Below are 57671 nucleotides of genomic sequence, written 5' to 3' on the forward strand. Positions count from 1 at the left end.
AGCACTTGATTCCCAAAGGCTTGATGGTAGTTTATGATCTTCTCAATCACTTGCTGTGGGCTGCCGACAAGTGCAGGGCCGTTCTTAATCGTATCCTCAAGATCTGTGAACGGTGATTTATTATGCTGTGCAGCGCTCGTCGCCTGAAAGGCTTCGTAATAAGGACGATACCGTTTAATCGCTTCTTCGCCCGTATTCGCGAGATATAGACTTCCCGCTCCCGAACCTACAACTGCCTGACTCGGATCATACCCATAATAAGCGAGGCGCTCACGATAATGCTCAATTAATTCCTTATACTTGATCTGTGGATGAAAGCTGTTGGATGAGAATATCGGCTCGCCGTGCTTGGCCGCCAGCTCAGTCGAGAGCGTACTCGATGCGCTTCCATGCCATACTGGAATAGAAGCTTGCAACGGCCTCGGCTGTGAGGTTACATGATTCAGCGCAGGACGATAGCGGCCCTCCCACGTCACATCCTCCTCATGCCATAAGCGCCTCAGCAGCTCATAGCGCTCTGCCAGTGAATCCCACTGCTCTTCTTCCGTTATACCGAACAGCGGATAATGCCGCGGATCATTTCCTTTCCCGATAATAAGTTCAAGCCTTCCTTCTGACAAATGATCGAGCGTTGCATAATCCTCTGCTACCCGAAGTGGATCCAGTACGCTGAGCACGGTTACTGTCGTCAACAAACGGATTCGTGATGTTCTAGCAGCTATTGCAGTCAGTAGCACAGGCGGTGACGATGACAGAAAAGGCGCTCCGTGACGTTCGCCGATTCCGTAAGCTTCGAAGCCAAGTTTTTCTGCAAGTATCGCCTGTTTCAATATATTTTGAAATTTCTGCTGCGTCGTCAAAGTCTCGCCTGTCAATGCATTAGGAATATTCATAACTAGACTGAACAAAGCAAATTTCATGGCGCAACGTCCTCTTTTCTTCGCTCCTCTTTGTATGTACAAATCGGAATCGATTACGATTATTCAATATTGAAACTATCGTAGCATAACGTATTTCTAAGCAACAAGCTTTTTCTGACTAATCCGATTATAATACTATTCTATATGCAAATTAATATTTTCAATGTGTGATCATCCTTATTAAAAACGGCAAAAGGCTAGGTATGCTAATCTTCATTAGCACTCCTAGCCTTTTGCCCTTTCATAGTTGGTTTGCTTAATTGATTCATACTCAATAAGCGTGAACCTGATTGCTCATTATTTTACATACGATGTCTTGATGACGCTCCGCGCGAACGATCATGGCTTTCAACGCAACCAAGGTCTCCCGCGCATGCTCTAGGTAGCACTCATCGCCAAAAAACATGTACAGTCTCATATAATCATTATATTCATCGAGCCATTCATTGAAGTAAGAAGAGGTCATTCCCATCACTCCCTTAATTCGATTATAGACCACGAACCTTAATCTTTCATGAGTTAATGATGAACAAATGTTAAGCTAATCTAGCAAATCGTATGCTTCTATTCTATTATAGAAATTTGTTAATATTCCGTTTCCTCTACTTCTATTAAATAGGAAATAACAACAAATATAAATAGAAACTTCCGTAGTAATTGTTTCCTATTTTAGATCATATAAACCTATTCTTCGGTATTGACCTATCCTATTGACCCTATGTATGATGATACAGCATACACAATGATGGCGCTTGCAGAAATCATACTCCTCGGATAAGTAAGACACCCTAACATGACCATCATTAGTAACTATTGGAGGGTTAAGAATGACAGTTATTGAGCAGAATGCCGTTGTATTATTTCAAGGGGACAGCATCACCGATGCCGGCCGAAACCGCAGCGATAGTGCTAACCTTGGTGCTGGCTATGCCAATTTAGTAGCGGCATTATTCCAAAGCAAATATCCCGAGAAGCAAGCTGCATTTCTAAACAGAGGCGTGTCTGGAGATCGAGTCGTTGATTTGGAACGCAGATGGGAAGAAGACTGCCTTTCCTTGAAGCCAACATGGTTATCCGTGTACGTGGGTATTAATGATACTTGGCGCCGCTATGACAGCAATAATCCGCTTAGCACCGAACAATATTATGTGACTTACCGCCGCTTGCTTCAAACCGCCAAGGAGCAGCTAAACGCTAAGCTCATTCTGGTTGAGCCTTTCGTGCTGCCTGTCAATGACAGTCAGAAGCAATGGCGCGAGGATTTGGATCCCAAGATCCAAGCGGTGCGCGAGCTTGCAGGCGAATTCAAAACGCTGTACGTTCCGCTCGACGGATTGTTCGCTCAAGCTGCTACTCAAACTGGACCAGCATATTGGGCGCCGGACGGTGTTCACCCGTCACCTGCAGGCGCCGCGCTTATTGCACATGCTTGGCTGCAAGCTGTCAAAGCATAATATAACGAAAGGAGCACTCCCCAGACATTCTCTGGAGAGTGCTCCTTTCCTATTAACGATCGTGCTTTTTCCTGCAATGGCGGATGGCTATTTTTACTCGTCAGCAGGGTAACGAAGTCCCCATTGTTTCCGAATTGCATCCAATGTGGTCATGATGGACAGCGTCTCATCCAGTGGAATAATTGAGCTCTCCAGCCTGCCCTCGCGCAGCGCATTCATCGCTTCTTCTGCCTCGAATGCATAGCCCTCTGCTTCACGGTTGTCAACGAAGGATTCAGCATCCGTATTCTTCACATGAAGGCTTGCCGACTTGCTGAATAGGAAATTGGGAACGTGAATATGTCCATTTGTTCCGTAAATATACGCGTCACTGACCATACCCAATTGTACAGCGCCATTAAGCGCAGCCGTACGCCCGCCCTCATACTCGAACAACAGCGAGAATTGCTCGTCTACACCAGTGGCGCCGATGCGGGCGCTGCTCGAAATTTTGGCAGGTGCTTCACCGTAGATTAACGACGCGAAGGATACCGGGTAAATACCCGCATCAAGCAGTGCGCCTCCGCCAAGCGCAGGATCTAGCAAACGGCTCTCCGGCGCCCAGCCAATATCAAAGCCGAAGTCTGCTTTCACTAAGCGAACCTCGCCGATTTTGCCTTCAGCGATCCATTCCATCACTTTACGAATCGGCGGAAGAAAGCGCGTCCACATTGCTTCCATCAGAAATACTTTGTTCTCTCTTGCTACTTCAATAATCTCCTTCGCTTCAGCCGCATTCATCGTAAACGGCTTCTCGCAAAGAACGGCTTTACCTGCACGCAGCAATTCTAGCACGTTTTCCTTATGTATCGGATGCAGTGTTCCTACATAGACAATATCTACATCCGCGTCTTGAGCAAGCTCCTCCACACTGCCGTAAGCGCGTGGAATATTGAATTGCTCGGCGAACCTCTCGGATTTCTCCAAGTTTCTCCCGCCAACCGCAACCAGCTCAGCACCGGCAGCATAAGCCAAATCACGGGCAAATTTAGATGAAATCCAGCCTGGGCCGAGAATTCCCCATTTAATCGTTTGTAGAGACATTAATCCATTCACTCCTCTGAATAAAATAATGAATTCTTTTCTACTATAGATTAAACGTGCTGGTAGAGCAAGAAAGCGAATACATATTTTACTGAGACTATCTTATCTACTTTGTGGTTTCGCGTATTAATGCTGCCCAGCCCCAACCCAATTAATCGCTCGTTTCAAGGCATTCTGATATTCCGGCAGCTGGAGAACATGCAAGAAATGCCCCGGCGTCAGAACGCATACGCGGCCATTTCCCTGCTCCCTTATCCATCCTGCTGGCTGCGTGCCATGCTCCGATTCTGATTGCAGAAACACCTTAATCCGCTCATCCAGCGTTTCCATGAAATAATGCTCATCATGCACCGTAAAGCTTGCTACCCCCGCAGTGACATCTAATTGCTCATCCGTACTCGTAATCGTCACGGGACACGCTTCGGGGTGATGCGTGAACACACCGCCAATCAGCTCATAGAATATAGGCTCATTTCGGTAACCGACTGTTCCAGCATGAAGCACAAGCAAACCTTTGCCACCCTCAACGTAGCTTCGGAATCCCTCCTGAATCTCTTGCGTCAGCCATGGCGATCTATCCTCAGCAGACAGCTCATTCGACTTAGCAAGCACAATTGCATCATACTGAGCCATCCACTCCTGCGACCACTCCGATGCTAGCTGAAGATAGTCCAACTGGTAACCATGCTCGCGCAGCAGCTCCAGTCCATCCATAATGAGCTTTCTAGGGTGCCAATAATCACCGCATATTACACCAATTTTCATTCCATACTCCCTCGCTTCCTAATTATAGTAAGCAGTAAATCTATCTAAAGTATAAACGCTTTCAGCGCATCATGCTCCCCTTATCATGAAATTGCTGAACCTATTACCGATGAGTCACTTTGGCAAAGACGAGAAAGAATAGCATTAATTCTGCCAAAATAATAGGAGGAGCAACGGTTAAGCCAATATTTACAGCATACAAGACGCCTAACAGTATTGTCAGTCCAATAATAATACTTAGCTTTGGTTTAAGATGCTTATAGCGATAGGCATAAAGGACAAACATAACGGACCACAAATACAGCAACACGGATGCGAATATAAATCCGACCATAAATCGGTAGTCAAGCTGGTTAAGGTACAACAGTTGAATGGAAGCAGCGATCATGCTCAATGACAAATAGATAAACAAATGTCCATACATAATCGTCTGACCAGCCGTCCGCTTCGCTTTATCCACGTTTTTCTCCACGTTCTCGAAATACTGCCACCAAATGCCGATGACCAGCACGAATGCCATTGCAGCAAACAATAGAGAAGAACTCGTCAGCTTATCAGACTGAAGCACGGCGAGCATGCTGATAACCGATTCACCTAACAGAATTAAAGTAAAGAGAGCGAATCGCTCTAATAAATGTGCAGTGTGCACTGGCGTTTTCACCAAATGCTTGCGGCCAATTAGCGGTACGAGAATATCAACAGCAATGCCGGCATACAGAATCGCGTAGCGAATCCACGAATCGAAGAAAAGAGAACATACAGATATGGCAATGCCCAGCCAAAAATACTTCCCGAAAAACTTTGCTGTTTCCTGTCTGTTCGAAACCTCAACTCTTTGCGTAATGACATATTGCAAGGCAGTCAGCGCCCTTGAGCCAATATAGCCGATAAAGAAAGGAATATAATACGAATCAAAATCTACATTCAAGCTGGCCGTCATAATCAATACAAAAAACAACTGAAGGATCATAAATATGCGATGAGAGGCAAGATCGCGTCCGAAGCGGTTGTTATAGACCGTTTGTCCAACCCACGCCCACCAGATTGGGATAAATATGAGTATAAATTTGAAGAGATGCTCTAGAGAAATCATGCCATGCTCAACATGCAGCAGCACATGAGTAGCTTTCGAAATCGCAGCCACAAACAACAAATCATAAAACAGCTCCAGCCAAGTAACCTTTTTCTCTTCCATGCCTCATGGGCCTCCCTCAGAGATTGCTTAGCTTACGGAAACCTGCTGAAAGCCGTTTCCACCGCAAACCAATATCTTTAATTGAAATATCTTAAATTAAAGATATATGATTTTTACTCCATTGTCAATGCGTAAAAAAACCAGATGCAAAAGCTCCATCTGATTCGGTACGGGCACTTGCGGCCCAAATCACGTCACCCTATCGTTTACAAAAACTGCTGCAGGTTGCGGAAGCTGATCGACAAGCTTTCGAACGGATCACGTCTGCATTCATCCTGCTCCACGACGTACCATTCTACTCCGATTTCTCTACACGCCTCAATAATGGCTTTGAAGTTCAAGTTGCCTTCGCCAATCTCCGCGAATACTTGCTCATAATTCACGATTTCCAAATCCTTGAGGTGTACGACGCCCATACGGCCTTTAACCTGATGAATGGCATCGACTGGATTAACCCCGCCAACATGAACCCAATACGTATCAAGCTCGAAGCCAACGACAGCTGGATCGGTTTCCTGCTGCAAAATATCCATGCCTGTTCGACCCTCGAACTTCTGATACTCGAACTGATGGTTATGATAAATAAACTGCAAATCATGCTCCTTCAGCCGTTGCCCGATCTCTCCTGCAATCCTAGCGAAGCTCGTATAACCCTCCGCGCTCGTTCGGTTCTCATCTGGCAAGCTGCCGAGACCTACGTATCTGCAATTCCAAAGCTTATGCTTTTGAACAGTCTGGTCGAAATCCTGAAGCAATGCATCCAAGCTCACATGCGTGGCGCAAATGCGTAGTCCCGCGGCATCCGCCAGTTCCTTAACTTTCTCAGGAGCGATTGGGCCTATTCCCGATACTTGGATCGCTTGATAGCCGATATTCGCCACTTTCTTCAACGTCTGCTCCAAGTCCGCTTCCGTCTTGCAGTATTCACGCAAGGTATAAAGCTGTACTGCGATATTCGAAATATTCATGACTTCACCGCCTACTTATTTTTGGATAAAACTTCATTCTTTATTCATAAGCTTATTGTAGCATTAGAGATGAAAGCGCTACTTTACTGAGATTAACCAACCTATGGCTGCCAATTGATTATGGTTGACCAATATCAACAAGCAACAAAATGAAACGGCTGTCGCCGTCCTGTGGCGACGCAGCGCGTTTCACTTCGAGAAATATAGAGAAAGGATGGCGAAATCATATCCTTTCCTATATTCCAAAAAAAGCGCAAGAGGTTTCATGCACAGTTGTGCATGATACATCCTCTTGCGCTTCTTGCCCTAGGCTGACTTAACCTTCAATCAGCTTCTTATAAGCATCTAATTGGCGCTGCAGTTCTGCAAGCACTTTGTCATAACCGGCCGTTTTCAGCTTACTGCGGAATTTCTCAACAGCTTGCGCTGGATCGCCTGCTTTTCCGTACGTGATCGCCGGGCCCATCTCGCCCGATACCTGCGTAATCGCCGTCAGTTCAGCCTCAACCGGCGTTTTGTCGAATACGAATTGGCCATATGGGTAAGGTTTTTTGATTTTATCGTATTCAGCGTACATTGTTTCTTCAAGCTGATCCCATGTCGTTACGCTAGGAATCTCAAACTTATCCATACGACCACCCCAGAAGTCCGCATAGAACGCATCCTTTGCCTCATCATAGCCTTCAGGCAGAACGCGCTTGCCATCCTTCACTTCGTACTGAACGCCTTCCATGCCGTAGTTAATTAGGTGGTAAATTTCCTCATCATTGCGGATCAAGTCATAGGCCATTAGTGCACGCTCAGGATTTTTGCTATGCGCACCGACCGAAGTTCCGCCATGCGTAATCGACAGCTCAGTAAGATTGTTGCCTCCTGTGCGGGCAAACGGGAACATTTGCAGCTCAGAGCCCGGTTGATCCTTATCCATCGTTACGCGCAAGCCGCCGAACGTTTGGGTATGATGCTGGTCCAGACCCGACAAACCGGCACGCAGTGCGGAGCGATTATCGTTTTTATTGTTCAGTACATCCTCCCGCCAGTAGCCCTTATCCGCCCAATCTTTCATTAATGATGCAAAATTTAGGAAAGTATCCTCGAATACAGGACTTACGATTGTGAACTTCTCGTCGTACGACTTAGTCGTGAACACCGGCAAGTATCCGGTAGAGATTGGAAGCTCCAGTTGATCCGTATACGATGAAGCATAGCCACCCCAAGTTGAAGTGGACGCAACAGCATCCCAAGGCACTACTCCTTCTTTGTTATCCTTTATGAATTGAAGATATTGGCCGATGCCCTCCCAATCCTTGATCGGCTCCGTAATGCCCGCTTCCTTCGCCCAATCGCCGCGGTAGAAGAAGCCATGGTTAACCCACTGTGTATAATCATTCTCTGGAATCAACACGATATTGCCATTGTACTTGCTCTCCGCCCAATCCTCCTCAGGAACAGAGTTCCATGTCTGAGGTGCATATTCCGGCAGCAAATCATCCAAGTTCATGAATGCGCCGCGCTGTGCGTTGCCCCATGTATCGAGCCAGTCCGTACCAATCGTGATCAGATCAATCGCTTCGCCGGATGCGAGCAGCAAATTGTACTTTGTCTGCCAATCCGCCCACTCTACCCATTTCCATTCGAGCTCCGCGTTGATTTTTTCTTTCATTTTTTTGTTTACTTCGGCCAGCACCTTCTCGAACTGCCCGTTCTTGGGCTTATCACCAAGTACGACGTAGCTGATTTTAACAAACTTCGAGGTATCCGCACCCTTGGTGCCATCCGTTGTAGTCGTGCTGCCCGTTCCCTCGTTTTTGCCGCCTTCTTTGTTCTCGCCATTACTTCCTGAGCATGCTGCAAGAGTGAAGATCATCATCATTGCAATCAACAGAGCGGAAACCTTCTTTACGCTGGACATTGCACTTCTCCCCTTTATGTTCATAAGTCGGGCATCGCCCGTTATGTGAAGTGGCCGAATTGCGGCCCGCGGCACATCAGCCTTTTACAGCACCAACCGTAATTCCTTTGATGAAATAGCGTTGTACGAATGGATAGAACAAAATAACAGGTCCTGTTGCCACAACCGCAGTCGCCATCTTCATGGATTCAAGCGGCATATCGCGAAGCTGCACGTTAGACGCTGCAGACGAATTGCGAATGAAATCAGCGCTCGTCACAACGTTGTACAAAAATAGCTGAAGTGGGCGGTACTTCATATCCGGAGAGAGGAACAGCATGGAATTGTACCACTCGTTCCAGTATCCAAGCGCAATGAACAAGCCGATGGTAGCAAGCGCTGGTGTCGTCATGGGCAGAATCAGTTTCAGAAAAATCGTAAAGTCGCCTGCTCCATCGATTTTGGCAGACTCCGTTATCGCATGCGGGATCGAGCGGACGAAGCTTTTCATCATGATAATCAGAAACGGACTAAGCAGTCCTGGCAGCAGCACTGCCAAATAATTATCCTTGAGTGACAAATATTGCGTCATAAGCAGGTAGAACGGAACGAGGCCGCCTGAGAACAGCGTCGTGAAATAAATGAAAAACGAGATGCCATTCCGGTAACCAAAATCCGGGCGCTGCAGCGCGTAACCCGTCATCGCGACGAGGAAGAGACCAAGCGCTGTTCCCGCGAGCGTAATGCCCATCGTAACGAAGTAGGAGCCGATAATGAGATCGGGATTCTCGAATACGATTTTGTAAGCAAAGGTGCTAAATTCACGCGGCCAGAAGTTAAAGCCATATTTCTTGATCGCCCCCTCCGCCGTCAGCGAAGTGCCGAGAACGAGCAAGAATGGGAGCAGGCAGCATAGTGCAAAAAACGAGATAAACAGATAGCCGAATAGCTTGACGATCGTTCCGCTCACATCCGTACGGATGCTCCGTGAATCTTCCCTATTTTCCATCGCTGGCACCTCCTAGAATAAAGAGTTTTCGGGTGAAGCCTTGCGGACGAGCCAATTGGCTGTCAACACGACAACAAAGCCGAATACGGATTGGTAAAGGCTGACGGCGCTGCCAATTGAGAAGTTAAAGTTGGTCATTAGTGAGCGGAATACGTACGTTTCGATAATGTCGGTCGTTGGATACAAGGCCGTGTTATTCGCTCCGACAAGGTTGAAGAACAGTCCGAAATTCCCTTTCAGAATGCCACCGAGCGAGAACAGCATCAGGATGATGAAGGTTGGCTTGAGCCATGGGAGTACGATATAAATGATACGCTGGAACGCATTGGCGCCATCAATTTCTGATGCCTCAATAATTTCATTGTCTAGTCCCATAATCGCCGCGAAATAAATGATAGACCCGTATCCAGTGGATTGCCACAGAAAGGTCAGTACGATGATGAACGGCCATATTTTCGGATCAGAATAGGTTTTGACCGGCTCCATTCCGAACGATTCCAGCATCGTATTCAAAATTCCGTAATCGTAGCTAAGGATGTTGTAGGCAATGAGGCCAATCAGTACAGCCGATATGAAATGCGGGAGAAACATGAGCGTTTGCGTCACTTTTTTGAACCATTTGCGTCGAATCTCATTCAAAAGAATAGCGACGAAAATTTGCAGCACATTACCTAGCACTATGAATACTAAATTATAGGCGACCGTATTGAACGACAATCGCCACAGGTCGCCGTTAATGACTAGGAAACGGAAATTGTCGAACGCGACGAACGGACTTTTGAATATGCCATCGGAGTAGTTGTAGTTAATAAACGCCAAATACAAGCCGGGCATCGGCAGATAGGCGAAAATAACGAAAAAAGCAATGGCCGGCAAGCACATAAGAAGCAGCGTTCTGTTGTTCAAAAAACGCTTCAGCTTGCCGCCACTCATTCGCTGCAGCTTTCTCTCCGGCTCACTTTGAGCTATACTCGTTTGCATCCTGTTTCCCCCTCGCAGTCATGGACTAGACGGATATGAACGAAATGGATTCCAGTTTTCCTTGTTGTTCACGATCAACCGCCTCTAACAGAATTGCCAGTTCTCCCTTGCCCCCTTCATACCAAACGCCAGGCAAATAGAAGGAGTCTGGACTGCCGCCCGTCAGCACTGGCCTGCTCTCACCACCTGGCAGCCATAGGCGGCCTACTATCTGTCCTGCTAGGAATAGGGTTAACTTCAGTCCAGTACCCGCCACCTTCGCCCGCCATCCTGATCCCGCTTCCGAATTGGCCGTTGAAGCATACAGCCATGCGGTCTCTCCTGGCTCCAGCATCACCGGCAATTGCACGGTATCCCCGCCTGATCGCTTGCTGTCTGCATGTGCCAGAAGCTCCGCTTCCTCTGCTCCCTGCACCGTCCAGTCCGCAGCCTTCAATCCTTCATAGACGTGTACCTGCCCTGATGGCAAGCCTAGCACTCGCTCAACAAATACAGTAAGAACAACAGCTTCGCCTGCCTTCACATGCTCAGATATGTCCACATAGGGATCGAATGGATGAATCGCGCCTACATCCTTGCCATCCACAAACAGCCGAGCTAATGATTGCAAGCCTTTAAAATGCAGCGTCCACGAGTTTGCTCCCTCAGCAGCACGAAATGTTCTCCGGTAATATTCAAATGCCGGATGATCGGGCGACATCCAGCCCCCAAAGCTGATAATCGGCCACATGCTGTCATCCAGAGGCTCAATGAGCTCCTTGCGTAAGCTTCGCTCCGATGCCCGGTATACACGCCAGTTCCCGCTAAGATTACGTACCTCTGTAATGGCTGATATCCCTCTCAAGCCTTTCATCGCATGAAGTCTGAGCCCTGGAAGCCGGGCGTCATCGAAATTGGAGTGTCCCCAAATTTCCACCCTTGCGTGCAGCTTGCCCTCTTGCAACGTGTGGACCAATGGCATGAAGACACTGCCTCCGCCAGAAGCTGCCGTTCCAACGTATTGCCCATCCGTATATAACGATATAACATCACTGCCCTGCCGGATGAGGTACCCTTGTACGATCTGTCCTCTCGTCCATGCGACAGAAGCTTCATAGCTGGAAAAACCGCGATATATGCCTGTCTCCTCTAAATAGTCGGCTTCACTCGAATCTGCACGACTAGCCGCTCTTGCCTCTGCCTCAAATGCAATCCATGACGAAGCTTGAAACCTGCTTAACGTCCATTCGCTTACTAACGGCTCAATTCGATTACCATAAACAAGTGGTTGTCCCTCTATGAAGTCGCCTTCCCCCGTTAATCCCTCCATATAAAGCGCTTTCACTCTATCGGTAATCAACAGCTTTATCCACGTTCCGTCCGCTGCGACGATTGTACAGCTGCTATCCTCCTGCCCATCAAAGCGAATGTTAAGATGTCCCTCAGACCTCTCTGCTGCTGCATGGATCGCATCTACACCTTTTGGTGTATTCATCCGAATCACGATCTCTCCGCTGCCATCCGAATGGAACGCGAGACTTGCTCCTTTTGCATCCGATTGTTCAGCGTGATACAGCTCAGCCGTCGAGCTTTGCAGCACACCCTCCAAGCCCCATAGGCTGAGTGGAACTTCGTAAGGAAGCGCTAGCGACCTGCCTGATCGAAGCGTAAAGCCGCCTTGCAGAGAATCGTTCGCATCGTTCACTTCGCCTGCAGCCTTAATGCTAATGTCTTTGTCCCGCTCATCCAAGTTGGTGACGAATAAGAGGCTTCCCCCGCCGCTAAGCTGAAGGGAGTAAGGTCCCGCGATTCCCTCACGATCTCCGGTTATTGTCCACGCGGATGATACCCCGCCTTCTGGCAATGCCTGTGCCAGCGGTGCGCCATACGCTGCAATCAATCGTCCCAGCAATCGCCCTTCATAGGCTTCCTCGCGAATATGTCCCTCCGGTGAGATCATCCCGCCAAAATCATAATCCGATGTCATGAATGCTAGTGGTTTGCCCCAGTTGTTCGTTGCGTTCGTAAAACCGAAGTCCGTACCTGATACCTGCAAATAGGGACCAAGCAGCTTCGCCCCGCAGGACAGTAGTCTTCTTAGCAAATAATGCGCTCTATTCGTTTCCGTTACAAGGAGCGGATATCCGAGACTCGTCAACAGCTGACCGTAATGCAGCACCTTCTCCTCAAACTCCGCATCCCGGTTATCCGGGTAAAAGTTGCAGCTTGGCACGATGTTGTCAGCAAGCCCCGACGCCTGCAGCACGCCGCCTTGTCCCGCACAAGCGAATAGCGGAACCGTAATGCCATGGCTGAGCGCCATATCCCGTAATGCACCAATGTACCCTTTGGGATCATGGCAGTCATAGAAATCAAGTTCGTTGTCGAGCTGAACGCCGATTACTGTACCGCCTTCACCTGTCTGCTGCTGTTTCAGCAGCGGCAAGACTTGATCGAACCACTTGGACACATAGCCGAGGAAGCCTGCGTCATTATCACGAAGCCTTACTCCCTTGGTCAGCAGGTAAGCCGGCAATGCACCGCCATCCCACTCGGAGCAAATGTACGGCCCAGGTCTAGCTACGACATACAAGCCAGCTTCCGCAGCCTGTGTGAGAAACGCGGTTATATCACGCTGACCGCTGAAATCCCATTGTCCTTCTGCCGTTTCGTGGAAGTTCCACGGGAAATATACGTCAATGCTGTTATAGCCGAACGCTTTGAGCTGCTCCATCCGCTCCCGCCACAGCGCCCTTGGAATTCGGAAATAAAACAATGAAGCGCAGAGCAATACTTGCGGTGTTCCCCCAATTCGTACGGCATCCGCATCGAAGCGTACGGCTGCTTTCGATTCCGTATTCAAAATCATATCGCACCCCCAAAAAAATCAACTTAATATACAAAATGAAACCCGTTTCATGAAACCCGTTACATTTTTAGGGAAAATAAATACACGCCATGACCGGTATAAACAGAACTCAATTCTGTACGGTACTCTGATGTGTATCGGGTGTGTTACGACTCTGTAGGAAGAAGCCATTCTAATCATGTAACGGGTTACATTCATTTCGGCGACACCATATGATTTGTTGACAACTTGATTTTATTCAGAAATGAAAGCGTTGTCAATATTTATTTTAGAGAGATAGATTAAGCGTTACATCCTTGATGGTGGGCGGGCTGTTGACTCCCTGACAATAAGCTCCGGCCTTACCTTTATACTCCTGCTGAATTTGTTTTTTGTAATCATATGGTGGAGCTGCTCAGCCGCATATCGGCCAACGTCATAGCATTTCAATGAAACGGTCGTTAGCTCTGGGATGCTGTTTGAGGCATACGGAATATCATCAAAGCCCACAAGAGACAGCTCCTCTGGGACACGAATACCCGCTTTATGAGCAGCCTTCATGACACCGATTGCTACAAGGTCATTCGCGCAAAAAATAGCCGTCGGACGCTCCGAATGCTCGAGCAGTCGATTCATGAATGCTGTTCCGCTCGCAACAGAAAAACCTCCATCCATTATCCATTCCTTACGTGTCTGCAAGCCGCTTCGCTCCATCGCTTTGAGATACCCTTTAATCCGCTGAATCGTGTTAGACATATGCTTGTACCCGCCAACGAATGCAATATGCTCATGACCAAGCTCGATGAGATGCTGCGTCGCAAGCTCTGCTCCCTCAAGCTCATCCGCATATACCCGAGTGATACCTCCGCCAGTTAGATTGCCGTTAATAAGCAGCAGCGGTACCCGTTTACTCGCTTCCACAACCTCGCAGATCGATTCCTTGCTTGGCTTCGCGAGATTGATTCTGCCTCCGATCATAACAATGCCGTCAACCTGCTTCTCCATGAGAATGCTCAAATATTGTGATTCGCGTACATACTGCTCTGCTGAATCGCCATTTGTCGACACCGTATCGCACAAAAAAAACGTATAGCCTTTGCTGCGCGCCTCTTGGTCTAGTCCAGCTAATAACGCTGGGAAAAATGGGTTTGTAATGTCTGGAAGAATAACGCCTATCATGCCCGTTTCCTTCTTATACAAGCTTCTCGCGAGCGCATTCGGCTGAAATTGATGTTTCACAATCAGCTCCATCACTCGCTCTCTCGTTGACTGTTTGACTGGTGCTGTGTTGTTGATAACGCGTGATACTGTGGCTACTGAAACGTTAGCTTCCCTAGCAATATCATAGACAGTAACCGGCTTGATAGCAGTCCCTCCTTTGTCCAAGGTTCATTCATCAGTAGAATAACAGACTTTCGGTCAAATAGGAACGAGCAGCTTTCCATTTCTGCAGCAAAAGCTGTGCAAACTTAGGCAGATTTGCCTATAGCCAGCACAGCTTCTCCAGATCATTCATTCACATCAACATAAGGCTTGCCGTCCTTGAACCGAACTAAGCCGATACAGGTTTCACGCAGCACACTTTTCTCCGGCTCCGCAAGCCGATGATACACCAAATACCATTCATTCCCGAATTCAGTAAGCGAGGCATGACCCGTTCCAACAGAGCTGACTGATTCCAAAGTCATACGGTTATCCTGCGGCACCTCGTAAGGACCGAGAATATGCTCGCTGAATGCGTACGCAATCTGATACCTTGGATCACGCGTATCGTAATTGCTCCAAGTCAGCCAGTATTTGCCTTCACGCTTCTGCATATGTGGCCCTTCATTGTAAACCGATATTTCTCCTTCGGTTCCGTCACTGCCTTTAGCTGCGTGAATCTGCAAGGAAAGCTCGACAGGAGCTGTCTTGAAGGTTACCATGTCGTCTTCAAGCGGCACGATCCAGCATTTCCCTTGACCCCAGAGCAAGTAAGGCTGACCATCTTCATCCACGAATAAGTCCGCATCAATCGACTGGCAAGCATACTCATTGCGAGTAATAAGCGGCCGATCCAGCATGTCCTTGAAGGGACCTAGCGGAGAATCAGATACAGCTACTCCAATCTGTGTTTCGGCAGAGAAATACATATAGTATTTGTCTTTGTATTTGGCGATACCTGGTGCCCATGCCTGCTTGTCTGCCCAACTGACATCATTCAGATCGAGCGCTAGATAAGGGCCGTCCCAGTTCACCAAATCCTTGCTGTGAAACACGTGGAATTTCTCGTACATCCAGCCCGCGCTATCCTTAGTTGGATATAAATAATAATCGTCTCCGTCTCTTAAGATGAACGGATCTGCCCAGAAACCGGGTAGAATCGGGTTAGTAAATGTCATACTCATACTCCTTCTAATAGCATATTACGCCGCTTGTTATTCTTTCACTGAGCCTAATGTAATACCGTGTACGAAGTAGCGCTGTAGAAACGGATAGATGATTAAAATCGGCAGCATCGTCACTACGATCTTCGCAGCATTAAACGTCCGTTGAGAAAAGTTGATCAGATCCTCTGGTCTTGTTGAAGAGGAAATAGACGGAGCGACAACAAGCTGCTGGATATACGTTTGCAGCGGGATATTATGCTGTTTGTTCATCAGAATCAAGCCATCAAAGAAAGCGTTCCAGTGGCCGACAATGCTGAATAGCGTTACCGTTGCAATCGCTGGCATAGCCAGCGGTACCGCAATGGTGACCAGCGTTCGCCATGGCCCTGCCCCGTCCATTTTCGCCGATTCATTAATTTCCTTGGGCATGCCCCGGAAGAAGTTCATTAATAGAATAACGTTGAAGATAGGGACAGCCGTTGGCAGCACGAGCGCCCATATCGTATCGGTCAGATGAAGACTTTTCACGACCATGTACCAGGGAATTAAGCCGCCGGTGAACATCATTGTGAATACAATGACCCACATATAAATATCTCTGCTTCGGAATTCAAGCCGTTCTTTGGCAAGTGGATAGGCCATTAGAATCGTCAGCACGAAGTTAATGGCTCCGCCCAGTAGCACCCGCTTAACCGATACGCCGAAAGCGTCAAAAAAGCGACTGTCCTTAAACATATATTCATAGGAATATAAGGTGAAATCGACTGGAAATAAGGTGACTGCACCGGATGCCGCTGCCGACTTGCCACTGAACGAAAGTGAAATAACGTATACGAGCGGCAGCAAGCATAGCAGTGTAATGAGCAGCATGACGAGCGTCAATATGATATCAGTAGTCCGGATTCCGCGGCGACCTGTTAGCGGCATGGGACACTTCCCTTCTGAATGCAATCATGCAAATTCTTGTTGCTGTTGTTTAAAATATCCGATAGCCCGCATACTTAGAAGCCAATCGATAAGATACGAAAATAAGTATAAATCCGACAACCGATTTCAATGCGCCCACGGCTGTAGCAAGCCCATATTGATATTGTACGAGTCCAATTCGATATACATAGGTATCAATAATGTCTCCAGATTCATAAACAAGTGGATTGTACAAATTGTAGATCTGGTCGAAGCCCGCATTCAGGATGTTGCCGATATTCAGCGTGGAAACCAGAATAATCGTCGGCAGTATGCCGGGAAGCGTAACGCTCCATATTTTGCGAATACGTCCTGCTCCGTCAATGGATGCTGCTTCATAGAGCGACGGATTAATGGCAGTCAGTGCTGCCAGAAAGATAATCGTATTGAATCCAAACTCTTTCCATACATCGCTTAGAACGATAATGACCGGAAACCAATCATTGCTTCCAAGAAAAAATATCGGCTCTCCCGCAATAGCCGTCACTGCTTGGTTGATAATGCCGTTCTGTGACAGCATATCGCTCAGAATGCCGGCTAGAATGACCCAAGATAGGAAGTGGGGCAAATAGATAATCGTCTGCATCCACTTTTTTATCCGACTGAACACGATCTCATGCAGAAGCAATGCCGTGCTTACCGGAACAATGATATTCATAACCATTTTCATTAGAGAAATAAATATCGTATTGAAAAAGATAATCTTGCTGTCGTCCAATTGGAACATGTACTTGAAGTTTTCAAAGCCTACCCATTTGGAGCCCCAAATCCCTTTAACCGGAATAAAATCCTGGAATGCAATCGCTATTCCGAATAGCGGGACTATTCCGAAAATAATAAGGAGGATCATGCCCGGCGCCAGCATTAGATGATAATGAATCGTATTTTTGGAATCTCGCAAAGCTCCCACTCCATCCTTAAACAAACTTTCAAGCTGAGGGACTGGATCACCGGTGGAAACCGGAATCCTGTCCCTTATGCTAGATATTTACTGCTTATTTGGCTGCTGCAGCGATTTCTTCCGTAATTTGGTCGCCGCCTTGCGATTTCCATTTTTCCACGAAGCCGTCAAAGGAATCAATCGGCTCGTTACCCATAATGATTTTTAAGAACGTCTCATCCTCCAGCTTGCGCAGGTTAGCCCATTTCGTACGCATCGTATCGGTTTGATCGTAATATACGCCAACTACGCGGTTGATTTGGTCATCCTTTCCAAGCGGCAGCGCACCGGTTAAGAAGGCATGCCTTTGCGACCATGCTGCCAAATCTTTTTTCGGATTTTCTTTGTCTTTCAGGTAGGAGTTGTAGATTTGCTTCGTTTCACCTTGCAATGTATCAGCAGATGCATTGCCGTCAATAACGTCTTGAACAAGCTTTGCTTTCTTCTCTTTGTCATCATAGTTGCTCACTAGGAGCGAGAACGGCATATTCATCCAACTGAATTCATCTTTCTCCACGATGCCTTCGCCTTGCAGTTGGTCAGCATCAAATTGCATATTCAACGTTTTCAATACTGCCTCAGGATGCTTGAAGCCTTTCTTCACAACGAGGTAGCGTGTTGTCGGTGAGCCCATATGTGTATTCATCTTGCCTTCTGAGCTAAGTGGAGACAGATAGGATACCCACTCTGCTTTCGAGTCCTGTGCTACGGAATCAGCCAGCATACCAAACGGCAGCCACCAAGGTCCGAAAAAAATACCTGCTTTTCCGCTGACAACCAGCTCATTCACCTGCTCACCTTTTTTCACGGCAAACTCTTTGTCAATAACCCCTTCTTCTACCCAGCCTCTTAGCTTGGCAAGCGCATCCTTCACTTCCGGTTGAATCGAGCCGTATGCTGCATTGCCGCTGGCATCCTTAACCCATAGCTGCGGATATGCATTGTAAGCGCCGAAGACCGAATCGAAGCCGAATACGCTTGTTCCAATATTGACAATTACTTGATTGCCGAGCAGACCTGAGGAACCTTTTTTGTCCATGAACGCTTTCGTCACGTTAATGATGTCATCCATCGTTTTCGGAGCTTCAAGTCCGAGCTCGTCCAACCAATCTTGGCGAACCCAAAGCAAGTTCTGCGCATCTGCCCCTGGGCTAACGTTAGGAAAAGCCATCAGCTTGCCGTCGAAAGTTGCCGAAGCAAGGCTGTAGCCGTCCGTCGAATCATAAGCAGCTTTGAGTGACGGCGATACGAAGTTCTCATACGTTGACGATAGATCTTCGATAAGGTCCGCATTCACAAGCTGTACAAGCTGCTGCTTGTCTACAGTCATCACGTCTGGGATATCACCAGTAGAAAGCGTAAGTCCGACCTTCTGCATATATGCGTCGCCTGATGTTGTAGCCTGCCATGCGTTCGTATACTTAATGTTCAGCTTCTCGCCGAAATAGCGGGTCAGCTCATTATCTTCAATGGTGGAGCCATCTGGAAGCTTAGGATCAACCGCGGCCTCTTTGCCAATATTAATCGTCACGGTCTCCGACATTGGCGCATACGGATCAGCTGGCTCAGACACGCTGCCCGAGCTGCTCGAATTCCCGCCATCGCTGCCTCCGTTATTCGTTTTTTCGTTATTTCCCGAACAAGCAGTAAGTACCATCAGTGCGCAAACGATGAGTATGCCTAACGTTTTTTTCATTTCTGCTTTTCCCCCTGCATATCGTTTATGGTCTACTGCCCCAGTATACGCCCGTTCTGCGAGAATGAGGGTCAGAACGATGTAGGCAGATAGGCGTGTTTTCGTAAACGTTTTCTTCATGCCATTAATTAGCCTGTGACAATAACCTACGTACCATCCGACAAACTTCACACCTTGCGCGCTACACGCCTATATGGCATTCCGATTGCGGAAATCAGAAGGAAGTATACCAATCTCCTGAAGAAACAGCTTGCTGAAATATTTCTCATCCTTGAAGCCAACAAGCTGCGCGATCTGATAGATCGGCGTATTCGTATGCACCAGCAGTTGCTGCGCCTTCGACATTCGAATTTCAGTCGCGTAATCATTAAAGGATTTGCCTGTCACATTCTTAAAGCATTGGCTGAAATACGTTCGACTCATATTCGCGATGCCCGCCAAATCATGCTGGCTGAAATTCATTTCCTCCTGCTCGTGCATGAATCGAATAGCTTTGTAGATAACACGAACGATATCATCGCCGTATTTGGATTTGCAGACAATGCTGCGCAGCTTCTTGCGCTCTTCTTCAAGAACTTCTTTCCATTCTTCCCACATTCGAAGCGGCTCCAACTTGAATATGAGCTGCATCGACCACTCCAACATGAGCAGCAATCGGCCATTCTCTAAAAATGCAGGGAATAGCAGCTTTTTGAGTTCTCCCATTGGCAGCCGCATCGCTACCGTTTCCTGGAGGAGAAGCTCGTATTCTTCATCACTGTATATCCATTCTGGTGAATTCCAGCGCAGACCAAGCCGTTCTTTCTCCGGCTCCATCCACTCATGTTCTTTGTCCGCTGCCCACTCCCAGAAGGTAACCCAATGTTTGTAGTCGTATAATAAGCCCGAAGACAAATAAGCATGCAGCCGGTCTACCGTTTCACCAAGTGTGATACCGCCTAAGCCATGCACAAGCACCGGCAGGCAGTTAGCCTGCTTAATATCTGTAATCAGCGTTTTCTCCTGCTCGGTGCCAAAGTTGTCCAAAGCGAAAAACCAGCAGTGACGTTCCAAGTAATGAATAACGTTGCTGGCCGAAAGCTTCTCTACAAGCTTGCGTGCCTGCTCGTCATCTCCGAGCTTCAGGACAACCATCGCACGGTCAAACAGCTTCTTATCTGGTAATTGCTTTTTGGCGTGTCTTTCCTCATAGGTACGTGAAATCCGACATAGCACCTCATCCATCGTATCCGTTTCCAAATCATTTTTGACTATATAATCAAGCGCGCCCATACGAATTGCTTTCTGAGCATACGCAAATTCCTCATGGCATGACAAGACAACGACCGATTTATCCGGGTACTTCTCGCTCATCGCCTCCATCAGCTCGAAGCCAGACATCTCAGGCATCATTAGATCCGTGAACACCATATCTACATCCTGCTGCTCCATCAGCTCTAGTGCCTTTCTGCCATTTCCCGCTTCTCCGACTACCTCCATTTTATATTTGGACCATGGCATGATTGAAATTAATCCACGCCTAACGAGCTTTTCATCGTCTACGATAATGACCTTCATAGTAGGTTGCCCCCCTTATCAATCGGCAAATGAATAGAAACGACCGTCCCTTTTCCAATTTCACTATCAATCGCGAGCTCGCTGCTGCCTCCCGTAAAGCTGCTGAGCGTCCTCTTCACATAATTCAGTCCAATGCCAAGACCCGACAAATTATTTTTCCGTGTATCCGATTCCAGCAGTTCCTTAATTTTCTCCGGGCTGATCCCATTTCCATTGTCAGTCACCTTTAACAGCAGTGTGTGATTCAACTCCTGTACGCTTACCTCAATGATACCCTTCTCATCCATCATTCCGTGATAAAGGGCATTCTCGACAATCGGCTGCAAAATAAATCGTGGCAGCGGAGTTGCAAGGAACGGCTCCGGAATGTCATACCGCACATCAAACTCGAAATCATACCTAATTCTCTGCAGCTCCACGTAATCGTTCAACGAATCAATTTCATCCTTCAATGTCACTATGGTGCCATCCTTCGCCAAGTTATACTTGAGCACCTTCGTGAACAAAGATAGAAAACGATCAATTTCGTGCTGTCCCTTCAAACGGGCAAGCCACTGCGCAGTGTTCAGCGTATTATACAAAAAATGGGGATTGATTTGCGCCATTAACTTTTCCATCTCAATATCCTGCTTCTCGCTTGCTTCCTTTGCGACCTCTTCAATTAAATCCTGGATTTTGTATTGCATATCCTTGAAATTATCAATTAAGAAATCAAATTCGCGCAACCCTGTCTTTTGAAAAAAGTCATTCGGCTCCTGGCTGATAAAGGAGGATATGCCCTTGCGTATGCGGTGCAGCGGAGCAATCACAACCTTCCAGGTTCGGAATGCGGACCAGATGCTAATCAACAGACCCAGTACGACGATAAAGGAATAACGCACGAACCAATCGCGGATTTCCTTCTGGTACTCACCCTTTTCGATAAATACGCCTAGTCGCCAGCCTTGGCTGCCTATCTCCTCATGATAGTAGTAATGATCCATCGAATTGGCATCATAGCGACTGCCGATTGGCGTCAGATCCGGCTTGTCGCTATATAGGATTATTCCGTCGTTGTCCATAAGCAAATGAGATACATTCATCCCATACTGCTCCTTGTTCAATATGTTCTTTATAACCTTCACATTGGTTTCTGCATAAATAAGCATTGGATTACGGGGATCAGTAGTGCCTCCTGCACTCCTTACAATGGAGAATACAGACGTATCGTTGTACTTATATAACGTAAGATGAGGTCCGTTATAAGTATGATCGGATTTAATAGAAAGCTTAGGTAAGCTGTCGAAATCAGGGTGTGAGCCTCTCGTTATATAGTTGTTGTAGAGCATCTCGCCTGTTGTCATGTCATAATACAGCACTAAACCAATTGTCGGATTCGAAGCGTTGAGTATCCCCATATTATGCTGAATCGCTGTCGTAAGCTGAGATTTCTCATACGTATCTTCGCTCGTCTGTAGCAATTTGAGGTCCTGACCAACGAAACCTTGATACGACATTTGCTGCGATACGTCATATAGATTGCCCAAGGTCTCTTCCACGCCTCCTCGGACTCGCTGCAAATTTTGTTCGATGCCTTTTTCTATTTTGTTATACAAAATGTTATAGATGGAATACACCGTCAGCAGCCCAACGAGCACTAGTGGAATGACCGAGCTGATGAGCAGCGTCCAATAGAGCTGGCCCCGCAATGTATCCCAGCCAAATAAACGTTTGATATATGTACTTTCCTTCTCCTCCACGCACTTCACCTGCTTATTATGTATTTGGACAACCACACTATATCATAAAAAATAGATTGTATAGTTATCGGCTTACGAAGCCGCGATATGAATCGATGCATGGTGAAAACAGCCGAAAGAGCAGACCGCCGCGGCAGCCTGCTCTTTTGGGTTGTGCTTTTCTACTTAGATAATGCCAGACACACCTGTGTATTCCAGTCCTACGCTGCAGTTTGTGCAACGTAATGACTTCTGAGCATGCTTGAGCTTTCCCTCTACTGTAGTTTCTGCAATGGGATCAGCGGATTTAGGTTTCTTTTACGGAAATTTATGTTTTTCATTGTACTTTATACAACGTAGCCCCTAGGTACTGCTGCTTATATAGGTTCTGTTGCACTTTGTGCAGCGTACCTACTACGATAGCGCAGAGCAAAACCAAGCTGAAGCTTTTTCACTCATATGATTTGACTATACAAGTGAGAGTTGAAGCTTTCACATCGACTTTGGAGTCGGCCCTTTTTTCAACTATGAGCAGCATTGGGTGCAAGGGACGGAGATGAGTTACTGCGTCTAACCGATACTCCATCTATCTGTCGACTACCCCCTTGCCGTTTTGCGCTCCTGACTCAGCTCATGTCTGCGCCGCAGCCACACGCCGATGCCGGCAGCGAACATAATCATGCCGGTGGCTACGAATATCCAATGGATGCCAACCGCTAGACCAAGCAGCCCGCCAATAAGCGGGCCCAGCATCGAACCGAATTGGTTCGCACTCGTCGTTAATCCGAAGGAGCGTCCTCGGAATTGCTCATCCGTGCTCTGCACGACCAGCGTATTCACAATTGGAGATATGCCTGCCATGAACAAGCCAAACACAAATTGCACGACCGCAAACAGCCATAGATCCTGCACAAAAAATTGCATACTAACAATGAAGCCCGCGCAAAGCAAACAGGTGATAAGAATTCGATGATAACCACGGCGCTCACCGAGCCTGCCCCATATTGGTGAGGCCAGTATGCCTGCGATTCCAATAAGAGAAAGAACAAAACCTGCTGACAGCACTGCCCCTTGCAGGCCGCCCTGAAGCTTCGCAATATGCAGCGTCAGCAGTGGCTGGATCATGTTAATAGAGAGCTGAAAGAGCGCAAGCAGTATAAGCATACTCATTAGAGCCCGGTTACGGAAAGCCATACGATACGTCACCGGTTTTTCCCGTTTTTTCTGCGTCTGAGGCTCTGTTTTTTTCTCCCTTACCCAAATAATAACCGCTACTGTCGCAATTAGGATGATGATAGCTGCTGCGACAAACGATCTGCGCAGGCCGAATGCCTGTGCCAGCAGTCCTCCGAACAACGGTCCGAGAATACCACCCGTCATCGCACCTGCCTGCATCATGCCGAGACTCCAGCCAAGCTTTTCTTTCGGTGCGATCGTAGCTACAATCGACATCGATGCCGGAACGAAACCGCCGACGAAACCGTGCAGCATCCGAACACCGACGAGCTGCCACGGGGTTTGTACAAAGGCAATCAACGCATAAATAAACGCTAAGCTAATGCCCGCCCGAATAACCATTTTCCGCTTTCCGTACTTATCCGCCAGCATGCCCCAGAGCGGAGCCATCACCGCTCCAACTAAAAACGCCGAGGAATGCACAATGCCCGCCCATAGGTTGACCGAGCTCTCCGGTACGCCAAGATCGAACAAAAACAACGGCAGGAAGGGCACGGACATCGTATAGCTTGAGCTGCAAAATAAAACGCCAAACCACAAAATCCACATTGTACGCTGCCATGACTGCAAACCGGTTAACCTCCTTGTACGCTTTAACTTTTTCCGATGCTCATACACTAATACCCACTATACGCCTCCTTTACCATTTGTTCAAAAACCACAAAGGGGCGCATAAACAAGGAAAGCAGCGGGAAATGTTCCTTAAATCAAGCGTAATAAGGTTTTTTGAACCTTGAGCAGCATTGGCGTTACAAGAGACCCTCATTCGGAACAAAAACTTGATTCAGTCTGCGGTATTCGCCAGGTGTCAACGCGGTTTCCCTCTTAAACAGCCGCGTGAAATACGTGCTATCCGCAAGTCCGCAAAGTGCTCCGATTGCTTTGAGGGGCAGCTCGGAATGGGCAAGCAGCCGCTTCGCGCGCTCAATCTGCAGATGATGCCGATACTGCATCGGGCTCATGCCCGTATATTGTTTCAAGCATCGCGCCAAATAGTCAAAATGATAATGAAGCTCACGTTCCATCTGTTCGGAATCGAATGGCTCCTCTAGACGGCTTTCCAAATAAGCAGCCACCTGCTCGCTCAGCGAATACGAGCGGGCTTGCGAGCTATTCCTGATTGTCCCTTTCTGCAAGGCAATAAGAAACTCCCCGAACAGAACCTGCAGCTCGAACGCACGCTGCCTTGTGAGCACCTGATGCAATTGAATCATCTGATTCAGAAGCGGAGTTAGCGTTCGCAAATCGACCGCTGCGAATTTAGGGATATGTATCGTTGATGGCGGGGGAACGATATCTTGATCCGTACGCCTAAGCAGCGGCTGCTGCCAGCTCGATTTCTCCATTAACAACCACTTCGAATCAGACTGTGGGTAGTCAAAATGAATCCAAAACACCTCCGTATCCAGCTCCGATGGCCGATAGCCGCGATGCGTTTTCCCTGGTTCCAGCACGAGCAGCATACCCTCAAGAACCTCGTAGCTAACGCCATCCTCTTCCATATATAGTGCACCTTTGGTGCAAACAAGCAGATCGAACACTTCAAATTGACGTTTGGCATGCATAACCCCAGGCTGCCATAGCGCATGTCCAACAGCAGCTAACAGTGGGAACGGCGGAGCTTGGAATTCAAGCATGAGCATCCTTGTCACTCCTTGATATAAGATGCCGAAATTGTACTATAGAAAGTCGAAATTGTCAGCTGTATCCATGATTCTAATCGATTAGAGTGGTAGATATCATCTTATTCATTTCACTCTACTGGAGGACTCCAATTATGAGATTTCGTCAAGTTCATCTCGACTTCCATACTTCTGAAGCCATTAAAAATATCGGCAGCGCTTTTGACAAAAAACAATTCCAAGACATGCTGAGGATTGGCCACGTCGACTCAATCACCGTGTTCTCCAAATGCCATCACGGCTGGGCTTACCACCCATCTGAAGCCAATGAAATCCACCCGCATTTGGCTTTCGACTTGCTTGGCTCGCAGATTGAAGCCGCACATGAGATTGGCGTTAAGACACCTGTTTACTTATCCGCCGGCTTAGACCAGAAGCTTGCCCGCAAATACCCGGAATGGCTCATTCGCGATCAGAATGAAAAAACGAACTGGTCGCCGAATTTCATGACACCTGGCTATCATCAATTTTGCATGAATTCACCCTACTTAGAAGTGCTCGCACTTCAGGTCCATGAGGTGGTCACAAACTACGATGCAGACGGTATTTTCCTTGATATTGTTGGCATTCGCGAGTGCTATTGTCAAAATTGCGTAACCGAGATTCGCAAGCGCGGATCTGATCCGCGGAGCCTAGATGATATGAAGAAGCTTTGGGAAGAAACCTATTTCAGCTATGCTCGTCGGATGAATGAAACCGTCCATGCCGTCAAGCCTAGTCTGCCGGTATTTCATAATAGCAGCCATGTCGACAGAGGCCGCCGAGATCTGGTTCATCTCAATACCCACTTGGAGCTCGAATCACTGCCTACCGGCGGCTGGGGCTATGACCATTTTCCATTATCAGCACGGTATGCGCAAACCTTGGGTCTCGACTTTTTAGGCATGACTGGCAAGTTCCATACCTCGTGGGGAGAATTTGGCGGATACAAGCATCCGAATGCTCTTCGGTATGAAGCTGCGCTTAGCCTTGCGAACGGTGCCCGCTGCTCGATAGGCGATCAGCTTCACCCAAGCGGGCTCATGGATCACGCCACCTATGCGTTAATCGGCGAAGCTTACAAAGAAGTTAAAGCGAAGGAGGAATGGTGCCTAGCTGCAGCATCCATAGCCGACATCGCGCTGCTGTCCGTCGAAGCTGCCTCCATACAGCCTGGCGGCAGAGCGATTGATGATCATAGCAAGCATGCCGATATCGGGGCAGTCAGAATACTGCTGGAGGGTCATTATTTGTTCGATGTGATTGATGTACAGGCTGATCTAGCTAAATATGCAGTCGTTGTGTTGCCTGATGCGATTACGCTAACCGAAGCATTAAAAGAGAGGCTGACCACCTTCTTGACCCAAGGAGGCAAGGTGCTTGCCACCGGACGCTCTGGATTATCGATGAATGGAACCTGCTTCGAGCTTGAATTAGGCGCGGAATGGAGAGGTGTTTCCTCCTCTATGCCCTCCTATCTCAAGCCGGCTTTTGAACTGCCGTCTCTTCGAAATGCCTCCTTCGTCCTGTATACCGAAGGGCAAGAGATTGCCTTGTCACAAGGAGGCATCTCTCACGGCAGCAAGGAAAACTCGTATTTCAACAGGGACTTGTTCACTTTCTGTTCTCACCAGCATACGCCCTCCGACTTGCAGGATGCAGGACCTGGCGTAACCGAAGGACCGGACGGCATCTATATCGCTTGGAATGTGTTTGAGGATTATGCGCTCAAGGGCAGCCTGCCCGTCAAAGAAATCGTTTGTTACGCGCTCGATCGCCTACTGCCGAACAAGCGGCTGCGTACAAATCTGCCTGCTCAAGGCATAACAACGCTTCAAGCCCAGCAATCACACAATCGATTCGTTCATCATTCGTTGTACGCATCTCCTGTTCGGCGCGGGCAACATGTCGAGGTGATTGAGGATCTGCCGCCCGTTTTGAATACGGAGGTTACCATTGCCCTAACTGAACCCGTGCGCGAGGTTTATTTGGCACCACAGAATACCCCGCTCCCGTTCACGCAGGAGAACGGCAGTGTACGTTACACCATTCCACAATGGTCATGCCATCAGATGGTCGTCTTACAGTGTTAGCCTTGTGCCACTATTTCTAATATAAAGCAGTGAGCAAATGCTCTTACAGCATCATTTCGAATTCACTCTTACGACAATCTGACCCCATAAGCGCACATTTTTAATCTTGATATCGGCTGCTATCCTGCTTATGTACAAGATGGGGAAGGCTTCATAGCTCCTGACTATCCGTTTATAAAAAAAAATACCCCAAAGGCTGAAAGCCTCTGGGGTATTCCGTCTACTCAATCGTTGCTGCCACAATGTCGCCATAAGCCCAATGTGAACTTGTCACATCATGCCATGGCGACTGCACGGAAGAGACTGCTGCACTTCTACCCAGCACCTTGTTGATGATGCTTGTCGCTTCCGCTCGTGTGAGCGGCTGATTCGGCTTAAATGTGCCGTCACTATATCCCTTAATGATTCCTTCAGCCTGTACCTTCTCAATGTCGGCCTTCGCCCAGTGATCCAAAATATCACTAAATCCTGTGCTCTGTTTATCCGAATCGCCAATCAGCGCAGATACAAGCTTAGCCATTTCGGCACGAGTAATCGACTTTCCTGCACCAAAGCTGCCATCCTCGTAGCCTTGCATCAAGCCCATTCCCGTTACTTTCGCAATCGCATCGTTGGCCCAGTTCGTCGCAAGCACATCGGTATAGGATACCTCTGATGTTACTGCAGCTTCCCGAGTTGCAATTCTGGACAATATCGCAGCAATCTCTGCCCGAGTCAATTTATTGTCAGGTTTGAAATGATTCCCCTCGTAGCCATTCATATAGGCAACTCCCAAGCTTGAATCCTTCAGGCCTGAAGCATGAATGAGTGTAAACAGGCTGAAATGATGAACCGTGAATTGCAGCCCTTTGTCTCCTTTATCGTTGTACGTAACAACTTTTCCTTTCAGCAGTTCCACAGTCCCGTCGCTATGCTCGATATATACGCCTAGGTCATTCAACTCTTCCTCTGTGAGCTTGACGTCAACCAGTGGCAAAACAATTGTGACCTCACCGCCTTGAGCATTAGTTTCAATACTCATCGGACGGCCAACAACCGTTGCTTGCTCTTTGCCCGCTACAATTCTGACTGCCGCCTCCCGATTTGCTCGTCCAGTCGTTTCAAGCTTCTTCGCTTCATCCTTTACCGGCGTCAGCTGGAAATACAAATCCTCCGCATTAGCTGCCAGCGCATCGCTTCCCACGATTATTTTACCGTTCTTAGTCGCAATCTCTAAGCCAATATGTTCATCCGCAAGCGCTTGTCTTGCATCCTTCGGGAGCTTAACAAGTGTTTGCGAAACCTCATCCTTCGAATCTGGAATAACGAGGCTTGCTGTGTGATTACCAGCTGCTTGCAGGCTAGCTGCTGCTTTGCGTGCTTGCTCCGCTGTCAACGTAACCTCATCTTGCTTCTTACCATCTGCCTGCTGCGCTCTTGTCACAACCGTTTTCACTGCATTCCCGACTTCAATGGTTAATTCCTCTTTGCCAGCATTCGTATTCCCGCCTGTGCCAGACGCCGATGAAGGCGTCTGACTTGGTGCAGCGGACGGTGTTGCTGTCGGTGTTGCTGTCGGTGTTGCTGTCGGTGTTGCTGTCGGTGTTGCTGTCGGTGTTGCTGTCGGTGTTGCTGTCGGTTCATCTGTTGGTTCATCTGTCGTTATTGGTGTACCTGTCGGTGTTGGTGTTGCTGCTGGTGAAGAAGTAGGTGATGGCGTTGCCGATGGCAGCGTCGCGGCATTCACCTGAAATTTCACACCATCAACCAGCATATAGTCACCAGACTTCTTCACAGCCTTAATCGTATGGAAACCATTAGTCAAACCAGTAACGCTGTAAATCTCCTGCTGCGTCAATCTGCTATCGTGATGAGCGTTCACTGTTCCCTTGAATACATTATCTACATAAATATCCACATCGCCTTGATCTGGTGACTTAGGCGAAAGTAGAGCTACGCCCGTACCTGTAAACGAATACTCCACATAATCGTCGTTGTTCTCTGTACCGTGCAAATCACCAAGATAATCGCCATTATAGGAAATCGCTAGGCTTACTGCACCGTCCGGCTGCGTCGCCAAATATTCCTTTTTAATCGTAATTTCACTACCCGAAACGGTATAGTCCGTGCCTGCAATAAGCGGAGTAGCACCGTTAGCAACACCAAGCAGGTTGCTGCCGTCAATCTGAAGCGTCGTTGTCACATCAGCCTGATCGGTCTTGTCGAAGCCGGCTGAATCCGGGCTGATCATATCAGCTATTCTGTATTTCAACAGATCCAGCAGCATGTAGTAGCCTGATTTCTTAACGGCCTTAATCGTATGTGTACCTTCCGCCAGTCCTTCAATGCTGTATACCGTTTGCAGGATTTGTCTGCTTGCATTGTAGGTGCTGATGGTTTGCTTGAATACACCATCTACATAAATATCGATATCGCCTTGTGATGAATCCTTTTCCGTAATGATCTCGATCCCCGTACCCTCGAAGGTGTATTCGAAATAGTCGTTGTTCGCCTCGGTGTATTGCACATCATCCTTATAGTCGCCAAGACCTCTGTTTCTGCCGTGCTGCCAAGCGCCAGTGTATGAAATGTCTCTATCATTATTATTCACAGAAACATAGCGTCCTCTGGACGTATCGCTTACAGCAATCGCCAGCGTCTGCGCCGCTCCGCCGCTGAAGGATAAGGTCAAATTCGTCATGCCATTCGACCTGCCCGCAAGGTACTCCTTCTTAATCGTTAGCTGATCACCAGCTATCAGATAGTCCGCGCCAGCTTGCAGCGCTGATGCTCCATTCTCAATTCCGATTAAGCTGTTTCCGTTAAAAGAGATATTGGTCGCAATGTCTGTTTGTGCAGCCGCTCGCTTATCAAAGCTTAACGCGCTTGGGTTCAGCGTACTGTTCTGCCCCGTCGTATCACTGATTGCAACCGTCAGCGTTTGCGATGCTCCTTGGCTAAAGCCGAACACCAGATTGGCTGTGCCATTAGGCAAACCAGCAAGATAAGCCTTATGAATGGAAACCTCATCATTCGCAACCGTATAATCGGTACCCGATACGAGCGCCGCGGCGCCGTTTGTAATACCGGCTAGTGTATTACCGTTCAGCGTCAGCGCAGTAACAACGTCAGCCTGCAAGGAAGCTTTCTTATCAAAGCTTGCTGCTGAAGGGCTGATCGTGCTGTTCGACGCCAAGGAATCGGTTACAGCAACGGTAAACGTTTGTACGGCTCCGCCGCTGAAAGCGAAGGTTAAACTCGTTGTGCCGATTGGCTGGGTCGCCAAATATTCCTTCTTCAGTGTTACCGTGTTACCCGACACCGTATAATCCGTACCGGATACGAGCGCACCTGCACCACTGGATATGCTGCTAAGTCCACTGCCAGCACCCGTTGTTGTAATCGTAATATCCGCTTGCTGTCCTGCCGCTTTATCGAAGTCTCCCGTGCTCGTGCTGATCAAGTCAGGCACGCTGACGCGGAGCTTATCCAGCAGTAAGAAGTAACCCGATTTCTTCACCGCTTTGATTGTATGTGTTCCGTTTGCCAAACCTGTGATGTTGAACACAGGCTGCTGTGACAATCGTCCAAGGTTAGACGTACTAATCGTTTGCTGGAATTGATCATCGACATAGATGTCCACATCGCCCTGCGAAGGGTCCAGCTCAGTAATGAATTCTATGCCTGTTCCTGTGAAGGTATAAGTGAAATAATCATTGTCATTCGCTTCTGCATAGTGTACATCATCCATATAATCGCCAAGCCCGCGATTCCAACTGCGATTCCAGCCGCCTGTATAGACGATGGAAGCATCATCATCGTTAATCGATATCGAGCCGCCGACCGACGTATCGCGCACGACTAATGAAGCCTTTTGCTGCGAACCAGCACTGAATGAGAAAGTTAACTCAGACGTTCCCGTTGAGAGCGTATTCATATATGCCTTTTTGAGTGTCAATTGCGTGCCGGATACGGTATAGTCGGTGCCTAGAGCGAGTGTGTTACCGCCATGCTCCACCCCTGTCAGCGTATTGCCGTTCAGCGAAAGCGTTAGCTCTGCATCGAACTGAGCGCCTGCCTTCTTATCAAAACTTACTGTCCCGGGTGTAACTCGGCTGTTCCTAATTGTTGTGTCGCTCACGGCAATTGCCAAGGATTGCGAAGCTCCTCCGCTAAAGACAAAGGTCAGATTCGTCGTGCCTACTGATCTGCCTGCCAAATATTCCTTCTTAATAGTCACATCATTGCCCGTAACGCTGTAGTCTGTACCGGCTGCAAGCGCGGCTCCATTGTTCGAGAGGCTTGCAAGCGTGTTGCCGTTAAGTGTTAATGTCGTTAATACATCTGCCTGCTCCGAATCCTTTTTGTTAAAGGAAGCCGTTGTCGGGCTAATTGTACTGCTCTGCGCAGCAGCATCCGTCACGTTAATTACGATATTCTGCTTATCGCCAGCAAGCTCTTGTCCGCCGTTGCGCGTCCAATCACCTGTATATTTCATGCCGGTATCATCATCATTTGCAGTTGTCGTGCCGTCCTGCGCTACCACTTTGAACAACCGCGAAGCATGTGATGCTAGATTGATAGAGCTGTAGCCTGTGTTGAATGTTCCGAGATCCTCGTGACTCCACAGATCACGAACCTTCGCAGGACCCGTTATACCAATATCGCTCCAATTCACATGAACTGTCGCTGCCGAGCTACCTAGATTAAATAACCCGACTGTATAGCTTCCGTCTCCGTTGTTGGAATACCATACCTGCTGCTCGGTAGCAGTCGAGACAGGGTGGCCCGGCCGGCCGGCCTGATTCACTGCAATGACCTCTTCATTCGTCAACAGCTCAAGTCCATACGCGTCCAAATTCGTCATATCATTCCCGATATACAGCTGAGCTGAAGATAACGCCCAGAATGTCATCGCTGTCTTGCGCTCGTCAGGCGTGATGCCGTCCATCGCTCCGTTTCCGATATTCAAGGAATCGAAGTCATTCCAGCCCCCCGGCCCCGCATGGCGCCAAAATTGCTCTACAATCGGGAAGAGCCTCGCAATGCTTGGCCAAGTCGTTAAGCCGCCAGTGCCGCAATAGCACTCAATATCCCAATCGACGCGCCAGCCGTTCGCATATTGCTTCCAATAATCGATGTATTTGATATCGAGCGCCCATGAAAGCTCCAGCCAAATATCATGCGGAGCAAGCGCCTGCGCCCATGCCTTCACGTCGTCACGCGCATCGAGTGAGAGATCCGATATGCCTGAGCCTGGAGTAACGCTATCGAATTTCAAGAAATCGATACCCCATTCACCGTAAAGGTTAGCTATTGAATCGATATAGCTCTGCGCGCAGGGCTGGTTGAAATCGATTTTGTAGCCAAGCCCCCAATAATCTGATTCTTGGATAGGCTGTGCCGCTATATCCTGCATCGAGCAGCCTGGAGCTCCGTAGATTGGCAGATCCTGATCATATGCCTGTGGCGATAAGCCCGGAATGCCATAGATACCGATCTTCTGTCCGTTGGCATGGACATAATCAATTAATTCTTGAAAGCCATTCGGGTACAACGTCGTACTCGGAATCGGGCGCCCATACTCGTCCATTCCACCGTTCCAAGCTGCATCGATGTTAATGTATTCATACCCGTAGTCCTGCAGCTTCTCATGCATCGCATCGGACTGCGCTTTAATATTGGCTTCGGTAATCCAATGCCCATTATTCGTATATACCTGCATACTATAGCTGCTCCAGCCCATATAAGGCTTTGCCGCAAGGCCGTTATCGGCCGCTTCTGCTACGTTTCCTTTCGGTGCCACAAGTCCTAATTGGGTAACGAATAGAACAATAACGAGCAGCCATAGCCGCATTTTCCCCGTAGTTAGAGTCATTATAAATCTCCTTTTTTTAGAAAATAAGATCAGGCTTTTATTTCGCAATAAAAACCTGATCCTGTGTAGTTGAAGTGACTATGCCTTACTTAAAGGATTGATCATACGCTTTTTGCAAAATTTCCAAGTAACGGTCGATCTTCAGATCCTTAAGACCCTTCACGTAAGAATCCCAGTCCTTCTCGAGACTCTTGTTGCCGGTAATGAATTGCAGCGCGTTTTGCTCAATGTAAGATTTAATGTTCGTTTGCAGAATGCTCGCCTCGTCAACCTCAGCGTTATCGATCCAGATCGCCCAAAGCGGGAATAGCTCTTTCGGCTCGTGACCTTGATATTGAAGCGTCGCTTGATACAATCTGCGCTCATAGTTGGCAGAATCATAAATATCAGTACCTTGAACCCAGCTGTCGCGGTATTCCCGCGGCATATAGAAGTGAGCTGTTCCGCTCCAGCCTGCATTGCGCGGTGCTTCGCCCTCAACCGCAGGAATGGTTGCGACCTTCGGCTCTACGCCTTCACCAAGTGCAACTTCGCCTTCCTTCGGTTTTCTCCAATCGATGCCTTCCATACCCGAAGCGCTGTTCGTTTGACCTTCTTCAGTGAACATGTAATCAACTAATTTAATGAGAGCAATTTGCTGTTCTTCAGAAGCTTTGTTCGTAATGACGAATTTCGCTCCAGGTGCAACACCGCCGCCATCATGAGTAGCGAATGAGCCGTGCGGGCCAGTCAATGGTGGTACCGGATTGTAATCTGCCGAGTTTTTGTTGCCTACATCGATGTTAACGAAAATAGCAGGGTGCATACCAGCACCGGCGCCAAGAATTTGAGCGTCGCCGTTTTCGCCAATTTTTTTGAATGCTTCCGAGTTTTGTGCGAATGCGCCTGGATCGATCAGACCTTCATCGTATAACGATTTGATGTACGTTAAGCCTTCTTTCCATTCCGGCTTAAGCGCTGCTGATTCCACCTTGCCGCCATTTAGGTTCAAATAGTTGCGATCGTCGTCATAGACGAAGCCGTTCATGAGGAACGGAATAACGCGTACGCCGAAATCCTCGATCGAGCCGCTGAGCGGCACTTCGTCAGCAACGCCGTTGCCGTTAGGGTCCTTTGTTTTGAACGCCGACAATACCGCTTTGAATTCTTCCGGTGTTTTCGGCATTTCCAGCTGCAATTTATCCAACCACTTTGTATTGATCCACATTTTGTTCGGATAAGAGCAATGGAAGCACTGGCTGTATGCCACAAGACCATAAATATTGCCGTCCGGTGCTGTGTTAAACGCTTTCAAATCTGAGTCTTTTTCCATTGCCGCTTTAATGTTAGGCGCATATTTGTCGATTAGATCATTCAGCGGCACAAGTACGCCTTGCTTGCCGTACTTCACTACATCTGCCTGTGTGAACTGATCCACATAACCTGGGAGCATGTACGCATCAGGATAGTCTCCGCTCGCAAGCGAAATTTGACGTTTCTCCTTCGCACCGTCTGGCGGAGTCGTTTCGAACTTGAGCTTGATATTGAATTTTTCTTCTACGAATTTAGTGAATTTGTTCGTTGCCAGATCAATGTTAGGCTCTTGAACGGCGAATAGTGTAACTTCAACCGGTGCGGTATTTTCCGTCTGTTCCGTTTGAGAATCCGGCGCGTTGGTGGCCGTATTGGAAGGCTTATTATTTTGCGAACATGCGGCTAGCATCATGCTTGCCACCACTACGATTGCCAACAAACCAAATAGTTTCTTTTTCATCTTAGATCGCTCCCTTTTCGTATCGTTTCCTGTATGCCTGCTGCTTCTCCTTGCCTTTACACTACAAAGCGACCACCTCCCCTCCAAGCTGTGCGGATCATTAGCCTTTCACAGACCCTACCAGCATCCCCTGTACGAAATAACGCTGCACGAACGGGTAAATGATGAGCACTGGCAGCGTCGCAACGACGATTAGCGCGTATTTAAGCAGCTCGGACAGCTGCTGCCTCTCCACCTGCTTCAAAGCGTCGGTGACGCTTGCGCTGTTGTTCATGATAATGATGCTCCGCAGCACAAGCTGCAGCGGAAACAGGTTCGCCGATTTGAGGTAAATCAACGCATCGAAGTAGGCATTCCACTGGCCAACCCCGTACATCAAGAAAAGCACAGCTAGAATCGGCTTGGATAACGGGATAACGACACTGCGCATAAACCGAATATCGCTGCAGCCATCGATCTCGCTGGCTTCGAACAGTTCATCCGGTATGGACGATTGAAAGAAGGAACGAGCGATAATAACCTGCCATACCCAGACCGCATTCGGAATGAGCAGTGCCCATCTGGAATCGATCATGCCAAACTCCCTTACAACCATATAAGTTGGAATCAAGCCTCCGCTGAAGAGCATGGTGAACGTAATGAGCATCATAATGACACTGCGCCCAAAAAACGATTTGCGTGACATCGGATACGCAATCATGACCGTGAGCACCACACTAATCATCGTTCCAGCCGCCGTATAGAAGATCGAGTTGCCGTAGCCCTTCATAATTTGCGGTGTATCGAACAGCACCTGGAAGCCCTTGAACGAAATATCAACCGGCCATAGCCAGACTCGGCCTGACGTAACAGCTGCCGGACTGCTGATGGAGCTGCTAAGAATATAAATGAGCGGATAAATAACCGCGATTAACACCAGAGCAAGAACCGTGTAAACAACGAACAAAAAGATTTTATCGCCAGCTGAATCCTTTATTTTCTGCCTGACTGGTGCCTGCTGCGTTGCTATTTTTGATGATGCCATAGGCGCACTCCCCTTTTACCAAATGCTCGATTTCGTGAATTTTTTCGCCAAGCCGTTGACGACGAACAGTAAGACCAAATTGATTAGTGAATTGAATAAGCCGACCGCCGTTGCAAAGCTGTAATTGGCATTCAGCAGCCCGACGCTGTAAACGTAGGTTGCAATAATTTCCGAATTCACCTTGTTGAGCGGATTTTGAAGCAGGTAGATCTTCTCGAAGCCAATCGCCATAACGCTGCCCACATTCAGAATGAGAATAATGGTGATCGTCGGCAAAATGCCCGGAATGTCTACATGAACAATTTTCTGGAAACGGGATGCCCCGTCCACCTTGGCAGCCTCGTACAACGTAGGATCAATACCCGACAGTGCCGCCAAGTATATAACCGCAGAATAGCCGGCTGTCTGCCATATATCCGACCAGACATAGATCGAGCGGAACATGCTCGCTTCTCCCAGAAAGTTGATGGAGTCCAGTCCGAAATAGTTCAAAGCGACGTTTACAAAACCGAGCCTTGGCGCAAGGAACAGCATAATAATCGATACCATAACGACTGTGGAGATGAAATACGGTGCAAAGGTGACCAGTTGTACTGTCCTTTTGAACCGGCCGTTACGAATTTCATTCAGCATTAGCGCTAGTATGATTGGAATCGGGAAGCCTGCAAGCAATAAATAACCACTGACATAGATCGTGTTTTTGACGAGCGGCCAGAACATGGGATTATCAAAGAACAACTGAAAGTTTTTGAATCCCACCCACGGGCTGCCCCATATGCCTTTAATCACGTTGTAGTCCTTAAAGGCAAGTACAGCGTTCAGCATCGGATAATATTTAAAAATAAGGAAAAACAATACTGGCGGTATTATTATGAGGTACAGCTGCCAATGCTTCTTGAAGCTTATAACCGCTTCGTCGGCAAGGCTCCGCTTGCCCTTTACCTTCAACTGCTTGTTCGTTAATGTGATTTCTTTTCCCAGAACAATCCCCCCTAAGTGACTACCTGCTGATGTATGATAGCGCTTTCTATACGACTGATCATAGTAGATAATAGCTGTTCAGAAACAGGTACAGTTGCGTCTTTTGGCGTACAAAAACCCCGTTTTGAAGGGGGCAACTGGCCGTATTGGCGTACATTTATCAGGTTTGGCGGGCTGAACACGCTTCGCGCTCGCCTCCGACTGCTTTAGAGATGTAAACGCTCACTTTTAGGTATAGAGACAAGCTCCGCAACACAAAAAAATCCCGACTGCTGGGCAGCCGAGATTTCGAATTCAATCACTATTTGCTTGTTGCCGATTGGTCATACGCGTTCTGCATCATTTCAATATAACGTCCGATCTGTGTACTTTCTAGCCCGGCGATGTAACTGTCCCAATCCTTGTCCAAATCCAAATCGCCAGTTATAAATTGCAGCGTGCTTTGTTCAATATAGTTAGACACATTCGTCTGCAGGATTCCCACTTCATCTGCCTCCGCCGGATCTAGCCAAATGGTCCAGATCGGAAACATCTCGGCAGGCTCATGACCCTCATACAGTTGCGTGGCTTCCATTAGTCTTCGCTCATAGCCGTCAATCGCATATATATCTTTGCTGGCTACCCAGCTGTCGCGGTATTCCCTTGGCATATAGAAATGCGCCATTCCACTCCAGCCAGAATTCGTAGACTTCGTTTCATTGATAGGAATAAGACTGACAAACTGGGGCTGGGCACCCTCGCCAAGCGCTGCTTCACCTGCTTCCGGCTTCCTCCAGCCAATGCCCTCCAAGCCCGATTGGGCGTTCGTCTGTCCTTCCGGCGTGTAGATGTAATCGATCATTTGAATTAAAGCGATTTGTGCTTCCTTGCTTGCTTTATTCGTAATGACGAATTTCGCTCCCGGTTGAATTCCCCCTCCGTCGAAGGTGGCATGGGATGCGAACGGTCCGACAAGGGGAGGAATAGGGGTATAGTCCTTGAGACGCTCACTCGTAAAAATAGCCGGATGCATCGCTGCTGCCGCGCCGAGTATCGACGTGCCTGCCTGGTCTCCCATTCGCTTTAACGCATCCGCGTTCTGAATGAATGCCCCTGGATCAATGAGACCCTCATCATATAACGATTTAATGTAGGCAATGCCAGCCTTCCACTCCGTTTTATTCGCCACAGTATCCACTTTCCCATTGCTCATTGCCAAATAATTATGGTCATCATCATAAATAAACCCGTTCATCAGATAAGGAATAACCCGCACGCCGAAATCCTCGATTGAACCGCTTAGCGGTACCTCATCAGACAGGCCGTTGCCGTTCGGATCCCTGTTCTTGAACGCTTCAAGCATCGCCTTAAACTCTTCGATTGTCCTCGGGATCGTGAGTCCAAGGTTCGTGAGCCATTTCGTATTGACCCACATTTTGTTCGGATAGGAGCAATGGAAGCACTCACTATAGGCAGCAAGGCCATAGATAAGGCCGTCAGGGGCCGTATTAAACGCTCTCAAGCCTTCATCCTTCTCCATTGCTGCCTTGATATGGGGGGCATATTCGTTTATGAGCTCATTGAGCGGCAGAATGACTCCCTCTTTGCCATACTTCAGCAAATCAGACTGCGAGAATTGATCAATATAGGCGGTCAATATATACGCATCTGGATAGTCGCCGCCAGCCAGCGAAATTTGTCGTTTCTCTTTGGCACCGTCAGGCGATACGCTGTCCCAATTGAAGTGAGCATTGAATTTGCGCTCCAGCAATTTGGTGAAATCATTCGTAGGCAAATCAATGCTCGTATCCTGATGGGCAAACACGTTGATCTCTACTGGAGAAGGCAAGCTGCTATCCTCTTCGCTAGCCGTGCCTCCCCGCTCACAAGAAGTCAGCAGCAGTACAATAACACATAGAACCGCTACTATGCTGATCCAGTTCTTACTCATCTTCTCTCACTCCTTGCAGGCTGCGCAGCCGAATGCTTATATGTTAATCGATTGCCTATAGGAGCTTGGCGCAATACCCATCACACGCTTGAAAGCTCTGCGGAAGGAGTGCGAGCTGTTATAGCCAACGCGCGCGGCAATCTCATCGACCGTGCAAGCATCTGTCCGAAGCAGGAAGGATGCTTGCTCGATTCGAATCATCTCCAAGTAATCCGACACGTTGATATCCGTCACTTCTTTGAACAACTGAGAAATATATTTCTCCGGACGCTCCACCTTTTCGGCAATTCGGTATAAGGTCAACTCAGAGTCGCCATACATCTCTGCGATAAATCGCTTGATTGCCTCAACCGTTTGAATGTGGGCATGGTTTTTCTTGCTGTTAATGACGCTGCACAAGGCTTGCACCGTTTCACTAAGCTGTTCTTGAATAACGCTCAATACATCAGATGCTTGGATACTTATAATTTGGTTCTTGAGCGTATGAAGCAGGTCAGATTCCATAAATGCCTTCTGATCGAGAAGCTTGAGCAGTGTACCCTTCAGCTCTCCTATGAGCTGCTGCTTCATCTCTGGAGATAGCTGTTGATTTTCCGTGTTTTTCTCCATTACAGATAACACCATACGATTAGCCTCATCTGGATCACCTGCTCGAATGGTACTGATCAGTCGCTGCTCAATGTCGAGCGGATAATAATAAGTAGCTGTTTCTAGCCTCGAATCTCCGAACCAAAGCATGTTCTGTTTACTGGCAAATTCGGCATACTCTATCGTCTGCTTCGCTTGCTCGTAAGAGTGGCTTGCATCCATCATCATGGCGAAGGCATCTCCAAATGCCGCTGTAATCGATATTTTGTATTCATTGTAGGCAACTTGAGTCAACCGCTCCAGCATATCGGCTATTCGCTGCCTTAGCACATCGTGAACCGATTCCTCCGCCTGAGCCGCCCAAATCATAACAATTCGGTCTGATCCTAAGTCTGTCATCGGTAGTCCACTCACTTGCTCAGCCAGCGCTTGCTTCAGAATCAGCCTTGCCGCCGAGAGCTCGTTCAAAATGTCCACGGTGTCCATTCCGGAATAACCGTTAATACGCAAAATACCGACATAGCCCACGCCAGATGAAAAGCTCATATCCGCTTGCGCAGCAGCAGCCCCAATCTCTTCGGCTGTGTGGAATTCACCTGCGATCAGCCGTTTCAGAAACCCATCGCGCACGAGCGGAAGCTGGCGGTTCAATTCATGCTCAAGCTGACGGTTGCTCGTAATCATATGGGATATATTGCCGTGTAGGAAGTCGTATTCGTTCCGCTCTGAAATACCGTCCTTGCCGAATTGCTCCTTCATTACACCTAGAAGCCGATTAATCGGCGCACTATTTCGATAAGACAGCAGCATACCTGCAAGTAAACCAAGTACTAAGGCGATACCGGTAACCAGCCATGTAATATACTTAATTTGATTCGCATTCTCCATCAGCACCTGTCGTGGAATGCCCGCTCTGTAGGTCCAGCCGTTCTTGTCGGAGTGAATGGTGATGACTAGATCATCCTGATAAAACTGGCTGGTTAGAGACGCATCGAGCGATTTGTCCGATGACAGCCGTTTGGCATTCTCTTCGCTTATACCGCGCAAGCCGATTGTATTCCCCTGGGCATCGCTAATATGAGCCCACCCGCCGTACCGATCCTCCAAGCCCGCCAACAAATTGGAAATATTCTCTTCATTAATAATGACGACTACAGTAGCCGGAGATGAACCATTGAAGCTGTCAAGAGGAAGTGACTGCATATACGTGATGACTGAGGTTTGCTTGGAGTTGCTCATATAGGAGCTGAGCGGCATAATTTCGCTGCGATGCGTTCGGCCTAGCACGCTCGTCTTCCATTCTTCAAGCGTAAGCTCCGTATATCGAAAATTTTGATAGTAATGCTCCGGACGGAAATAGGCCGAGCCCTGCGTAAATATAACGTCATAATTATTTAAGTAGATAAAATAGTTTTGCAGAAAATCATTCGTTTGGCTGAACGGAGTCACCTGCTTTACCATGCTCCATATGCCGTATACATTAACCTCGTCGCCTTGCTTCCTCTCATTCATCAATTTATTTAAGTCCGGGTTCAAAGCAAGCTGACGAGTAAAGCCCTCAACCTCGACCATCCTTCTCTCTAGTATTTCTTGACTTCGCTGCAGCTGTGTAACGCTATTCTCAATGGAAATGGATTGCGTCACCGAAATGGAGGTGCGATAGGATACAAAACCAGCAATACTTGGAATAATTAATATAATTAAATAGGATACGAGAAATTTGCGAAAGATCGTAGTATGCTTCGGCACGTCCAACCCACCCTTCTCTATATAATAGCGCTTACATGCGGTCAATAAATGTAACTTTGCCTATTATGCAATGAGCTGTTTCTTCATCATAACCTAATGATACGAAAAGACAACTACAATTAAAGCACGTAGTTGTCTGATTCGTTTATTTCGCAACTGACTTAACAGCCGCTCGCTGCTCCGTCATTTGAAGATCGGCATCCAGCTTGTAGGTGTAACCCGGCTCGAACGCGAGCGACACTGCGTCGTCTCCGAACCGTACGTTCGTTCGACCCTTCGAGAATGCATGAATGGATGCGCTCGTCAGCACACCGTTCTCCCAAGCTGCATCAACCTCGACATTTCCTTTTGCCCGCAAGCCTTTGAAAGCACCGCTTGCCCATGCACTCGGAAGGGCTGGGAGCAGATGGATTTCATCTGTGCGGCTTTGAAGAAGAATGTCCGCGATCGCTGCTGTTCCTCCGTAATTGCCGTCAATGACGAATATATTCGTCTCAGCTCCAGCTACACCAGCCTTCGAGTAAGTCAGCATATTATCGAAGCAAAGCTCCCCGATCAAGTGGTTAATATGCCTCAGTGCACGATCTCCATCTAACAAACGAGAGAAGCCGGTCGCGAACAATACTGCCGTAAACTCAATATCCTCGAGCTCATCCGTCATTCTGCCAATAAGTGTTTGCTTGGCTGCAGCGCTTAGCTCTGGTGTATCGCGCGGCGTAATTTGATTGCTTGGATACAAGGCGTATAAATGTGCCAGATGGCGATGCTCCGGCTGCGCTTCCTCATAGTCCTCCAACCATTCCTGCAGCTGCCCTCTTTTCCCAATCTGCAAGGGCGGCAGCAACAAGATTGCCGCTCTCAGCCTCTCTTGCAGTTCACTGTCTGTCTCCAGCAGCTCGGCTGCCTCCAAGCAGAAGGAGAATAGTTCCCGAACTAGCACTTGGTCCATCGTTGAGCCCATCGACAGCTGCTGCGGGCCTTCAGCGCGGTTGCTCGTATAGAAGCTGTTCTCTGGCGAGTTCGACGGCCCTGTAACCAGCCAGCCGCTATCTGGATGCACCGTCATATAATCAAGGAAAAACGCTGCCGCCTCCTTCATGATCGGATACGCCTGCTTCGTTAGAAACGATTCATCCCGTCCATATTCATAGTGCTCCTTCAGATGCATGGCGATCCAAAGTCCTCCCGTCACATTCAGCCCCCAGCCCGTCTCCCAGCCCGGTGCTGAGAAACCCCATGCATTCGAGAATACATGGGCTACCCAGCCCTCGCAGCCGTAGAAATCCTGCGCAGCCTGCCTGCCTGAAGCGGATAGCCGTTCAATATAATTCATTAACGGAACATGGCATTCTGCCAAATTGCTTATTTCAGTTGGGTAATAGTTCATCTGCGTGTTGACGTCTAAGTGGTAGTCACAGCTCCAAGCCATCCGGTTCGCTTCTCCGTCGTTCCATGCGCCCTGCAAGTGCAGCGGCAGCGGTGAATCCTCGCGCGATCCAGCAATTGTCAAGTAACGGCCGTACTGATAAAACAATGTAATCAAGCCCGGGTCATCTTGCTGCCCCTTCTGCAGCCTCCGCATCCTCTCGTCCGTAGGCAGCTTGTCGTTCGTGCTATCTCCGAGGCTGAGCGACACGCGAGCATATAAGGCTCTGTAGTCCGCAATGTGATCCGCTTTGAGTCTTGTATAGCCTTTGGCGATAGCCGCAGCGATCTCCTCCTCGCTTCTCGCTGTCCACTGCTCGTCAGTTTGGCGGTAATCCGTATGAATTGCAAAATAGATAACGGCTTCATCGGCATTTTCAACGACAATCTCGTTGCCATTGCTTCGAATGCTGCCACCCTCGGCTGCAATCTTGACTTGCCCCCGGCAAAAAACGCCGCATCTCCCGTCACTATGGATGCTTTCTGTTGCTTGCCCATAGAATACGATGGAATCATCATTCTTTACGACTGCTGAGAAATGCCCCGTGCGCCCCTTCACGGAGAGCGAGAAAGAAACCCCTCCCAGCTGCTCACCCGTTAATCGCGACACGACGATGCCGTCGGCATGGGTTGCAAATGTTTCTCTTGTGAACCGACTGCCCTCGCTCATGTAGGTAACGGTTGCGACGGCATCGTCCAAGCAAAGCTCGCGCTTTAACTGCTCCCCATCCTGAGCGAACTGAAGGGTAATATCGCAAACGGAAAGATTCGTGCCGAAATTTTGTTTCTTAGGCTGCAGCGCTTGCTTGGCCAGCCTGTCTCCTTCATTATAGTCTCCTTTGAAGAAAGCTTCCCTCATATGACCAAGCGCTGCCTTCCCGTCCGCATTGCCCGGAATTCGCTCTGCTTGACCCGACCAATACGTCAGCTCCGTCATGCTCCATGTTTCCCGCAATGCGCCTCCATATAGAACAGCGCCTATTCTACCATTTCCAATCGGCAATCCTTGTTTCCAGTCTGCTCCCGGCCCGTTGTACCAAAGCTTCGCTTGATTCATGCTGCACCCATCTCCTAGCTATTTAATTGAAATGCTGTTCACTAACGAGGCGGTTAGTCAAGCTTCCTAGACACTCTATTTCAATTGTGACCACGTCGCCATGCTTCAAGTAAACCCGCTGCTCCTCTGGCAGCCCGAGAACGACACCCTCAGGTGTACCCGTCAGAATAATGTCGCCTGGCGACAATGTCATATGCTGCGAGATGTAGCTAACGACCTCATTGCATGGGAAAATCATATCGGATGTATTCGAATGCTGACGGACCTCTCCGTTCACCATGCATTTCATTTCAAGATCATTCGGGTTCGGGATCTCATCTGCTGTTACCAAATAAGGACCCAGCGGACTGAAATCATCACAGCTTTTGCCTAGCAGCCACTGCTGAGTGCGCATCTGAAGATCACGTGCTGACAAATCATTCACGTTGCAATAGCCGAATACATATTGCAGCGCCTCTTCCTTGCTTACGTATTTAGCGGTTTTGCCGATAACAATAACAAGCTCCGCCTCATAATCCACCTGTGAGGTGACTCGTTCGGGCAAAGCAATATCCTGCCCATGACCCGTCAGCGTATTGTTGAATTTGTTGAACAGAATCGGATACTGTGGAATCGGCGCATTCGTCTCTACCGCATGCTGCCTGTAATTTAAACCTACGCATATGATTTTGTTCGGCTTTGTGACGCAAGGCCCGAAGCGAATGTCCTCTTCACGAAGCAGCAAGCCTTCCGTCTGCTCAACAGACTTCCCTATTTGCTCGGCATAGGCTTCGAGCGCAGCAACCGCCTCCACACCGCCTTCTATAACGGACATGACATCGGTTGGTACGTCCTTGCTTGGATGCCGCCCAAGCGCTGCTTGTAAATCAAGAATGCCGCCTTCGCGTTTAATGCCCAGCCTAAATTGTCCTTCGTGCTCTATCGTTACCAGCTTCATCTTGTTTCCTCATCCTCTCGCTTCTCGTTAGTCAAGCATCCTTGCCGAATACGACACCTCCGTCAATATATAGAGGAGAACCCATCATGAAGGAAGATTCATCGGAGGCAAGAAACAGTACCCCATTCGCGACATCCTCAGGCCGTCCTAGATTCCCGCTGAGCTGACGTGTCCTAATTGCTGCAATAGCAGCTTCGGGATCCTCGTATGCGCTTTGCAAATATTGCTCAACGAACGGTGTCAGGATTGTCCCAGGCAAAATTGCGTTAACACGAATATTGTATTTGGCATAATCGACCTGCATCGATTTGGTAAGCGATAGGACAGCACCTTTCGTAGCCGAATAAGAGGCACGCCGTGCCAAGCCTATCTCCGCAATGCAGGAGGACATGTTGATGATATTGCCTGACTTGCGCTCCATCATATAAGGGAGCACATAACGCGATGGCAGGAATACACCGCGCAGATTCACACGCACGACGCGATCCCAAGCCTCCGGCTCGATCTCATGGATCGCTCCTACCCCGCTAATGCCCGCGTTATTGAATAAAATGTCAATTCGGCCATAAGCTTGTATGGCGCTTTCGACCATCAATCTCACCGAAGCAGCATCCGTAACATCAGCATGAAGGAACAGCGCATTTCCACCGCTCGCTTGAATACTTTGAGCTGTTTCCTTCCCTTTAGCTTCATCAATGTCATTCACGATGACGGTCGCGCCTTCTTTGGCAAACAGCTCTGCCGTCTTTCTTCCAATGCCTGATCCTGCCCCTGTCAGGAGCGCAATCTTCCCTTGCAGTCTCATCGCTATTCCCCTCTCCTGCGCTATCTAATGCGGTATTCGTCGAAATAACGGGGGATGATTTCAGTCGAGGCACCCGGCAGCTGTGGCAGCACGTAGTGTCCATTAACAACAGTGGCTGGCTCAACGAATATGGAACGAATCCAAGGAATGTATTCCAGCATAACAGCCCCTTGTGTTGCAGCTACTAGGTGTTGATGGATCTGTCCCATATCACCGACATGCGGACAAATCGGAATATCATAAGAAGCAGCAAGCCCGGCTACCTGAAGCCATTCCGTAATGCCTGCTACACGAGTAACATCCACCTGACAGTATTCAATGGCACCTTGATGAATGTAATCGCGGAACGCATATTTGGAATACACATGCTCGCCAAGCGCAATCGGAACGTTCAGCGCATCAGCCAGCTTCTTGTGACCAAGAATGTCATCGGGGTTCAGAGGCTCCTCCAGCCAGAACAAGTCGAACTCTTCGAGCTTTTTCCCCCATGTCATCGCTGTATTGATATTCCATTGCTGGTTCACGTCTATCATGAATATCGTCTGGTCACCAATCGCTTGGCGTACCGCCTTAACCCGGTCATAATCCTCGTGTGGATTGGACTTGCCGACCTTGATTTTGACCCCTGTAAATCCTTGCTCTACAATATCTGTTACGTCCTTCAGCAAGCGCTCCTTCGACCAGTTCAGCCATCCGCCGTTCGTGTTGTATGCTTTGATTCCCTTCGATTTATGACCGCCAAGATACTGCCACAATGGCTTGTTCGACGCCTTCGCCATAATGTCCCAGAGCGCAATATCTACTGCAGCCAGCGCCATATGTGTAATGCCCGCGCGGCCGATCCAGTGCATCTTGCCATAGCGCAGCGTGTCCCAAATTTCTTTTACCATAAAAGGGTCCTTGCCGATCAGCTCGGGGGCATAATAACGATCGATGGTATCCACGATCATATCGTCGCCATGTGCGCATGTCCCGGTATAGCCATAGCCGACATATCCCTCGTCCGTGTAAATCCGAACGCCGGACAGCCCCCAATGCGTTGCAACGTTAATCGCATCGGTGATAGGCGGATCAATCGGTACATGCAGGACAAACGTTTCTACTTTTGTAATTTTCATTGTAGGCTCTCCCTTGGTTTCGTATTAATAGCCTAGCGATGCGCCGCCATCTACAGGCAGGGCAACGCCGGTCATGAATGCAGCCTGATTAGAGGCCAGAAATAGTACAGCCTGTGCCACTTCCTCGGAACTGGCGGGCCGGCCAAGCGGATGCATCGCATGGAGGGATTGGACAGCTTCAGCCGGGTTCGGCTGCTGCTTAGTCCATTCATCCAGCAGCGGAGTCATGACACCTGCAGGGCATACGCAGTTGACCCTTACTCCGCTTTGCGCGTAATCCAGCGCAAGTGATTTGGTCAACGCAATGAGCGCGCCTTTGGTGGCCGCGTATATCGGATTATGCTTCTGGCCTATAAGTCCATTCAGCGAAGCCATATTAACAACGCTGCCCTGCACCGCTCGCAAATGCGGGATCGCATGTTTAATCATGAGATAGACACCCTTTACATTAACTGCATACAGCTGATCAAACGATTGTGCGTCAATCTCCTCTAGCGGCTTAGGGCAAATAACTGCAGCGTTGTTGAACAGGATATCGAGCTTGCCATAGACTTGTAGTGTTTGGGCGATTAGCGCTTGAACAGCCTGCTCATGAGAGACATCCGTTTGTATAGCAATCGCTCTTGGAAGCCCTTTCATATCCCCGTATTGCTCGTTCAGCTCATCGGCCGCACGCTGTCCCTCGGCTTGGTTCCAATCTGCAATCACAACATGCGCACCTTCTGCTGCAAACAAATAGGCACTGACCTTGCCGATCCCAGAGGCTCCACCTGTCACGAGCACCACTTTGTTTGTAAATCGCAAGGATATTCCCCCTTTTCCCACCCTGCACGCCATGGAATCTTGTTCAGTAATTGTTGTTCATTTATCCGCATTGTAATGAGTAATGCTATGCTTAATATTGCAGTTATTGTATCATTTACTTAGCCTATCGTATTTGATCAGCGATCCATTAATTTGACAAATCATCCGCTAGAATGGAAGTGGAGTAAAGTGAGGCGAAGCAGAGGATGAAAAAGTTAAACGAAATAACTCCTCATGTCGGGGATTCCATGTACTATCTATACGACGGCAGCTCGAATGAGAAGCTTCGTGTTTGCAACGTCTATGCTTTTCATTTATTTAACGATGGACCAGGAGAAATGGAAGTGAACGGGAAGCGCTATGCGATTGAGAACCGTACGCTTATTTTTCTAAGACCAGAGGAGCAGCATGCTTTTCATATTTCATCTGATCGCCCCTTGTCATCGCATAACCTTTATTTCGATATCTGGGATCGAACGATTCCAGTATCCGTCAATCGAACCTTCATCTATGCTCCAGAGCCGTTCGTACTGCATGAAACAGCAGCATCCTATCCATGCGAAGAGCTAGATAGTCTGCCTTGCGTCTTCTCTCTGCAGCCTTATCCAGAGCTTTATGAATCCTTAGTTACACTTGCTAAGCTATACCATAACGCTGCGTTTTACCGAACAGAGATGATGAACAGCCTGCTGTATGCGTGGATATTGAACTGGTATAATACCATTCATACGCATCAGCCAACTGATTACCGCATCGTCCGCCTGCTCGCCCATTTGAACGATCATCCCGAACAACGGGAATCGGTCGAGGCCTGGTGGACCTTCTGCGGACTGAAGCGAACCTACTTCCATGCTTTGTTTCTCCGAGAAACCGGGCTCACGCCCAAAGCATATCACCACAAGCTGCTCATGAGACGAGCCACCCATCTATTGCTGGAAAGTGATATGAGCGTAACGGCTATAGCCGAAAGACTCGGCTATCCATCCATTCATCCTTTTACGCGGCATTTCAGCGCCTTCTATGGCGTGAGCCCCAAGCATTATCGCTTGCAGCCGCATTCCAGTGTCTAAGCAGCCACCCTATATGGACAACGTAAAAAGAGCCCCCGATGCGCTTGAGCATCGAGGGTTCATATATACGCTATAGCATAGTAGGCGTGACAGCTTCAGACTGCACCTTCGTCCCCTGCTTCTCCGGTCCCGTCCACATGGCAGCGAATAAGCCGAGCACCGCAGCGGCAACGAGGAACCAGAATCCAAACTGTACGGATTGCCCGAGCGCATCCTGCAGCACCGCCGTCGTCTCAGCCGGCAATCCGGAATCAGCCTGCAGTACGGCTTGCGGATTCGCTAATTGAGCCAAGCCCTCCGTTGACAAATTTAGCTCATCTGCCTGTTCGCGAAGCGTCGAGCTAAGACGACCATTAATAATCGAAGCCAGCACCGCTGTGCCGAATACACCGCCAATCGCCCGGGAGAAGCCAACCGTAGAGGTTGCTACGCCTTTGATTTTTTCCTCCGCACTCATGCTGACAGCCATCTGACCAACCATCATCATGATGCCAATTCCCATACCAATGAGCGCCATTATAAAGCGCAGAAGCCATGGACTCGCATCAAGAGGCATATACACAACCATTAACAAGCCCGCTCCTGTGAACACCATCGAAACAGCAATGTTAAAGCGCCAGCTCCATCTCTTAATGAGTGCACTGCTGAATGAAGCGCCGATAACGACACTGAACATTAATGGCGTTAATGCACTGCCAGAGTCTCCAACGTCACCGCCAAGGCTGCCTTGCACGAACAGCGGAATGTAAACAAGCGCGCCGTACATCATAATGCCTTGTATGAACGTTGCCATCAGCGTTCCTGAAATGACTTTGCTCCGAAATAGCTCGAAGGGCAGAATCGGCTCCTTCGCCCGTGTCTGCACGACTAGGAATACAGCTGCAGACGCCGCTCCTACTGCCAGCAATCCAACAATTCGCCAAGAGGACCAAGCATACTCTTTCCCGCCTAATTCCATGCCTAACAAAATAGAAAGAGTAGCAATAGCCAGCAGCGTCGCTCCCAAATAATCGACCGAGGGCTTTGCTTTGCCGCTCGTGTCTGTCTTCTTCAGAAGCCGGTTCATGATTACAAATATAAGGACACCAAACGGAAGATTAATATAGAAGTTCCAGCGCCAATTCAAATGCTCTGTAATCAGAGCCCCAAGCGCTGGACCTACTACCGATGACAGCGCGAACACACTCATGTACAACGTATGATAAATGCCCGCTCTCTCCCTCGGCATGATGCTGAATACGAGCGTGAATGTAACCGGCAGCAGAAAGCCCGCTCCAATGCCTTGGATGCCGCGAAACAATACGAGCTGCATCATGCTTCCCGCCATGCCGCATAACGCTGAGCCGATCATAAACAACGCTAGTCCTAGTATAAAAAACGTTTTTCGCCCGTAAATATCGGACAGCTTGCCCGCTATCGGCATCATTACGGTTGAAGCGAGCATATACACGGTGAATACCCACGACATCTGCTCGAATCCGTCCAGCTTCGCGACGATCGTCGGCAAAGCAGTAGATACAATCGTCTGATCAAGCTGTGTCAAAAATATGCAGACCAATAGCGCGGCCATCATCCAATTCAAATGTGGCCTCGACAGGCCTCCCGATGCGTTTGTCATCGTACCATCACCTATTCTGCTGCGCTGCTGCTTCACTTACATTCTAGTCAGTTTGGCACAACGTTTAATATAATCACGGGGAGATTGACCGCTTACGCGTGCGATCGAGAACGCTCCCACCCGGTTAAATGCATCTTCCAGCGTCCGCTGCAGCGTCTCCGCTGCCGGACTGCTCCTCACGGTCCATATCGCGATAAAACGGTCAGCAATCTTGGAAGGCGATTTCTCAAGCTTGTCCAGCAGACGATACAGCGGCTCCGACATCTCCCCATATTGCGTGGATGCGCATACAACCAGCAATTCAGCATCTTCGTCCATAGCAAGCGCTTCCTCTTCGTCATACACCCTTTTTACTTCCAGCCCTTGCAGCTCCGTCAAAGCATCGATCAGCTTCAACTGCTCCTCATGCTCATCTCCCTGCTCCAGAAACACCGTTGCGACCTTCCGTACGCCAGGCTCCTTCAGGAAAGAAGAGTCATCCTTTGCCAAAATCCCGTTAAGCGTCAATTCGATCATTTGCTCGGCCACCTCGGCTTGAAGTGCCTCGAGGTTCCCATCACTGCCTACAATTGCTTTCAGATTATCAAAGCTTCTGTAGTAAAACTGATTCATCATGCCCCACATGGAGAAAAGAACAATGGTTTCGTTTACGTTTGAATGAATAACGCCCGCTTGCTTCCATCTTTTGAACAGATCGGCTTTCTCTAGAAAATCCTGCACCCAAGTAGATGAAGCATATTTATTGAAGAGCTCACCGCCCTCCAGCGCCTCCCAATGAAACATTTTGTACAAATTTGGCATGCGGCATTTGATCTCGAAATGCGTCTTTATATATTCTCTAATCATGAGGGCGGGATCTTCCTCCACCCATGTAAACGCTTGAACATATGACTCCCATTGCTGGAATAGGCGCACTAGCACCTCTTGATAGAGCTTCTCCTTCGAGTCAAAATAATAATGGATCAGCGCTTGATTCACTTCAGCTTTCAATGCAATCTCGCTAATCCGCGTGCCTGCAAAACTATTCCTTGCGAAGAGTTCCTCTGCCGCATGCAGAATGCGCTCCTGCACAGTAGTCTTTACTTCTTCCGTTCCAATTCCTTGCGACAATTGCTCTCCTCCATTCGTATTAACGGTTTCCCGCTTGCTCATCCTTTATAAGGCCGCGAACAGGATCCCGCCCCTACGCCTAGAGCATGCAGGATAACCCGAATCGCGACTCTTCTATCCAATTGGAGACCACAGCAGGAAGCTCCTCCATCTGCGACTCCATCATATACAGTCCTCTTACAGGAACGATTGCACCTGTCTCCGTAAGCAGCGGCCGCAAATAGGTTTCAACCGCCATGCTATGATGAGGAGACCCCCCCACCATGACAGGAATAGCGAACTTGCCTGCCCATGCATTCGGCGGAACCATATCGATAAATAATTTAAGCAGTCCCGTATAAGTAGCTTTATAAGTAGGCGTTGCAATGATGACAATATCGGAGCCAGCAACCAGCTCCAGCAGCTTCTGGACCTCTGGATGCCCCCACTGTATAATCGAGCCGGCATAAGGCGCCAGATCAATAACAAGCTGATCTGTTAACTGCTTTCCTTGCTCCTCTATGAAAACAGCCAGTTGACTCGTAATCTCTCTCGCAATCGTAAACGTGCGAGAAAGTTCCTTAGGATTTCCTACAATCGCTGTTATTTGCACGATAGCTATGCTCCTATTATATTCAATTTCTCGTACTTTCCTCTATAAAAAAGAAGCGGCTGTGTTTCGGACTCTGTTTGATGAATATGCAGCCCTTCACCTAGCAGCACAACATGGTCGCCGCCTTGTACCGCTTCCTTTACTTGGCATTCCACACTGACCAGGCAGCCTTCAAGAACGGGTACACCCGATTCTCCCAAACGATAGGCTGCATCCTCAAATTTCTCTGGGCCACCTTTACGGGCGAACTTCCGCGAAACTTCTTCCTGATTATCCGCTAATATATTCACGCAATACTTATTCGACGCGAGCAGCTTAGCCAGCGTGTCGCTCTTGTTATCTACACAGATTAGTACCATTGGCGGGTCAAGCGACAAGGAGGTGAACGCATTCGCCGTCATGCCTACCGGACTTCCTTGCTCATCGATTGTCGTGATCACAGTAACACCCGTTGCGAATTTCCCCATCGTACCTCTCCACTCCATAGCGTCCATTGTTTGAACCTCCTTCATATTTTATGCCATCAACTATTGTTCGCTCGCACTAGCTTCCCTTCCAGGTCCAACCACCGGCTTGCTGTACCGTTGTTAATCCACTTGGTTGCAGATGAGCCAAGCTGCAGCAGCATACACCACAACCGCATCAACCATATCGTCTACCGTCGGTCGGAAACGAGTCGGTCCGTACGTTACCGCAGGAATGTTGTACATATTGAACACATTATGGTCACGCCACATGCTGGAATAAATATAATGACCGATTCCTGTCTCTCCTTTGCCTGAGCCTGCGCTCGCAGAGCTTATAGCCTCATGAAGACCCTTCACCCGCTCCCCATCAGCCTCAAATCCTTGGCGATACACGATCGGTTCGATATGACCCTCGAAGCCTTCATTTGCCATTACGCTCTCCAACTGACGCTGTACATTGGCGATCGATTGCTTCGGTGTTAAATTCACCTCGAGATAAATGGAGCAAACCTCGCTTCCGCTGCCCATAATATGCGGATCACCACCCCTTATAGCAGCAATCTGAACCTTGGGCACGGCTGTTCCGCCTAACGAATGGTAAATGTTAGCCTGCTCATATTCAGCCGCCCACTTCTGGATAGCTCCAATTAAAGGCGCTACCATGACAAGCGGACTCGGATGATCCTTCAATGCCGGCGTATGCTCAAGCAGCGGTGTGAATACATCCTCGCCATACAGGTCGATTCGGAAGTTCGCATGGCCGCAGGAAACCCATGAAATGCCAAAGTCTGTACCCTCTGCAGCGATGGCATAGTCCGGCGCAACCCCGCCATGCGTAAGCATATATTGGGCACCCAGCTCCTTGCCTAAATAGACAGAGCCCTGAAATTCCTCTACCTGCTCTGGACCAATCTCTCCTGGGCAAGCCGTTACGTAGAGCGTGCCCGCTAGGGTTAAACCAGCTTTCTTCAGCGCCTTTGCCGCCATTAGCGTACACGCCATTGGCCCTCGGTCGTTTTCGATAGGCCTGCCGGAGAAAACTCCTCCTTCCAGACGCGCCTCCAGCCATTCTGGACGCTCCACCGAGCCCGGGCGATACTTCCAGCTGTCCCGCCAATTATATTGCGGTGATTCTGTATCCAGATGGCTTGTGAACAGCAGGTTCTTTCCTTTGCCTGGTTGATCTCCGCCAATGCGGCCGATCACATTGAATCTGTCCTCCACCATACCTGTACGTTTCGGAGCTAATCCTTCACGTTTCATCCATTCATAAACATAATCACCAGAAGCCTTCTCATAGCCTGCGGGGCTCGGGATGCTGCCCAGCTCTAGGATGAGCGCAATTAATTCATCCCGATCCACCGCTTGCCGAATGGCTTTCACCACTTCCAGAAAAGCTGGCTCGGAGCCAGCTTGGCTATGCAGCCAATCGTTCATATCGCTTGCTCCTTTCGTTATAGGCTACGTCGTATTCACATGTCCCAGCTTGCCAGAACGTCCTCCGTCGTAACGATTGAAGCGAAATTAATCGCCATTACTTTGAGCGAGGCATCATGCAGCTCCTGCTCATATGCGGCACATGCATCTGCAACGACAAAGGTTTCGTAATCGCGCATAAATCCGTCTCGTACCGTTGAATCGACGCAGCATTCCGTCGTAACCCCCGTAACGATTAACGAATTAATATCGTAGTTGTTAAGCATAAGCTCCAAGTTCGTACCAATAAAGGCGCTATAACGCTGCTTGTCTACGAACAAGTCGCCTGTCTCCGGCGTGAGGCGGTAATTCTCGGCACCGCTTGTGCCTCTTCGACAGACAGCCGCACTTTCCGCGTCATAGCCTTGCCTCGCGTACCACGCCAGCATTGCGCGAGAATCGGTGTCTGGCCCAGTCATTAGTCGAATAAATATGACCGGCACACCGCATTTCCTTGCTGCAGCAGCTAACCGGTCAATCCGGTCAACTGCATCATCTATTTGAGACAAATCCATGCCGAACTCAGCCATTTTCCCATCTGCGGCACAAAAATCCCGCTGTACATCAACGATTAGCAGCGCTGTCCGATTCGCTGGCACCTCTGCACCCATCTGACTCACCTCGCTCATTCTTCGTTATTTTGTACCGCGAAGAGCAGGGAGCACACGCTCTCCAAAGAATTGCAAATCTTCGATATAGTCTGGGAAGGTGAGCATCATGCCGTCAATACCCGTTACTTCGATAATATGGCGAATACGTGCTACGATTGTTTCGAGGCTTCCCGATATCGTCTCCGTCATAAAGGCGCTCTTCGCTCTTGCAACCATCGAATTCTCGCGGCCATCCGGTTCTAGACCATAGCTTCTCAGCATGCCTTTAATAGCACCAACGTCAGCACCCTCTTGATAGGTCTTGATCCGCTCCTCAGCAAGTTCATCCGTCTCACCCGGTACTATAGTGAACATTGCATACGTTTTAATCGTCTTGTTTCGCTCAGTGGCCATTTCTTTGGCACGACGGCTGACCGCAGCCAGCTCTTCCAGATCGCGGCCGCCGATGAAGCAAGCATCACCTTCATCGATAGTGAAGCCCATCCCCTTCTCCGACTGGCCTGCACATATAATCTCAGGGCGCGGAGACTGCACTGGCTTAGGATCAGATATACAATCTTTCAATTGAAAATACTGCCCGTCCGTCGTCACCGACTCCTCACTCCATAAGCGCTTTACTGTCTGAATCCACTCTTTCGCCAGATCATAGCGCTGGTCATGATCCAGATGCTCCGGCCACACGCCCATCTGCGAGAACTCTCCCGCGAATGATCCCGATACGACATTCATACCAACGCGTCCATTGCTAATTTGATCAAGCGTAGCGAACATTTTGGCAGCTACTGCAGGATTGAACAGCAAGGTGTGGACAGTCGCATATATTTTCACTCGAGAGGTCGCTTCTGCCAGTCCTGCCATCATCGTCATGGATTCAAGCGATACACCCCAGTGATTGGTAGTGCCGCCATATCCTCTCCATTTGGCCATCGACATGATGAAATCAAGCCCATTCTCCTCGGCAATCATTGCTGCACTCCGATTGAGCGCATAGCTGCCGTCAAGGCGTGGAGAAGTTTCCGATAGAATCCATCCGCCGTTCGTAATAGGAAGAAACACACCAAAGTCCACTGTGTTATAATCAATTGCATTCGTCATTATAGAATCACTCCAATTTCATATAGTTGTAGGGGATTGCATCTTAAGGCCAAATGAGTGTCTCGCCATCGTAAATAGAATGAATGAATGCATTGTCCATAACATCATTGACATCGAGCGTGTTGGAAATCACCTTAGAATCGAACAGCATGCTGATTTCTCTTTGCCATTGCTCGCTCGTCTGCCATGCAACGCCATGCCCTTCGTGACGCGATGACTCTATAATTCCGCTCTCTACAGACCAGCGATTTGTCTCTGCTTTAATATCGTAAGTCGACTCAGAGCGCTTCTCCAGCACCTTAAGCGCCTCGTCCGGATTGGCAACTGCATAATCATGAGCTTTCGATACCGCACGAAGGAAGTCTTCAACCGCAGTTGGGTGCTTAGCGGCAAAATCATTATTGGCTGCAATAACACCGAAGGAGGTTTCTGCTCCGAACTCACCTGGATCAATGAGTCGAACCTTGAGGCCCATTTGCCCCATGATATACGGTTCATTGGATTTGTAAACCGTCAACGCATCGACCTTGCCGCTGCTCAGTACAGTCGGATCATAGCCTACAGATACGCCCTTCACCTTCATGGCATCCACGCCATTTTTCTGGAACATCGCCACATAGTTCGCTGGAAGTGCACCATGATAACCAATTGTCTTTCCTTCCAAATCCTTAGGCGCTTTAATCTCGGAATCGTCCATCACCATGATCGCACTTGTTCCCGAAGCCCCAAAGGTCGCAACACCTTTAATTGGCGCCCCATTGGCAACCGACTGAATGACTAGGCTTGGCGTCCCTGCGCTGGCAAGCTGGGCTTGCCCGGCTGCAAGAAACTTCATCCCTTCGGAGTCAAGACCCGGCTGGATCTCTACATCCAGCCCAAGCTCCTTGAAGTAGCCGAGCTCATCGGCCATAACCGCTTGGATATCAGGAGGGGAGGCTGCATAATAATACCCTGTAATGTAAGTGATTTTGCCTGCTTTTTCGTTTTCTACTTTGCGTGCAGCCCAATCTATGGCACCTTGTTCAGCCTCTACTGTCGGCTCCGTAGTAGCATTAGTGCCAGTAGACGGCGCTGCGTTGTTCGAAGAACATCCTGCCACCACCATCACACATGCAAGCAACAACGTCGAGATCCACTTCGTCTTCGTATTTTTTCTCTCCATCCCAAAGCCCTCCACTCATCTATCTGTTTTTTTGAAAAAACAATGAAAGAATTGCAAGCTTGCCGTTGTCAGCCCTGCTTTTGCTCGGATACATGCCAAGAAAGTACTCTACGTTCAATAAATCGAACAAGGCTGACGAGCGCAATACCCATAATGGCCAGCATGAGAATAGCTGCGAACATCCGCTGCATCTGCATGTAATTGCTCGCCATCATCACAATATTGCCAAGCCCCTGCGTGGAGCCACTCCACTCGCCTACAACAGCTCCAATTACGCTAAGGCTGACGCAGGTTCTTGCTGCCGAGAACAAATAGGGTAAGCTGTTCGGCAGCCTAAGCCGCAAAAATATTTCGAATTTGCTTGCATGGAGAGATCGCATATATTCGTAGTTGTTTTCGTCGATGGAGCGGAATCCCATTATCGAGTTCACAAGCATAGGGAAAAAAGTAATGATCGCGGAGATGAGAATTTTGGGCAGTGCTCCGAATCCAAACCAGATAATAAATAACGGAGCGATTGCTACAACAGGCGTTACATTAGCCAGAACCGCGATAGGAAGCAATGTCCGCTCCAGCAGCTTCGAATGAGCCATGAGTATGCCTCCGATGAATGCAATCAGCGTACCAAGCAGGAATCCAATAACAGCTTCGTACAGCGTGACCCAAGCATGCGGCAAATAGAAGCTGAAGGACGTCACCAGTTCTTTGATGACAGAGGATGGTGTCGGCAGCGTAATCGCCTTAATGCCGAACATCCACACTACCAGCTCCCATATACCGAACAAGCAGAGGAATGCGAGCAGCGGCGGCATGAAGGCGGACGCTGCAAACCATTTTCTAAAACGGATAAAAGCCGATGGCTTCGCTTTATGCTTGCCTCCTGCCTGCGATAAAGCGCCACTCTTTGCTGGGGCCGTCATTGCGCCGCCTCCTCTTTCCATTGCTGCTTCGCTTTTCATAATCGTTTGTCTTAGCATGGCTTATTCCCACCTTTCACGCAGTTGGCCGCGAATCAGACTTACATAATGATGAAACTCTTCCGTATCCTCCACAGCAGCACTGCGAGGGCGGGGCAAATCAATATCAATAACTTGCGAAATCTTCCCTGGCCTT

Annotated in this window: 43 protein-coding genes (2 of these 43 cut by a window edge); 3 read left to right on the plus strand and 40 right to left on the minus strand. The window is 48.6% G+C overall.

Annotated elements, in window-relative coordinates:
- On the minus strand, positions 1-920 hold the 5' portion of the coding sequence (locus tag FGT79_RS25250; protein WP_138755616.1) for an LLM class flavin-dependent oxidoreductase. It extends 118 nt beyond the left edge of the window; the window shows 920 of its 1038 coding nt (coding positions 1-920); the start codon lies at positions 918-920; the stop codon falls past the left edge of the window.
- A gap of 271 nt (positions 921-1191) precedes the next feature.
- On the minus strand, positions 1192-1386 hold the full coding sequence (locus FGT79_RS25255; RefSeq protein WP_138755617.1) for a hypothetical protein: 195 nt from the start codon (positions 1384-1386) through the stop codon (positions 1192-1194).
- Positions 1387-1747: 361 nt separating this feature from the next.
- Here FGT79_RS25255 and FGT79_RS25260 point away from each other — a divergent pair, with 361 nt between their 5' ends.
- Positions 1748-2374 carry an SGNH/GDSL hydrolase family protein gene (locus FGT79_RS25260; RefSeq protein WP_138755618.1) on the plus strand — a complete coding sequence of 209 codons (627 nt, stop codon included), beginning with the start codon at positions 1748-1750 and terminating at the stop codon, positions 2372-2374.
- Between the two features lie 93 nt (positions 2375-2467).
- On the opposite strand, the gene FGT79_RS25265 is transcribed toward FGT79_RS25260, so the two are convergent.
- From FGT79_RS25265 to FGT79_RS25345, 17 genes are all read right to left on the minus strand, one after another.
- Positions 2468-3457 carry a Gfo/Idh/MocA family protein gene (locus FGT79_RS25265; RefSeq protein ID WP_138755619.1) on the minus strand — a complete coding sequence of 330 codons (990 nt, stop codon included), beginning with the start codon at positions 3455-3457 and terminating at the stop codon, positions 2468-2470.
- Positions 3458-3583: 126 nt separating this feature from the next.
- On the minus strand, positions 3584-4222 hold the full coding sequence (locus FGT79_RS25270; RefSeq protein ID WP_138755620.1) for a ThuA domain-containing protein: 639 nt from the start codon (positions 4220-4222) through the stop codon (positions 3584-3586).
- A gap of 103 nt (positions 4223-4325) precedes the next feature.
- Entirely contained in the window at positions 4326-5417 is a 1092-nt protein-coding gene (locus FGT79_RS25275; protein ID WP_138755621.1) for a low temperature requirement protein A, read from the minus strand.
- Positions 5418-5623: 206 nt separating this feature from the next.
- Positions 5624-6385, minus strand: coding sequence for a sugar phosphate isomerase/epimerase family protein (locus FGT79_RS25280; RefSeq protein WP_138755622.1), 762 nt, complete (start codon positions 6383-6385; stop codon positions 5624-5626).
- A gap of 316 nt (positions 6386-6701) precedes the next feature.
- Complete coding sequence (locus FGT79_RS25285) at positions 6702-8297, minus strand: DUF3502 domain-containing protein (protein WP_138755623.1); 1596 nt, start codon at positions 8295-8297, stop codon at positions 6702-6704.
- Positions 8298-8373: 76 nt separating this feature from the next.
- On the minus strand, positions 8374-9285 hold the full coding sequence (locus tag FGT79_RS25290) for a carbohydrate ABC transporter permease (RefSeq protein WP_138755624.1): 912 nt from the start codon (positions 9283-9285) through the stop codon (positions 8374-8376).
- Between the two features lie 12 nt (positions 9286-9297).
- Complete coding sequence (locus FGT79_RS25295) at positions 9298-10218, minus strand: ABC transporter permease (RefSeq protein WP_246096623.1); 921 nt, start codon at positions 10216-10218, stop codon at positions 9298-9300.
- A 73-nt stretch (positions 10219-10291) separates the two neighbouring features.
- Positions 10292-13114: a beta-galactosidase gene (locus FGT79_RS25300; RefSeq protein ID WP_138755626.1), complete on the minus strand. Its 2823-nt coding sequence runs from the start codon at positions 13112-13114 to the stop codon at positions 10292-10294.
- Positions 13115-13402: 288 nt separating this feature from the next.
- Positions 13403-14458 carry a LacI family DNA-binding transcriptional regulator gene (locus FGT79_RS25305; protein ID WP_138755677.1) on the minus strand — a complete coding sequence of 352 codons (1056 nt, stop codon included), beginning with the start codon at positions 14456-14458 and terminating at the stop codon, positions 13403-13405.
- A gap of 143 nt (positions 14459-14601) precedes the next feature.
- Entirely contained in the window at positions 14602-15474 is an 873-nt protein-coding gene (locus tag FGT79_RS25310; protein ID WP_171056443.1) for a family 43 glycosylhydrolase, read from the minus strand.
- Positions 15475-15510: 36 nt separating this feature from the next.
- Complete coding sequence (locus FGT79_RS25315) at positions 15511-16389, minus strand: carbohydrate ABC transporter permease (RefSeq protein WP_138755628.1); 879 nt, start codon at positions 16387-16389, stop codon at positions 15511-15513.
- 49 nt (positions 16390-16438) lie between these two features.
- Positions 16439-17329, minus strand: a complete 891-nt coding sequence (locus tag FGT79_RS25320) for an ABC transporter permease (protein WP_138755629.1) — start codon at positions 17327-17329, stop codon at positions 16439-16441.
- Positions 17330-17423: 94 nt separating this feature from the next.
- Complete coding sequence (locus FGT79_RS25325) at positions 17424-19064, minus strand: extracellular solute-binding protein (RefSeq protein WP_171056444.1); 1641 nt, start codon at positions 19062-19064, stop codon at positions 17424-17426.
- A 189-nt stretch (positions 19065-19253) separates the two neighbouring features.
- Entirely contained in the window at positions 19254-20621 is a 1368-nt protein-coding gene (locus tag FGT79_RS25330; RefSeq protein ID WP_138755631.1) for a response regulator, read from the minus strand.
- Complete coding sequence (locus tag FGT79_RS25335) at positions 20618-22360, minus strand: sensor histidine kinase (RefSeq protein ID WP_138755632.1); 1743 nt, start codon at positions 22358-22360, stop codon at positions 20618-20620. Before FGT79_RS25335 ends, FGT79_RS25330 begins: the two co-directional genes overlap by 4 nt.
- Before the next feature lie 576 nt (positions 22361-22936).
- Positions 22937-24145, minus strand: coding sequence for an MFS transporter (locus FGT79_RS25340; RefSeq protein WP_246096616.1), 1209 nt, complete (start codon positions 24143-24145; stop codon positions 22937-22939).
- Between the two features lie 179 nt (positions 24146-24324).
- Positions 24325-25218, minus strand: a complete 894-nt coding sequence (locus FGT79_RS25345; RefSeq protein ID WP_138755633.1) for an AraC family transcriptional regulator — start codon at positions 25216-25218, stop codon at positions 24325-24327.
- Between the two features lie 134 nt (positions 25219-25352).
- Here FGT79_RS25345 and FGT79_RS25350 point away from each other — a divergent pair, with 134 nt between their 5' ends.
- Complete coding sequence (locus FGT79_RS25350; RefSeq protein WP_138755634.1) at positions 25353-27329, plus strand: beta-galactosidase trimerization domain-containing protein; 1977 nt, start codon at positions 25353-25355, stop codon at positions 27327-27329.
- 220 nt (positions 27330-27549) lie between these two features.
- On the opposite strand, the gene FGT79_RS32310 is transcribed toward FGT79_RS25350, so the two are convergent.
- The 11 genes from FGT79_RS32310 to FGT79_RS25405 all read right to left on the minus strand — a co-directional run bounded on the left by FGT79_RS32310 (position 27550) and on the right by FGT79_RS25405 (position 47357).
- A complete protein-coding gene (locus tag FGT79_RS32310; protein WP_138755635.1) occupies positions 27550-33186 on the minus strand; it encodes a X2-like carbohydrate binding domain-containing protein in 5637 nt (1878 codons plus the stop codon).
- Between the two features lie 85 nt (positions 33187-33271).
- Positions 33272-34939, minus strand: a complete 1668-nt coding sequence (locus tag FGT79_RS25360) for an extracellular solute-binding protein (RefSeq protein WP_138755636.1) — start codon at positions 34937-34939, stop codon at positions 33272-33274.
- A gap of 100 nt (positions 34940-35039) precedes the next feature.
- Positions 35040-35963, minus strand: coding sequence for a carbohydrate ABC transporter permease (locus FGT79_RS25365; protein WP_138755637.1), 924 nt, complete (start codon positions 35961-35963; stop codon positions 35040-35042).
- A gap of 15 nt (positions 35964-35978) precedes the next feature.
- Entirely contained in the window at positions 35979-36911 is a 933-nt protein-coding gene (locus FGT79_RS25370) for an ABC transporter permease (protein ID WP_246096617.1), read from the minus strand.
- A 334-nt stretch (positions 36912-37245) separates the two neighbouring features.
- Positions 37246-38874: an extracellular solute-binding protein gene (locus FGT79_RS25375; RefSeq protein ID WP_138755638.1), complete on the minus strand. Its 1629-nt coding sequence runs from the start codon at positions 38872-38874 to the stop codon at positions 37246-37248.
- Between the two features lie 36 nt (positions 38875-38910).
- On the minus strand, positions 38911-41211 hold the full coding sequence (locus FGT79_RS25380) for an AraC family transcriptional regulator (RefSeq protein WP_138755639.1): 2301 nt from the start codon (positions 41209-41211) through the stop codon (positions 38911-38913).
- 145 nt (positions 41212-41356) lie between these two features.
- Complete coding sequence (locus FGT79_RS25385; protein WP_138755640.1) at positions 41357-43693, minus strand: glycoside hydrolase family 95 protein; 2337 nt, start codon at positions 43691-43693, stop codon at positions 41357-41359.
- Positions 43694-43715: 22 nt separating this feature from the next.
- Positions 43716-44630, minus strand: a complete 915-nt coding sequence (locus FGT79_RS25390) for a fumarylacetoacetate hydrolase family protein (RefSeq protein ID WP_138755641.1) — start codon at positions 44628-44630, stop codon at positions 43716-43718.
- A gap of 31 nt (positions 44631-44661) precedes the next feature.
- The gene (locus FGT79_RS25395) at positions 44662-45435 is read right to left on the minus strand and encodes an SDR family NAD(P)-dependent oxidoreductase (RefSeq protein WP_138755642.1); all 774 of its coding nucleotides are present in this window, start codon (positions 45433-45435) and stop codon (positions 44662-44664) included.
- 20 nt (positions 45436-45455) lie between these two features.
- On the minus strand, positions 45456-46553 hold the full coding sequence (locus tag FGT79_RS25400) for a mandelate racemase/muconate lactonizing enzyme family protein (RefSeq protein WP_138755643.1): 1098 nt from the start codon (positions 46551-46553) through the stop codon (positions 45456-45458).
- 24 nt (positions 46554-46577) lie between these two features.
- Complete coding sequence (locus FGT79_RS25405; protein ID WP_246096618.1) at positions 46578-47357, minus strand: SDR family NAD(P)-dependent oxidoreductase; 780 nt, start codon at positions 47355-47357, stop codon at positions 46578-46580.
- Between the two features lie 206 nt (positions 47358-47563).
- Between FGT79_RS25405 and FGT79_RS25410 the strand changes: the two genes are divergently transcribed.
- On the plus strand, positions 47564-48427 hold the full coding sequence (locus tag FGT79_RS25410; protein WP_138755645.1) for an AraC family transcriptional regulator: 864 nt from the start codon (positions 47564-47566) through the stop codon (positions 48425-48427).
- Between the two features lie 70 nt (positions 48428-48497).
- Here FGT79_RS25410 and FGT79_RS25415 read toward each other — a convergent pair whose 3' ends face one another.
- From FGT79_RS25415 to FGT79_RS25460, 10 genes are all read right to left on the minus strand, one after another.
- Positions 48498-50045, minus strand: a complete 1548-nt coding sequence (locus FGT79_RS25415; RefSeq protein WP_138755646.1) for a DHA2 family efflux MFS transporter permease subunit — start codon at positions 50043-50045, stop codon at positions 48498-48500.
- A 36-nt stretch (positions 50046-50081) separates the two neighbouring features.
- Complete coding sequence (locus tag FGT79_RS25420; RefSeq protein WP_171056445.1) at positions 50082-51155, minus strand: TetR/AcrR family transcriptional regulator; 1074 nt, start codon at positions 51153-51155, stop codon at positions 50082-50084.
- A gap of 79 nt (positions 51156-51234) precedes the next feature.
- Entirely contained in the window at positions 51235-51747 is a 513-nt protein-coding gene (locus tag FGT79_RS25425; RefSeq protein WP_171056446.1) for an NADPH-dependent FMN reductase, read from the minus strand.
- Positions 51748-51752: 5 nt separating this feature from the next.
- Positions 51753-52241 carry a flavin reductase family protein gene (locus FGT79_RS25430; protein ID WP_171056447.1) on the minus strand — a complete coding sequence of 163 codons (489 nt, stop codon included), beginning with the start codon at positions 52239-52241 and terminating at the stop codon, positions 51753-51755.
- A gap of 93 nt (positions 52242-52334) precedes the next feature.
- Positions 52335-53651, minus strand: coding sequence for a zinc-binding metallopeptidase family protein (locus FGT79_RS25435; RefSeq protein WP_138755650.1), 1317 nt, complete (start codon positions 53649-53651; stop codon positions 52335-52337).
- 35 nt (positions 53652-53686) lie between these two features.
- Positions 53687-54301 carry a cysteine hydrolase family protein gene (locus FGT79_RS25440; protein WP_212758626.1) on the minus strand — a complete coding sequence of 205 codons (615 nt, stop codon included), beginning with the start codon at positions 54299-54301 and terminating at the stop codon, positions 53687-53689.
- Positions 54302-54325: 24 nt separating this feature from the next.
- Positions 54326-55396, minus strand: coding sequence for an LLM class flavin-dependent oxidoreductase (locus FGT79_RS25445; RefSeq protein WP_138755652.1), 1071 nt, complete (start codon positions 55394-55396; stop codon positions 54326-54328).
- Positions 55397-55439: 43 nt separating this feature from the next.
- Positions 55440-56558, minus strand: coding sequence for an ABC transporter substrate-binding protein (locus tag FGT79_RS25450; RefSeq protein WP_138755653.1), 1119 nt, complete (start codon positions 56556-56558; stop codon positions 55440-55442).
- 68 nt (positions 56559-56626) lie between these two features.
- Positions 56627-57535 carry an ABC transporter permease gene (locus FGT79_RS25455; RefSeq protein ID WP_138755654.1) on the minus strand — a complete coding sequence of 303 codons (909 nt, stop codon included), beginning with the start codon at positions 57533-57535 and terminating at the stop codon, positions 56627-56629.
- A gap of 3 nt (positions 57536-57538) precedes the next feature.
- Positions 57539-57671 carry the final stretch of an ABC transporter ATP-binding protein gene (locus FGT79_RS25460; protein WP_138755655.1) on the minus strand. Its footprint extends 644 nt past the window's final position, so 133 of the gene's 777 nt are visible here — the last part of the coding sequence; its start codon lies beyond the right edge, outside the window — the gene reads right to left on this strand; it ends in the stop codon at positions 57539-57541.

It is taken from the genome of Paenibacillus sinopodophylli (genome assembly GCF_005930355.1).
Lineage (GTDB): Bacteria > Bacillota > Bacilli > Paenibacillales > Paenibacillaceae > Pristimantibacillus > Pristimantibacillus sinopodophylli.

Coding starts and splice junctions, on each gene's coding strand:
- FGT79_RS25255 (WP_138755617.1), bottom strand. CDS start 1,386: ATGACCTCTTCTTACTTCAATGAATGGCTCGATGAATATAATGATTAT.
- FGT79_RS25260 (WP_138755618.1), top strand. CDS start 1,748: ATGACAGTTATTGAGCAGAATGCCGTTGTATTATTTCAAGGGGACAGC.
- FGT79_RS25265 (WP_138755619.1), bottom strand. CDS start 3,457: ATGTCTCTACAAACGATTAAATGGGGAATTCTCGGCCCAGGCTGGATT.
- FGT79_RS25270 (WP_138755620.1), bottom strand. CDS start 4,222: ATGAAAATTGGTGTAATATGCGGTGATTATTGGCACCCTAGAAAGCTC.
- FGT79_RS25275 (WP_138755621.1), bottom strand. CDS start 5,417: ATGGAAGAGAAAAAGGTTACTTGGCTGGAGCTGTTTTATGATTTGTTG.
- FGT79_RS25280 (WP_138755622.1), bottom strand. CDS start 6,385: ATGAATATTTCGAATATCGCAGTACAGCTTTATACCTTGCGTGAATAC.
- FGT79_RS25285 (WP_138755623.1), bottom strand. CDS start 8,297: ATGTCCAGCGTAAAGAAGGTTTCCGCTCTGTTGATTGCAATGATGATG.
- FGT79_RS25290 (WP_138755624.1), bottom strand. CDS start 9,285: ATGGAAAATAGGGAAGATTCACGGAGCATCCGTACGGATGTGAGCGGA.
- FGT79_RS25295 (WP_246096623.1), bottom strand. CDS start 10,218: ATGAGTGGCGGCAAGCTGAAGCGTTTTTTGAACAACAGAACGCTGCTT.
- FGT79_RS25300 (WP_138755626.1), bottom strand. CDS start 13,114: ATGATTTTGAATACGGAATCGAAAGCAGCCGTACGCTTCGATGCGGAT.
- FGT79_RS25310 (WP_171056443.1), bottom strand. CDS start 15,474: ATGACATTTACTAACCCGATTCTACCCGGTTTCTGGGCAGATCCGTTC.
- FGT79_RS25315 (WP_138755628.1), bottom strand. CDS start 16,389: ATGCCGCTAACAGGTCGCCGCGGAATCCGGACTACTGATATCATATTG.
- FGT79_RS25325 (WP_171056444.1), bottom strand. CDS start 19,064: ATGAAAAAAACGTTAGGCATACTCATCGTTTGCGCACTGATGGTACTT.
- FGT79_RS25330 (WP_138755631.1), bottom strand. CDS start 20,621: ATGAAGGTCATTATCGTAGACGATGAAAAGCTCGTTAGGCGTGGATTA.
- FGT79_RS25345 (WP_138755633.1), bottom strand. CDS start 25,218: ATGCTCATGCTTGAATTCCAAGCTCCGCCGTTCCCACTGTTAGCTGCT.
- FGT79_RS25350 (WP_138755634.1), top strand. CDS start 25,353: ATGAGATTTCGTCAAGTTCATCTCGACTTCCATACTTCTGAAGCCATT.
- FGT79_RS32310 (WP_138755635.1), bottom strand. CDS start 33,186: ATGACTCTAACTACGGGGAAAATGCGGCTATGGCTGCTCGTTATTGTT.
- FGT79_RS25360 (WP_138755636.1), bottom strand. CDS start 34,939: ATGAAAAAGAAACTATTTGGTTTGTTGGCAATCGTAGTGGTGGCAAGC.
- FGT79_RS25365 (WP_138755637.1), bottom strand. CDS start 35,963: ATGGCATCATCAAAAATAGCAACGCAGCAGGCACCAGTCAGGCAGAAA.
- FGT79_RS25375 (WP_138755638.1), bottom strand. CDS start 38,874: ATGAGTAAGAACTGGATCAGCATAGTAGCGGTTCTATGTGTTATTGTA.
- FGT79_RS25385 (WP_138755640.1), bottom strand. CDS start 43,693: ATGAATCAAGCGAAGCTTTGGTACAACGGGCCGGGAGCAGACTGGAAA.
- FGT79_RS25390 (WP_138755641.1), bottom strand. CDS start 44,630: ATGAAGCTGGTAACGATAGAGCACGAAGGACAATTTAGGCTGGGCATT.
- FGT79_RS25395 (WP_138755642.1), bottom strand. CDS start 45,435: ATGAGACTGCAAGGGAAGATTGCGCTCCTGACAGGGGCAGGATCAGGC.
- FGT79_RS25400 (WP_138755643.1), bottom strand. CDS start 46,553: ATGAAAATTACAAAAGTAGAAACGTTTGTCCTGCATGTACCGATTGAT.
- FGT79_RS25410 (WP_138755645.1), top strand. CDS start 47,564: ATGAAAAAGTTAAACGAAATAACTCCTCATGTCGGGGATTCCATGTAC.
- FGT79_RS25415 (WP_138755646.1), bottom strand. CDS start 50,045: ATGACAAACGCATCGGGAGGCCTGTCGAGGCCACATTTGAATTGGATG.
- FGT79_RS25430 (WP_171056447.1), bottom strand. CDS start 52,241: ATGGACGCTATGGAGTGGAGAGGTACGATGGGGAAATTCGCAACGGGT.
- FGT79_RS25435 (WP_138755650.1), bottom strand. CDS start 53,651: ATGAACGATTGGCTGCATAGCCAAGCTGGCTCCGAGCCAGCTTTTCTG.
- FGT79_RS25440 (WP_212758626.1), bottom strand. CDS start 54,301: ATGGGTGCAGAGGTGCCAGCGAATCGGACAGCGCTGCTAATCGTTGAT.
- FGT79_RS25445 (WP_138755652.1), bottom strand. CDS start 55,396: ATGACGAATGCAATTGATTATAACACAGTGGACTTTGGTGTGTTTCTT.
- FGT79_RS25450 (WP_138755653.1), bottom strand. CDS start 56,558: ATGGAGAGAAAAAATACGAAGACGAAGTGGATCTCGACGTTGTTGCTT.
- FGT79_RS25455 (WP_138755654.1), bottom strand. CDS start 57,535: ATGCTAAGACAAACGATTATGAAAAGCGAAGCAGCAATGGAAAGAGGA.